This is a genomic window from Erwinia sp. Eh17-17, from assembly GCF_039675725.1.
GTDB lineage: Bacteria > Pseudomonadota > Gammaproteobacteria > Enterobacterales > Enterobacteriaceae > Erwinia.
On sequence record NZ_JBDFQT010000003.1, the window covers coordinates 456510 to 514180 of the forward strand.

The 57671-nt window shown below is 54.2% G+C and carries 55 protein-coding genes and 4 tRNA genes (2 of these 59 cut by a window edge); 25 read left to right on the top strand and 34 right to left on the bottom strand.

The window, feature by feature from the left end; genetic code table 11:
* The 11 genes from ABEH87_RS12105 to nnr form a co-directional block, all read right to left on the bottom strand.
* Positions 1-604, bottom strand: partial view of an adenylosuccinate synthase gene (locus tag ABEH87_RS12105; protein WP_346576615.1) — the 5' end (the start) only. The gene continues 695 nt to the left of window position 1, outside the view; only the first 604 of its 1299 coding nucleotides appear in the window; its start codon is at positions 602-604; the stop codon falls past the left edge of the window.
* A gap of 131 nt (positions 605-735) precedes the next feature.
* Entirely contained in the window at positions 736-936 is a 201-nt protein-coding gene (locus ABEH87_RS12110; RefSeq protein WP_346576617.1) for a DUF2065 domain-containing protein, read from the bottom strand.
* Between the two features lie 84 nt (positions 937-1020).
* Entirely contained in the window at positions 1021-2025 is a 1005-nt protein-coding gene (hflC, locus tag ABEH87_RS12115) for a protease modulator HflC (RefSeq protein ID WP_346576618.1), read from the bottom strand.
* Between the two features lie 3 nt (positions 2026-2028).
* A complete protein-coding gene (gene hflK, locus ABEH87_RS12120; protein ID WP_346576619.1) occupies positions 2029-3291 on the bottom strand; it encodes an FtsH protease activity modulator HflK in 1263 nt (420 codons plus the stop codon).
* Positions 3292-3345: 54 nt separating this feature from the next.
* Positions 3346-4629 (bottom strand): ribosome rescue GTPase HflX, encoded by a 1284-nt coding sequence (gene hflX / locus ABEH87_RS12125; protein ID WP_346576620.1) that lies wholly within the window; start codon positions 4627-4629, stop codon positions 3346-3348.
* Between the two features lie 231 nt (positions 4630-4860).
* On the bottom strand, positions 4861-5178 hold the full coding sequence (hfq, locus tag ABEH87_RS12130; RefSeq protein WP_346576621.1) for an RNA chaperone Hfq: 318 nt from the start codon (positions 5176-5178) through the stop codon (positions 4861-4863).
* A 101-nt stretch (positions 5179-5279) separates the two neighbouring features.
* Positions 5280-6230: a tRNA (adenosine(37)-N6)-dimethylallyltransferase MiaA gene (gene miaA / locus ABEH87_RS12135; RefSeq protein ID WP_346576622.1), complete on the bottom strand. Its 951-nt coding sequence runs from the start codon at positions 6228-6230 to the stop codon at positions 5280-5282.
* Positions 6223-8079 (bottom strand): DNA mismatch repair endonuclease MutL, encoded by a 1857-nt coding sequence (gene mutL / locus ABEH87_RS12140; protein WP_346576623.1) that lies wholly within the window; start codon positions 8077-8079, stop codon positions 6223-6225. Before mutL ends, miaA begins: the two co-directional genes overlap by 8 nt.
* A gap of 92 nt (positions 8080-8171) precedes the next feature.
* A complete protein-coding gene (gene amiB / locus ABEH87_RS12145; RefSeq protein ID WP_346576701.1) occupies positions 8172-9830 on the bottom strand; it encodes an N-acetylmuramoyl-L-alanine amidase AmiB in 1659 nt (552 codons plus the stop codon).
* Complete coding sequence (gene tsaE, locus ABEH87_RS12150) at positions 9830-10306, bottom strand: tRNA (adenosine(37)-N6)-threonylcarbamoyltransferase complex ATPase subunit type 1 TsaE (RefSeq protein ID WP_346576624.1); 477 nt, start codon at positions 10304-10306, stop codon at positions 9830-9832. Before tsaE ends, amiB begins: the two co-directional genes overlap by 1 nt.
* Entirely contained in the window at positions 10303-11826 is a 1524-nt protein-coding gene (gene nnr / locus ABEH87_RS12155) for a bifunctional ADP-dependent NAD(P)H-hydrate dehydratase/NAD(P)H-hydrate epimerase (protein WP_346576625.1), read from the bottom strand. Before nnr ends, tsaE begins: the two co-directional genes overlap by 4 nt.
* Here nnr and queG point away from each other — a divergent pair.
* Entirely contained in the window at positions 11825-12964 is a 1140-nt protein-coding gene (gene queG / locus ABEH87_RS12160; RefSeq protein WP_346576626.1) for a tRNA epoxyqueuosine(34) reductase QueG, read from the top strand. The two genes, nnr and queG, sit on opposite strands and share 2 nt — an antisense overlap.
* A 314-nt stretch (positions 12965-13278) precedes the next feature.
* On the opposite strand, the gene ABEH87_RS12165 is transcribed toward queG, so the two are convergent.
* Positions 13279-13354 (bottom strand) — tRNA-Gly (locus tag ABEH87_RS12165).
* A 197-nt stretch (positions 13355-13551) separates the two neighbouring features.
* Entirely contained in the window at positions 13552-14025 is a 474-nt protein-coding gene (locus tag ABEH87_RS12170) for a nucleoside deaminase (protein ID WP_346576627.1), read from the bottom strand.
* Between the two features lie 105 nt (positions 14026-14130).
* On the opposite strand from ABEH87_RS12170, the gene cynR reads away from it, so the two are divergent.
* Positions 14131-15015, top strand: a complete 885-nt coding sequence (gene cynR / locus ABEH87_RS12175; RefSeq protein ID WP_346576628.1) for a transcriptional regulator CynR — start codon at positions 14131-14133, stop codon at positions 15013-15015.
* Positions 15016-15095: 80 nt separating this feature from the next.
* Here cynR and ABEH87_RS12180 read toward each other — a convergent pair.
* The 3 genes from ABEH87_RS12180 to orn all read right to left on the bottom strand — a co-directional run bounded on the left by ABEH87_RS12180 (position 15096) and on the right by orn (position 16017).
* A tRNA-Gly gene (locus tag ABEH87_RS12180) sits at positions 15096-15171 on the bottom strand.
* 30 nt (positions 15172-15201) lie between these two features.
* Positions 15202-15277, bottom strand: a tRNA-Gly gene (locus ABEH87_RS12185).
* Between the two features lie 194 nt (positions 15278-15471).
* On the bottom strand, positions 15472-16017 hold the full coding sequence (gene orn, locus ABEH87_RS12190) for an oligoribonuclease (RefSeq protein WP_346576629.1): 546 nt from the start codon (positions 16015-16017) through the stop codon (positions 15472-15474).
* Positions 16018-16119: 102 nt separating this feature from the next.
* Between orn and rsgA the strand changes: the two genes are divergently transcribed.
* The 3 genes from rsgA (at position 16120) to mscM (ending at position 21619) form a co-directional block, all read left to right on the top strand.
* Complete coding sequence (rsgA, locus tag ABEH87_RS12195; RefSeq protein ID WP_346576630.1) at positions 16120-17178, top strand: small ribosomal subunit biogenesis GTPase RsgA; 1059 nt, start codon at positions 16120-16122, stop codon at positions 17176-17178.
* Positions 17179-17374: 196 nt separating this feature from the next.
* On the top strand, positions 17375-18274 hold the full coding sequence (gene asd / locus ABEH87_RS12200; RefSeq protein ID WP_346576631.1) for an archaetidylserine decarboxylase: 900 nt from the start codon (positions 17375-17377) through the stop codon (positions 18272-18274).
* Between the two features lie 9 nt (positions 18275-18283).
* Positions 18284-21619: a miniconductance mechanosensitive channel MscM gene (mscM, locus tag ABEH87_RS12205; RefSeq protein ID WP_346576632.1), complete on the top strand. Its 3336-nt coding sequence runs from the start codon at positions 18284-18286 to the stop codon at positions 21617-21619.
* A 128-nt stretch (positions 21620-21747) separates the two neighbouring features.
* Here the strand turns inward: mscM and epmA are convergent, their stop codons facing one another.
* Positions 21748-22725: an elongation factor P--(R)-beta-lysine ligase gene (gene epmA, locus ABEH87_RS12210; protein WP_346576633.1), complete on the bottom strand. Its 978-nt coding sequence runs from the start codon at positions 22723-22725 to the stop codon at positions 21748-21750.
* A gap of 250 nt (positions 22726-22975) precedes the next feature.
* On the opposite strand from epmA, the gene frdA reads away from it, so the two are divergent.
* From frdA to ABEH87_RS12235, 5 genes are read left to right on the top strand one after another with little or no spacing between them, the layout of a single operon-like run.
* Positions 22976-24766: a fumarate reductase (quinol) flavoprotein subunit gene (gene frdA, locus ABEH87_RS12215; RefSeq protein WP_346576634.1), complete on the top strand. Its 1791-nt coding sequence runs from the start codon at positions 22976-22978 to the stop codon at positions 24764-24766.
* Entirely contained in the window at positions 24759-25493 is a 735-nt protein-coding gene (locus ABEH87_RS12220) for a succinate dehydrogenase/fumarate reductase iron-sulfur subunit (RefSeq protein ID WP_346576635.1), read from the top strand. The genes frdA and ABEH87_RS12220 overlap by 8 nt, the downstream gene beginning before the upstream one ends.
* Positions 25494-25504: 11 nt before the next feature.
* The gene (gene frdC, locus ABEH87_RS12225) at positions 25505-25900 is read left to right on the top strand and encodes a fumarate reductase subunit FrdC (protein WP_346576636.1); all 396 of its coding nucleotides are present in this window, start codon (positions 25505-25507) and stop codon (positions 25898-25900) included.
* Positions 25901-25906: 6 nt separating this feature from the next.
* On the top strand, positions 25907-26266 hold the full coding sequence (gene frdD, locus ABEH87_RS12230) for a fumarate reductase subunit FrdD (RefSeq protein ID WP_346576702.1): 360 nt from the start codon (positions 25907-25909) through the stop codon (positions 26264-26266).
* Between the two features lie 51 nt (positions 26267-26317).
* On the top strand, positions 26318-26842 hold the full coding sequence (locus ABEH87_RS12235; RefSeq protein ID WP_346576637.1) for a lipocalin family protein: 525 nt from the start codon (positions 26318-26320) through the stop codon (positions 26840-26842).
* 39 nt (positions 26843-26881) lie between these two features.
* On the opposite strand, the gene ABEH87_RS12240 is transcribed toward ABEH87_RS12235, so the two are convergent.
* A complete protein-coding gene (locus ABEH87_RS12240) occupies positions 26882-27013 on the bottom strand; it encodes an entericidin A/B family lipoprotein (protein WP_346576638.1) in 132 nt (43 codons plus the stop codon).
* A 150-nt stretch (positions 27014-27163) separates the two neighbouring features.
* Positions 27164-27730 carry an elongation factor P gene (gene efp, locus ABEH87_RS12245; protein WP_013200470.1) on the bottom strand — a complete coding sequence of 189 codons (567 nt, stop codon included), beginning with the start codon at positions 27728-27730 and terminating at the stop codon, positions 27164-27166.
* 40 nt (positions 27731-27770) lie between these two features.
* Here efp and epmB point away from each other — a divergent pair, with 40 nt between their 5' ends.
* Entirely contained in the window at positions 27771-28799 is a 1029-nt protein-coding gene (epmB, locus tag ABEH87_RS12250; RefSeq protein ID WP_346576639.1) for an EF-P beta-lysylation protein EpmB, read from the top strand.
* A gap of 82 nt (positions 28800-28881) precedes the next feature.
* Here epmB and ABEH87_RS12255 read toward each other — a convergent pair whose 3' ends face one another.
* Positions 28882-29226: a DUF4156 domain-containing protein gene (locus ABEH87_RS12255; RefSeq protein ID WP_346576640.1), complete on the bottom strand. Its 345-nt coding sequence runs from the start codon at positions 29224-29226 to the stop codon at positions 28882-28884.
* 369 nt (positions 29227-29595) lie between these two features.
* Between ABEH87_RS12255 and ABEH87_RS12260 the strand changes: the two genes are divergently transcribed.
* The 4 genes from ABEH87_RS12260 to ABEH87_RS12275 all read left to right on the top strand — a co-directional run bounded on the left by ABEH87_RS12260 (position 29596) and on the right by ABEH87_RS12275 (position 34362).
* On the top strand, positions 29596-30249 hold the full coding sequence (locus tag ABEH87_RS12260; RefSeq protein WP_346576641.1) for a hypothetical protein: 654 nt from the start codon (positions 29596-29598) through the stop codon (positions 30247-30249).
* 204 nt (positions 30250-30453) lie between these two features.
* Complete coding sequence (locus ABEH87_RS12265) at positions 30454-31119, top strand: hypothetical protein (protein WP_346576642.1); 666 nt, start codon at positions 30454-30456, stop codon at positions 31117-31119.
* 67 nt (positions 31120-31186) lie between these two features.
* Positions 31187-31888, top strand: a complete 702-nt coding sequence (locus ABEH87_RS12270) for a fimbria/pilus chaperone family protein (protein ID WP_346576643.1) — start codon at positions 31187-31189, stop codon at positions 31886-31888.
* Between the two features lie 182 nt (positions 31889-32070).
* Positions 32071-34362: a fimbria/pilus outer membrane usher protein gene (locus ABEH87_RS12275; RefSeq protein ID WP_346576644.1), complete on the top strand. Its 2292-nt coding sequence runs from the start codon at positions 32071-32073 to the stop codon at positions 34360-34362.
* A 71-nt stretch (positions 34363-34433) separates the two neighbouring features.
* Here ABEH87_RS12275 and groL read toward each other — a convergent pair whose 3' ends face one another.
* The 3 genes from groL to ABEH87_RS12290 all read right to left on the bottom strand — a co-directional run bounded on the left by groL (position 34434) and on the right by ABEH87_RS12290 (position 37113).
* A complete protein-coding gene (gene groL, locus ABEH87_RS12280; protein ID WP_346576645.1) occupies positions 34434-36080 on the bottom strand; it encodes a chaperonin GroEL in 1647 nt (548 codons plus the stop codon).
* 47 nt (positions 36081-36127) lie between these two features.
* Complete coding sequence (locus tag ABEH87_RS12285) at positions 36128-36421, bottom strand: co-chaperone GroES (RefSeq protein WP_133842582.1); 294 nt, start codon at positions 36419-36421, stop codon at positions 36128-36130.
* Between the two features lie 230 nt (positions 36422-36651).
* Positions 36652-37113 carry an FxsA family protein gene (locus ABEH87_RS12290; RefSeq protein WP_346576646.1) on the bottom strand — a complete coding sequence of 154 codons (462 nt, stop codon included), beginning with the start codon at positions 37111-37113 and terminating at the stop codon, positions 36652-36654.
* 366 nt (positions 37114-37479) lie between these two features.
* Here ABEH87_RS12290 and aspA point away from each other — a divergent pair, with 366 nt between their 5' ends.
* The 10 genes from aspA (at position 37480) to ABEH87_RS12340 (ending at position 47876) form a co-directional block, all read left to right on the top strand.
* Positions 37480-38916 carry an aspartate ammonia-lyase gene (gene aspA, locus ABEH87_RS12295; protein ID WP_346576647.1) on the top strand — a complete coding sequence of 479 codons (1437 nt, stop codon included), beginning with the start codon at positions 37480-37482 and terminating at the stop codon, positions 38914-38916.
* Positions 38917-39033: 117 nt separating this feature from the next.
* The gene (locus ABEH87_RS12300; RefSeq protein ID WP_346576648.1) at positions 39034-40335 is read left to right on the top strand and encodes an anaerobic C4-dicarboxylate transporter; all 1302 of its coding nucleotides are present in this window, start codon (positions 39034-39036) and stop codon (positions 40333-40335) included.
* A 136-nt stretch (positions 40336-40471) separates the two neighbouring features.
* Positions 40472-42181, top strand: coding sequence for a protein-disulfide reductase DsbD (locus ABEH87_RS12305; RefSeq protein ID WP_346576649.1), 1710 nt, complete (start codon positions 40472-40474; stop codon positions 42179-42181).
* A gap of 48 nt (positions 42182-42229) precedes the next feature.
* Positions 42230-42808 (top strand): transcriptional regulator, encoded by a 579-nt coding sequence (locus ABEH87_RS12310; protein ID WP_346576650.1) that lies wholly within the window; start codon positions 42230-42232, stop codon positions 42806-42808.
* Between the two features lie 110 nt (positions 42809-42918).
* Positions 42919-42994: transfer RNA gene (locus ABEH87_RS12315), tRNA-Phe, on the top strand.
* A 126-nt stretch (positions 42995-43120) separates the two neighbouring features.
* The gene (locus ABEH87_RS12320) at positions 43121-44791 is read left to right on the top strand and encodes a site-specific integrase (protein WP_346576651.1); all 1671 of its coding nucleotides are present in this window, start codon (positions 43121-43123) and stop codon (positions 44789-44791) included.
* Between the two features lie 29 nt (positions 44792-44820).
* Entirely contained in the window at positions 44821-45756 is a 936-nt protein-coding gene (locus ABEH87_RS12325; protein ID WP_346576652.1) for a hypothetical protein, read from the top strand.
* A gap of 497 nt (positions 45757-46253) precedes the next feature.
* The gene (radC, locus tag ABEH87_RS12330) at positions 46254-46688 is read left to right on the top strand and encodes a DNA repair protein RadC (protein WP_346576653.1); all 435 of its coding nucleotides are present in this window, start codon (positions 46254-46256) and stop codon (positions 46686-46688) included.
* 270 nt (positions 46689-46958) lie between these two features.
* Positions 46959-47522: a recombinase family protein gene (locus ABEH87_RS12335; RefSeq protein WP_346576654.1), complete on the top strand. Its 564-nt coding sequence runs from the start codon at positions 46959-46961 to the stop codon at positions 47520-47522.
* Positions 47523-47534: 12 nt separating this feature from the next.
* Positions 47535-47876: a hypothetical protein gene (locus ABEH87_RS12340; RefSeq protein WP_346576655.1), complete on the top strand. Its 342-nt coding sequence runs from the start codon at positions 47535-47537 to the stop codon at positions 47874-47876.
* Positions 47877-48028: 152 nt separating this feature from the next.
* On the opposite strand, the gene ABEH87_RS12345 is transcribed toward ABEH87_RS12340, so the two are convergent.
* The 11 genes from ABEH87_RS12345 to ABEH87_RS12395 form a co-directional block, all read right to left on the bottom strand.
* Positions 48029-48706, bottom strand: a complete 678-nt coding sequence (locus ABEH87_RS12345) for a site-specific DNA-methyltransferase (protein ID WP_346576656.1) — start codon at positions 48704-48706, stop codon at positions 48029-48031.
* A 641-nt stretch (positions 48707-49347) separates the two neighbouring features.
* Entirely contained in the window at positions 49348-49701 is a 354-nt protein-coding gene (locus tag ABEH87_RS12350; RefSeq protein WP_346576657.1) for a hypothetical protein, read from the bottom strand.
* A gap of 67 nt (positions 49702-49768) precedes the next feature.
* Positions 49769-51142, bottom strand: a complete 1374-nt coding sequence (locus ABEH87_RS12355) for a VasL domain-containing protein (protein WP_346576658.1) — start codon at positions 51140-51142, stop codon at positions 49769-49771.
* A 39-nt stretch (positions 51143-51181) separates the two neighbouring features.
* Positions 51182-51637, bottom strand: a complete 456-nt coding sequence (tssE, locus tag ABEH87_RS12360) for a type VI secretion system baseplate subunit TssE (protein ID WP_346576659.1) — start codon at positions 51635-51637, stop codon at positions 51182-51184.
* Entirely contained in the window at positions 51637-52173 is a 537-nt protein-coding gene (gene tssJ, locus ABEH87_RS12365) for a type VI secretion system lipoprotein TssJ (RefSeq protein ID WP_346576660.1), read from the bottom strand. Before tssJ ends, tssE begins: the two co-directional genes overlap by 1 nt.
* Entirely contained in the window at positions 52148-53248 is a 1101-nt protein-coding gene (gene tssG / locus ABEH87_RS12370; protein ID WP_346576661.1) for a type VI secretion system baseplate subunit TssG, read from the bottom strand. Before tssG ends, tssJ begins: the two co-directional genes overlap by 26 nt.
* On the bottom strand, positions 53203-54963 hold the full coding sequence (gene tssF, locus ABEH87_RS12375; RefSeq protein ID WP_346576662.1) for a type VI secretion system baseplate subunit TssF: 1761 nt from the start codon (positions 54961-54963) through the stop codon (positions 53203-53205). The genes tssG and tssF overlap by 46 nt, the downstream gene beginning before the upstream one ends.
* A gap of 22 nt (positions 54964-54985) precedes the next feature.
* Positions 54986-56128, bottom strand: coding sequence for a hypothetical protein (locus ABEH87_RS12380; protein WP_346576663.1), 1143 nt, complete (start codon positions 56126-56128; stop codon positions 54986-54988).
* 3 nt (positions 56129-56131) lie between these two features.
* The gene (locus tag ABEH87_RS12385; RefSeq protein WP_346576664.1) at positions 56132-56398 is read right to left on the bottom strand and encodes a PAAR domain-containing protein; all 267 of its coding nucleotides are present in this window, start codon (positions 56396-56398) and stop codon (positions 56132-56134) included.
* A gap of 35 nt (positions 56399-56433) precedes the next feature.
* Positions 56434-57132 (bottom strand): DUF3592 domain-containing protein, encoded by a 699-nt coding sequence (locus ABEH87_RS12390; protein ID WP_346576665.1) that lies wholly within the window; start codon positions 57130-57132, stop codon positions 56434-56436.
* 441 nt (positions 57133-57573) lie between these two features.
* Positions 57574-57671 carry the end of a hypothetical protein gene (locus ABEH87_RS12395; protein WP_346576666.1) on the bottom strand. Its footprint extends 664 nt past the window's final position, so the window shows 98 of its 762 coding nt (coding positions 665-762); the start codon falls outside the window, past its right edge — the gene reads right to left on this strand; the stop codon is at positions 57574-57576.

The following is a 57671-nucleotide window of genomic DNA, read 5'->3' on the forward strand; positions in this document are numbered from 1 at the left end:
CCATACCGGTCAGGATGTCGGCAACCGCCAGCGTATCCGCCAGCACTTTTTCGTAATCAACGGCTTCAACTTTGTAGTAGTTCACCAGCTGGAAGTTATGGAATTCCATCACTTCTTTCAGCTTCGCGGCGAAGGTTTCTTTGTTGAACAGATCGCCAACGCGCAGACCACGACGGGCGACTTTATCTTCATAAGCCGGGCCGATACCACGACCGGTGGTGCCGATAGCTTTTGCGCCACGCGCTTTTTCGCGGGCCACGTCCAGCGCCACGTGATACTCAAGGATCAGTGGGCAGGCTTCAGAAATGAACAGACGTTCGCGTACCGGGAAGCCGCGCTCTTCCAGACCTTTCATCTCTTTCATCAGCGCAGCAGGAGAGAGCACAACACCGTTGCCGATGATGCTGGTGACGTTCTCACGCAGGATGCCAGATGGAATTAAGTGGAGGACGGTTTTCTCACCGTTGATGACTAGCGTATGGCCAGCGTTATGGCCTCCCTGGTAGCGCACTACGTATTTAGCGCGTTCTGTCAGGAGGTCAACTATCTTACCTTTACCTTCGTCACCCCATTGGGTGCCCAGTACGACGACGTTCTTACCCATTTTTCAAAATCACCGATTGCTTAAAAAAGGATTCTACCATCGTCATTTCCCTCTTTCAGCAGTTTTAGCATACGATTGCGTACTTTTTTACCACTCAGTGCTCTGTGCGGGCGGGATCGCCCCGTCCTGGCCTAGCCGCCGTTGCCACGGCTCAGCATGTAGTAAATCACCGCCCCCGCGACAACCAGGCCGCCCCCCACGCGCCGCAGCAGGCCATCGGGCATCTCCGCCATCGCAAGAATCATCCGCCGCCAGAGGCGCGGATAGAGCATCGGGCCTAAGCCTTCAAATACCAGCACTAACCCCAGCGCCATCCACACAGTTACATTCATGTTGTTCACTCACCGTCTTTGCCATCAAAAGAAACACAAAAAAAGGGCCGGAAGATCCGGCCCTTTTATTTTTATAGCAGTTTATTAGCGCGTAGTGGTAGACGGACTTTTCATAAAGCGGAAGAAGTCGCTATCCGGGCTCAGCACCATCACATCCTGATTGCTCTTGAAGCTGTTCTCGTAGGCCCGCAGGCTACGGATGAACGCATAGAAATCCGGATCCTGGCTGAATGCGTTAGCAAACAGTTTCGCCACTTCCGCATCGCCTTCACCCTGAGTAATCAGCGCCTGACGGCGGGCTTCAGCCAGCGTACGTTCAACTTCGTAATCAGCCTGTGCTCTGACTTTTGCCGCTTCTTCTGCACCCTGAGCACGCTGGCTACGGGCGACAGATTCACGCTCGGCGCGCATACGTGCGTAGATCGCATCAGAGACTTCGGTTGGCAGGTTGATCTGCTTGATCCGCACATCAACCACCTGGATACCCAACGCCGCCATACTGTTCGGGTTGATCGCCGGTTCGTTGCTGTTGGTCTCGCGTTCAACGCGCTTGGCTACCGATGCAATGGCATCGTCTGCCGCAGGGGTGGCGACTTCATCATCCGCACCTGCACTACCGGTGTTCAGAGCATCACGCACGTCGGTAGTCAGACGACCACGCGAGTCAGTCACGATGTCTTTCACATCCAGGCGACCAATTTCAGAACGCAGACGGTCACTGAACTTACGTTTCAGCAGCACTTCAGCCTGAGAAATATCACCGCCGCCGGTGGCGAGGTAATAACGGCTGAAGTCGCTGACGCGCCATTTGATGTAGGAGTCAACGATCAGGTCTTTCTTCTCTTTGGTTACAAAGCGATCGGCCTGGTTGTCCATGGTCTGGATACGCGCATCAAGCGACTTTACGGATTCCAGGAACGGGATCTTAAAGTGCAGGCCTGGCGCATACACCAGCGGTTTATTATCAGAATCGCGCAGAACTTTACCAAAGCGCATCACAATGCCACGCTGGCCTTCCTGCACTACAAACAGTGACGCGTACAGCACCACCAGCACAACAATCAATACAACGATTAATGGCTTACGCATCGCTTACTCTCTCCCTTCGCGCTGGGTATCGGTACGCTGAGCATTCACCCGGCGCTGATCCATGATGTCGTCCGGGCTGAACGACGTATTACCGCTGGCGCGTTCGTTACTGCCTGACGCCGGTGGCATACGCAGCAGTCCGCCGCTTCTGTCCTGGCTGTTGGCAGAAGCCCCCTGGCCACGCATTAGCTGATCCAGTGGCAATACCATCAGGTTGCTGCCTTTATCATTCACCAGAACCTTGCGGGTATGACCCAGCACGCGTTCCATGGTTTCGATATACAGACGTTCACGAGTGATCTGCGGTGCCGCTTTGTATTCTGGCAGAATACGCGCAAAGCTATCCACTTCACCCTGTGCTTCCAGCGTTACGCGGGACTTATACGCACGGGCCTGTTCCAGGATCCCCTGCGCATCACCACGCGCACGCGGCAGTTTATCGTTCGCATAGGCTTCGGCTTCACGCACCGCCTGCTCACGGTTCTCACGAGCCGCAATCGCATCATCGAAGGAGGCTTTCACATCTTCCGGTGGGCGTGCCGTCTGGAAGTTGACGTCCAGCAGGGTGATACCCATATCGTATGGACGAATCGTTTCTTCCAGCTCGCGCTGAGTTTCGCTACGCACTACGGTACGGCCTTCGGTCAGGATACGGTCCATGGTCGAACGGCCGATAACGCCACGCAGCGCACTGTCGGTCGCCTGACGCAGGCTGTCGTCAGCACTGGTCACGGCAAACAGATAGCGCTCCGGATTCGTGACGCGATACTGCACGTTCATCTCAACGCGCACCACGTTCTCATCCGAGGTCAGCATGGTGCCAGAAGCAGACAGTTCACGCACCGCCTCCACGTTCACCGCACGTACCTGATCAACAAACGTCGGTTTCCAGTTCAGACCTGGCTCAACCAGATGACTGAATTTCCCGAAGCGTGTCACCACGCCGCGTTCGGCCTCTTTGATGGTGTAGAAGCCACTGGCTGCCCAGATCACCACCGCAGCCACGGCCACGATGCCCACCAGACGTCCGGCATTGCCCGGCTTGCGCTGACCAGTGCCATTGCCATTGCCGGCTCCGTCACCGCCGCTTTTCTTACCACCGCCCAGGCCACCGAGCTTATTGCTCAGCTTACGGAAGATATCATCTAAATCAGGAGGCCCCTTATCGCGCCCTCCTTTATTTCCCCCAGAGTTGCCGCCTTGGTTATTGCTGCTTCCCCACGGGTCGCGGTCCTGTCCGTTATTCCCGGGCTGATTCCACGCCATGTTTATACTCCATTAATTGTGTGTGCGGTGGTATCCCAGGCCGGGATACGCGTGTCAGGCAACTATGTAATCGAGCAGCGAGGGTTCCTGTTTACACAGGCGACGCCAGTCAACGATCGGCATTCGCACATGTAACCCTACGCTACCGTCGTCTTCATTCCACTCTTTCTCTATCGCCTGCAATTGGTAAAAGCGGCTGCGAAGCCGCCCTGCTGCTGCTGGCAGACGCAAATCATACTGCGCGATCTCACCGGCCAGGCGCTCGGTCAGCGCCTGGAACAGCAGCGGAACCCCTTCACCCGTCTGAGCAGAAAGCCAGACGCGGATCGGCAGATTCTCTTCGTCACGATCGATACGCGGAACGAAGTCGTCCAGCATATCGATTTTATTCATCACCAGCAGGCTGGGGATAGCATCGGACTCAATCTCTTCTAAGACGATGTTGACCGCGTTGATGTTTTCATCAATACGCGCATCGGCGGCATCAATCACGTGCAGCAGCAGCGCCGCTTCACGGGTTTCCTGCAGCGTGGCTTTAAACGCCGCCACCAGGTCATGGGGCAGATGGCGAATAAAGCCTACGGTATCGGCCAGCACCACTTCGCCCACGTCAACCACATCGACACGTCGCAGGGTCGGGTCCAGCGTGGCGAACAGCTGATCCGCCACATAGACCTCTGAGGTCGTCAGACGGTTAAACAGCGTAGACTTGCCGGCGTTGGTGTAGCCCACCAGCGATACGGTAGGAACATCGGCCTTGTTACGGGCCTGCCTGCCCTGTTCGCGCTGTTTCGATACACGCTCCAGCCGCGAGAGGATCAGGGTAATACGGTTGCGCAGTAAGCGGCGGTCGGTTTCCAGCTGGGTTTCACCCGGACCACGCAGACCAATCCCCCCTTTCTGGCGCTCAAGGTGCGTCCATCCGCGCACCAGACGCGTGGCAAGGTGGCGCAGCTGCGCCAGCTCTACCTGTAATTTACCTTCATGGGTACGGGCGCGTTGGGCGAAGATATCCAGGATCAGTCCGGTGCGGTCAATGACACGGCACTCGCACAGCGCTTCAAGATTGCGCTCCTGTGCCGGACTCAGGGCGTGGTCGAACAGCACCACGGAGGCACCGCTCTCTTTTACCGCTTCGGCTATTTCAACAGCTTTTCCTTCACCGACAAAATATTTGGGGTGAGGCGACTTGCGGCTGCCAGTAACAACACGCAGCGCTTCTACGCCAGCAGAAGACACCAGAGTTTCAAACTCCTGTAAATCTTCTGTATCTCTGTCTTGCGAGAAATAGATGTGCACCAGTACGGCCTGCTCACCGGCATCATAACGGTCAAACAAACTTAAAACCTCTCAATACTTTGTTAAACCTGCTGCGCGTTGGCCATACTGCGTCAAAACCAGATTCGATATGCTCATTCAGCTCGCTGAAGGGCGTTTTTAGTCTGGTTCTCTTCATGCTTTAAGCGCAGACAGGGAAACCAGACGATAGAATTCATGCCAGGGTCGGACAATGCCAGGACGGGGAACCAGGATGAAGGACTCCCCGTCTTGGAGGGACAGCCACGCTACTTATTCAGCGTCATCGCTGTCTTGCTGAGGCTGAGAAGATGCCCCCTGGTTACTGTTGTTACTATGATGATAGTTGCTGCTACCGCTACCACCCGCATTGCTGCTGTGGTGTGAAACCGGACGGGACGGAACAACAGTAGAGATCGCGTGCTTATACACCATCTGGCTAACTGTGTTCTTCAAAAGAATAACAAATTGATCAAACGACTCGATCTGGCCCTGAAGTTTGATGCCATTTACCAAATAAATCGAAACCGGAACACGTTCGCGACGCAGTGCGTTCAAGAACGGATCTTGCAATGATTGCCCCTTAGCCATTCTATCTTTTCCTTATATGCTTGTTGTTTGTAACTTAAGAACCCTGCGGTTCGAAATACGACATAAAAATTTGCGCAAGATAACGCACCAATTGTACACAATCACCCAGGCTTCGCACTAAGAACCTGTAACACTCGGGCTAAGGCAGCATCAGGCTGTTCGCTGTCAAGCCAGTGAACTTCCTTCCAGCCACGTAACCATGTCATCTGGCGTTTAGCCAACTGCCGGGTTGCGCAAATTCCCCGATAAACCATGTCATCGTAATCAATTTCACCGGATAAAAATGACCACATCTGGCGATAACCGACACAACGAATGGAAGGCAAGTCCGTATGCAAATCACCTCGTGCAAAGAGCGCCCGAGCCTCCGCTTCAAACCCTGACGCCAGCATCTGGTGAAACCGCAATTCAATACGCTGATGGATCAGTTCGCGGCTCGCAGGTGCGATAGCAAACTGGGCAACATCATACGGTAGCGGATCGCCAGACATTTTCGTCAGTTCCGTTAAAGTTTTACCCGAAATAAAAAAAACTTCCAGTGCTCGCGAGAGTCTCTGGGGATCATTCGGATGAATACGACGTCCAGCAACGGGATCTACGTCACATAACTGGCGGTGAAGTGCTTCCCAGCCCTCTTCACGCGCCATCTGCTCTATACGCTGACGTACTTCTGGATCGGCCGAGGGCAACGGCGATAATCCTTCCAGTAACGCCTTGTAATAAAGCATGGTGCCACCAACAAGCAACGGAATATTCCCTCTCTGGGTAATTTCCGCCATTTCAGCCAGTGCATCGCGGCGAAATTCTGCGGCCGAATAGGCCTCAGAGGGGTCGCGAATGTCCAGCAAACGATGGGGTGCAAGACGCCTTTCTTCTGCGGAGGGTTTGGCGGTGCCAATATCCATCCCGCGGTAGATCAGCGCTGAATCAACACTAATCAGCTCTACCGGTAGCGCCTGACGTAATGCAATCGCCAGGGCGGTTTTACCGGAGGCCGTCGGCCCCATCAAAAATATTGCCTTAGGCAGGCCAGCCGTGGATTGTTCACTCATGCTTCAGGGCGTTCATCGCCGTTTCAATATCGATGTATTGCAATAATCCAGAAGGTGGCGATTTCACTAACTGCGGGCAAAGTCGTTCGACTTCTGCCAGCAAGGTAATCGCCTGCGAGTGATTCCAGTGCTGATGTTCAGAAACCGACTGGCGCGCTAACCACTGCGCCGTCTGGCTGGCTGAAACATCCTGCTGCCGGGCCAGATACCCTAACATTTCTGGAATCAAGTTTTGTAAATTTTGTTGGCGTAATGGTAAAGGCACGGCGCGTAACATCACATGATGGGCGTCAAACAGCAGGTCAATTCCCATCTGGCTTAATAAGGCCGCATGACGATCGCCGACTTCACGCTCAGTTTTTTCCAGTTTCAACCGGACCGGAATCAACAGCGGCTGAGGTTTCAGCCCTTCGCTACCGGGTTCCAGCTGCGCCTGTTTCAGCCAGCGTTCCGCCACTGCAAGGGCAATCAGGGCCACCCCCGAACTGCCGTCAACCAGCGCATACTGCTGCTGCACCACCGTCAGCACGCGGCCAAAACTGTGGACATGCCCGCTCAGCGGCGCCGGTTTTTCTTCTGTCGCGGCAGATACCGCAGGGGATGCTGACGCTTCACGCAGCGCCGGGGCCGGGGTGTTCAGCAGTTGCTGATAGACCGCACCCTCACGTTTCTGATACTGGGGTTCCTGACGCTGCCAGCTGTGACCACCGCCGCCTGCACTGCCCGCCGAGGGCGTGCGCGCTGCGGGAGGCGGGCTCGGTTCGGCGAAATGATTTCCCCCTGCCGCCTGGCGGTTTTCCGGCTGCCAGCGTTCGGCAGGCTCAGGCGACATGCCGGGCAGCGTTTCGGCTCCGCTTTCCTGCAGGACGCTGACCACGCCCTGGTAAATAAAGTCATGCACCAGCCGCGACTGATGAAAGCGCACCTCGTGTTTCGCCGGATGCACATTCACGTCCACCTGGTGTGGATCGATTTCCAGATACAGCACATAGGCTGGCTGGTGCTGGTCGCCCAGCTTGTCCTGATAGGCCTGACGGATGGCGTGATTGATTAAGCGGTCACGCATCATGCGGCCGTTCACATAACAATACTGCAGTTCTGTCAGCGCTTTGGACCCCACCGGGTCAGCCACCCAGCCACGTAAACTCAGTTCGCCATGCTGCCACTCAATCGCCAGCGCATGCGTCATAAAGGCCGTTCCGCAGATGGCGGCCACGCGGCGCTCACGTTGAGTAATATCACTGACGCCGCGATACTGGCGTACCAGCTTGCCGTTATGGCTGAGGGAGATAGCCACGTCAAAACGCGCCAGCGCGATGCGCCGGATCACTTCATCAATATGGGTAAATTCGGTTTTTTCGGTGCGCATAAACTTACGGCGTGCCGGGGTGTTGTAGAACAGATCCAGCACCTCCAGCGTGGTGCCAACCGGGTGCGCTGCCGGTTTGACACTGACCGTCTGATCGCGCCCCTCGGCATACGCCTGCCAGGCTTCGCTCTGGGCTTCGGTGCGCGAGGTGAGGATCAGACGCGATACCGAACTGATGCTGGCCAGCGCCTCGCCGCGAAAGCCAAGGCTGATAATCGCTTCCAGATCGTCAAGCGTGGTGATTTTACTGGTCGCATGGCGGGCCAGCGCCATCGCCAGTTCGTCTTTACCGATCCCGCAGCCGTTATCACGAATGCGGATCAGCTTAGCGCCACCCTTTTCGATGTCGATTTCAATGCGCGTCGCGCCCGCATCCAGACTATTTTCCACCAGCTCTTTCACCACCGAAGCCGGGCGCTCGACAACCTCTCCGGCAGCAATCTGGTTAGCGAGCTGTGGCGGTAATACCTGAATGGGCATGGTTTATCCTTGAGTACGGTATGGCACGGGCCGATCGGATATTTATCGGGGCGACCGCAAAAATGGTCGCCCCTTACATTATCCGTCCAGGATTATGACGCCGGGATTTTTAATGTCTGGCCCAGCATCACATTCTGCGACTTCATCTTATTTGCCTGCTGGATCGCTTGCGGGCTGACGCCGTATTTAGCGGCAATGGCCGTCAGTGAGTCACCACGAACCACTTTATGTCGCGCTGGCTGGCGGCTTTTGACCGCAGGGGCGGAGGCCGTTTTACTGCCAGCGGGCACTTTGAGACGTTGCCCCACCCACACGACATCTTTTTTCAACGTGTTCATTGAGCGCAGCGTCGCCATGCTGACACCGTAGCTGGCGGCAATACCGGAAAGCGTCTCACCGCGTTTCACCACGTGACGCTGGGTCGCACCGGTATATTCTGTGCTGGCGGGCGCCGGGTTAGCCTGGACTTCAACCGCCGTTGCGGCCTGCAACGGTCGGTTTTCCTCCTTTGGGATCGATTGCAGCGGGTGCGCCAGGAAGTAGTTGCGCAGGCCTTTATAAATCGACTCGGCAATCTTCTGCTGGTAAGCGCTACTGCCAAGCAGTCGCTCCTCCGAAGGGTTACTGATAAAGCCGGTTTCCACCAGCAGGGAAGGAATATCCGGCGAGCGCAGTACGCCCAGGCTGGCATGTTCCGGCCGGCGCTTATGCAACGCCCCCACGCGCTGCAACTGCGCAATCACTTTAACAGCAACATCATAACCCACGCGCTGCGAGTGCCCGAACTGCAGGTCCAGCACCGCCTGGCTCAGGTAAGGATCCGCCTGGCTGTTAGCCAGCAGATCGCCGGCACCGCCCAGCAGTTCGGACTGCTTCTCATGCTGCTCCAGCCAGCCGGCCATTTCACTGTTGGCGCGGCGATTTGACAGCACCCACACGGATGCACCGGAAGCGCTGCGGTTAGGGGCCGCATCGGCGTGAATCGACACCAGCAGATTCGCGTTCTGCTTACGCGCCACATCTGAGCGCCCCATCACAGAGATAAAATAGTCACCGTCACGCGTCATCACGCCTTTAAACATCGGGTCGGCATTGAGTAACGCTTTCAGTTTACGTGCGATGGCGATGGTCACATTTTTCTCTTTCAGACCGCCGCCGCCAATCGCGCCCGGATCCTGACCACCGTGGCCGGCATCAATCGCCACGATCACCGTATCATTGCTGCTTGTGCTACGTGGCCGCGCCACCTGATTACCACTGCTGACCGAGGTCACCGGGTTAGCGTCAAACGGACTTTTTGGCGGCGTGCTGGTCTGGCGGGAAGGGGTCACGCTGCTCACCGCCGCATTTCGCGCAGGGGCAGGCTGCGTACCGGTAATGGTAAACACCACATTGTAGCTGCTGCCGTTGCGCTGGGTGACCGCTCTGGTCTTTCCGCGCTGCGTCAGCTCAAACACCAGCCGGATGCTCTGGCTGTCCTTTGCGGTGCTGGAGCGAATACGTTTGACAATATTCTCGCCGCTGAAAGTCAGCGGCAGCCCCTGAACGATACCGCTCTGGCGGATATCCAGCACCACCCGATCCGGATTATGCAGAGGAAAAAAGGCGTAAACCGGCTGCCCGGCAAAGCTCAGCGTGACCTGCGCTTCATTGTTGCCGTTGGAGACTTTGATATCGGATAAATTCGCCGCCAGTGAACTGAATGAGCAGCAGAACAGGGCCAGCAGGCACCAGCTTTTAAATCGCAACATCATGCGCCACCCTGTTCAGCCGTCATGCGTTGCAGCATCGTTTCACCCTCAGGTGAGCAGGCGCGGAGCTGGGCTTCACGCGCGTGTCCCTGATAAGTGAGATGAAGTTCCAGGTCAGGCTCTGGCAGTACGCCTGCTCCCTGCTGCGGCCACTCGACCAGGCACAGACTGTCCGGGCCGAAGTAATCACGAATCCCCATAAACTCCAGCTCTTCCGGGTCAGACAAACGATACAGATCAAAATGATACACCCGGCGATCCGGAAGCACATAAGGCTCTACCAGCGTATAGGTCGGGCTTTTCACATTGCCCTGATGGCCAAGTGCCTGCAAAAATCCGCGGCTGAAGGTGGTTTTACCGGCACCCAGGTCGCCATACAGATACAGGGTTGCCGCGCCATCACAGGCGCGGGCCAGCCGGGCACCCAATGCGAGGGTTGCTGCCTCATCGGGCAACGCAATTACACAGGTCATCATTCTTTTGTATTCGAGATCTCAGGATTGACAAACAGATACAGCTCGGAGAACAGATCGGTGGCTAACATCCCGCGCGTACCGCGACGTTGTGCCACTGCGTCAGCCGCCGCGCCGTGCACTACGCATCCTGCGCAGGCAGCATCGTACAGCGGGAGCTGCTGCCCTGCCAGGCTGCCGATGATACCAGATAACACATCTCCCATTCCGCCGCTGGCCATACCCGCGTTGCCGACATCGGCTATCGCCAGTTCACCGTGCTCGCTGGCGATCAGCGTTCCGGCACCTTTCAGCACCACGACGCCACCATAACGCTTTGCCAGACGGCGCACAGCCAGTAAGCGGTCACTCTCAATATCACTGACTTTACTATTCAGCAGCCTCGCGGCTTCGCCGGGATGCGGCGTAATGATTCGATTTTGACGTTTATCGGGACTGATTGCCAGCAGGTTAAGCGCATCGGCGTCCCAAAGCATCGTTTTCTGAGAGTTTTCTACCTTTTTCAAAGCCTTCTTACCCCAGGCCCCCTGACCCAGACCGGGCCCAATCACAATCACATCGGCCCACTCCAGCCCGTCCTCCAGCGCCTGCGACGTGAGTTCCTGCACCATCAGCTCAGGGCGCGCAGTCAGCAGCGGACCAACGTTCTCAATGTGAGTAAGCACTCGCACTAATCCAGAACCAGTTCTTAACGCCGCCTCGGCAGTCATGCGAACCGCCCCCGCAGTACCGTGGTCGCCACCGATCACCAGCACACGGCCATGATCGCCCTTGTGCGAGGTGGGTCGCCGTGGTGTCAGCCACGTCGCCAGGTGGCTGGCATCGTAGCGCGCAACGGGCGCGGTCTGGCCCTGTAGCCACGCATCGAGATTCAGGCTGTGATAATGCAACTGCCCGACACGATCGCGCGCCTTGCCGGTCAGCAGACCGGGTTTCAGTGCAATAAACGTCAGCGTATGCGTGGCATTGATCGCTTCACCGGGGACAGTGCCGTTAGCGGCCACTAACCCGGAGGGAATATCCACGGCAAATACCGGGGCGGGATGGCGATTAGCCTGTGCAATCAGCACATCATAAGGAGCGCCGGGAGCACGATTCAGCCCGGTGCCAAGCAGCGCGTCAACAATGACCTCCACGGATGCAGGCCACGGGGCCGCCGCATCGTGGATCACACCGCCCGCCGCCAGCCAGTTATCCCGCGCCTGACGCGCTTCTTCAGGCAGCGCTTTATCCCCCTCCACGGCAATCAGCGTCACCGTCAGACCGGCAGACTGCGCCAGACGCGCCACGACAAACCCGTCACCGCCGTTATTGCCCTGGCCGCACAATATCAGCCAGTGCTGCGCCTGCGGCCAGCGCTGCCGCAACAGACTGAAGGCGGCTTCACCGGCGCGCTGCATTAATTCAAACAGAGTGATGCCCAGACTGTCTGCCCCTTCACGCTCCAGTTCGGCTATCGCCTCCACAGGCCAGACAGAATAGGGTAAACTGGTGCAGTCTTCTTGCTGGTTCAGGTTATTCATGTCGCATCCTCTCGATTTCCATCAACTCGCCCTGGATATTAAACAGTGGGGGCTGGCGCTCGGCTTTCAGCAGGTCGGCATCTGTGATACCGACTTAACGCTGGAAGAGCCCCGGCTTCAGGCCTGGCTGGATAAACAATATCACGGTGAGATGGACTGGATGGCGCGTCACGGCATGATGCGCGCCCGTCCCCATGAACTGCTACCCGGTACGCTGCGGGTGATCAGCGTGCGGATGAATTATCTGCCCGCCAAAGCCGCCTTCGCCAGCACGCTGAAAAATCCCCGCCTGGGGTATGTCAGCCGCTATGCCCTGGGCCGCGATTACCACAAAGTATTACGCAATCGCCTGAAAAAGCTCGGCGATATGATCCGTGAGCGCTGTAGCGACGCCCAGTTCAGGCCGTTTGTCGATTCCGCTCCGCTGCTGGAACGTCCGCTGGCGGCGAAAGCCGGGCTGGGCTGGACGGGTAAACATTCGCTGATCCTCAACCGTGAAGCCGGCTCCTGGTTCTTCCTCGGCGAACTGCTGATCGATCTGCCGCTGCCGGTAGACCAGCCGGTAGAAGAGAACTGCGGCCGCTGCGTAGCCTGTATCACCACCTGCCCGACCGGTGCCATTGTCGAGCCTTATACCGTTGATGCCCGCCGCTGCATCTCCTATCTCACCATCGAATTAGAAGGCGCGATCCCGGAAGAGTTTCGCCCGTTAATTGGCAACCGCATTTATGGCTGCGACGACTGTCAGCTGATCTGCCCGTGGAACCGTTACGGCCAGCTCACCGATGAAGATGATTTCAGTCCGCGCGCCGTTTTACACGCTCCGCCACTGACGGAACTGTTTGCCTGGGATGAAGCGAAATTTTTACGAATCACCGAAGGGTCAGCGATCAGACGCATTGGTCATCTGCGCTGGCTGCGCAATATTGCGGTGGCACTGGGCAATGCCCCGTGGGATGAAAAGCACCTTGCGGCGCTGGCAGCACGACGGGGTGAAAACAGTATGCTGGACGAACATATCGACTGGGCGATCGCCTGTCAGCTGGCGCGCCGGGATGAAAATCGCATTGAGGTTCAGAGCAGCCAGCAGAAACGCCTGGTGCGCGTGATTGAAAAGGGATTACCGCGTGATGCTTAATTGAACAGTATGGAGAATATTACCCACGCGAAATCTTTTCCACATGCTGTGAATAAAAATAAAAAGTCGTTGTCATTCAAGCGTCACAGAAACCACAAGTGATCCAGATAACAATTTGAAATATTCACAATAGCCATAAAAACAATAAGTTATACGCCATATGGAAATACTGGCTTTTTTTTGGCATGAGAAGATCAACAACATAAGCTGTGGATAAGTCTGTTTAAAACATTTTTGGCATGGGGAAAAACAGGGCGACACACGGCGCTTATCGCTGTGGATAATTTTGAAGACAATTGAGAAAGATTTTTATTTGGAGCGGGAAACGAGACTCGAACTCGCGACCCCGACCTTGGCAAGGTCGTGCTCTACCAACTGAGCTATTCCCGCTTAGGAGTAATGCTGAATTACTGTGCTAAAAATCGTATAACTACTTGATTGTTTTAGCTTTTACCTCTTCCTTCCGGAGGAGAGGTCGCTATTATGGACCTGTTTCCTGGCGCTGGCAAGGCTTGCACGAAAAAAATTTAATGCGGATCGCAGCTTGTGCCATCCGCGTACAAAAAACACGCTATCAGGCCACCCTGTCAGGAGTGATTCAGCGCCTGCCAGCGCTGATAGACGCTAATAGCATGGCTACTTTTGCGTTGTACCATCGGCAGGCGACGCTGCTCAATCGGCTTGCTGTACTCGGCGTAGAAGGTATCGAGTTCGAAGTATTTACGGTCATCCTGGTAAAACGGGGCGTACTCTTCACGCGTAGTGATGTAAATCACCTGTTTAGGGCTGCAATAGTAGAGCGACCCCAGGCACATCGGGCAGGGGCTGGCCAGAATGTAAATCTCACAGTCAGTCAGGTTTTCTGTCCCCAGACGCGTACAGGCCTCGCGGATCGCCAGAATCTCCGCGTGTGCCGTTGGATCGCTGGTCTGAGCCACCTTGTTGGCACTTTCGGCAATGACTTCGCCATTACGTACAATCACCGTAGCAAAAGGCCTGCCGCCCTCTTCCACGTTTTTCATCGCCAAATCGATAGTCCGCTGAACAAAATCCATCATCATCACCTGTCCGGTTAGGGTTAATGCGCATAAGGCTAAAACCGTGAAGGTATAATGTAAAAGACCCATTTATAATTGAAGCTATAAGCTCTCATTATAGGAAGACCCATGCTGTTACGACATATTCACTATTTCCTGGCCGTCGCGCAGCACCGCAGCTTTACCCGCGCGGCGAATGCCCTGCACGTCTCGCAGCCGGCACTGTCACAGCAGGTCAAACAGTTAGAAGAAACGCTTGGCAGCCCGCTGTTTGACCGCAGCGGGCGTGATATACGCCTGACCGACGCCGGAGAAGTGTATGCCCACTACGCAAAACAGGCGCTGCGCGACCTGGCCGAGGGGCAACGTGCGCTGCATGACGTCGGCAATGTTATGCGCGGCACCCTGCGCATCGCCATCACCCCCACCTTCACCCACTATCTGATGGGGCCGTTAATCGCGTCATTTCACCAGCGTTACCCCACCATCGCGCTGGAGATCCGCGAAATGCCGCAGGAACAGATGGAACAGGATCTCATGGATGACCGGCTGGATCTCGGCATCGGGTTTGACGCCCCCGGCCTGGCGGGCATGGCATATCAGCCCCTGTTTAGCGAAACGCTGGCGCTGGTTGTCGCCGGTCATCACCCTCTGGCCAGGCAGCACAGCATCACGCTGGCGGCGCTGGGCCAGGAGAAACTGGTACTGCTGACGGCGGAATTCACCACCCGCGATCAGATTGACCGCTGCTTTCGCCAGAACAGCCTGCATCCGCAGGTGCTGATGCAGGCGAACTCACTGAGTGCGGTGATTGAAATCATCCGGCGAACCGGGCTGGCCACGCTGCTCCCGGCCATGACCACGCACGGGCACGAGGACCTGGTGGCGATTGCGCTCGATCCTCCGCTGCTGACCAGAACGGCAATACTGTTACAGCGCAAAGGGGGATATCAGACGGCGGCGGCACGGGCATTCTCAGCGCTGGCGCAGGATCAGGGGCGGGACTTTTCATAAAATGCAGGCATAAAAAAAGAGCCTTTCGGCTCTTTTTCTACTGGCTCACAGAGAGGTCACCCTTTCTGCAAACTAAATTTTGGAGCGGGAAACGAGACTCGAACTCGCGACCCCGACCTTGGCAAGGTCGTGCTCTACCAACTGAGCTATTCCCGCTTGGGTGGTGCTTGATACTGCTTAAAAAATTGGAGCGGGAAACGAGACTCGAACTCGCGACCCCGACCTTGGCAAGGTCGTGCTCTACCAACTGAGCTATTCCCGCTCTGGGTAACGATGAAAATTCTTCACCGGTACGGGGTGCGCATTATACGAGAATTCTTTCCTCCCGCAACCCTGTCCCCAGGAAAATTTTCTCTTTTTGTTCCGAATGCCGATTAAACCAGCAAAATGCCGGTTTAATCGGCATTTTTAGCCGAAAAACAGGTCTGCGGTCTTTTTTTCGCCAGCCGCAAAGACTTACAGTTGAATGAAATGTTCGCGGTAATACGCCAGCTCGGCCACGGACTCACGGATATCATCCAGTGCCTGATGCGTTCCCTGCTTTTTAAAGCCGGGCAGAATCTCTGGCTTCCAGCGGCGAGCCAGCTCTTTCAGCGTGCTGACGTCCAGGTAACGATAGTGGAAGTAGGCTTCCAGCTCCGGCATATATTTGAACAGGAACCGACGATCCTGGCCGATGCTGTTACCGCAAATAGGGGAACTGTTAGCAGGCACCCACTCTTTGAGGAAGGCAATGGTTGCCTGAACGGCGGCATCTTCATCAAACTGGCTGGCTTTCACGCGCTCCACCAGGCCACTGTTAGTGTGCGTGCGCACATTCCACTCATCCATCAGCGCCAGCTGCGCGTCGGACTGATGAACAGCCATGACCGGCCCTTCGGCAAGAATATTCAGATCGGCATCTGTTACAAGCGTCGCGATCTCAATGATACGGTCCTGCTCCGGGTCCAGCCCGGTCATCTCAAGGTCAATCCAAATCAGGTTGTTAGCATTGGCAGTCATAGTGCATCTCGCGTTGGCCGAAGCGGCATAGTATCGAATTAAAGTGTATGATAGACGTTTTGCCCTGCCAGGGCGAAATATGCAAAACCAGTGTGAGGAACAGTGACTAAAAACAAACTATCCAAAGGTCAGCAACGTCGCGTGAGTGCCAACCACGATCGTCGCCTGAAACAACGTGCTGATAAACCTGAGCCAGATGACAATCTGTTCGGTGAAGTACGTGATGGCGTGGTGATCAGCCGTTTTGGTATGCATGCCGATGTGGAAGATGCGGATGGTTCTGTTCACCGCTGTAACATCCGCCGTACCATCCGTTCACTGGTCACCGGAGATCGCGTGCGCTGGCGGCCAGGCGTGGAAGGCGGTGCAACCGTTAAAGGCATCGTCGAAGCGGTGCATGAACGCACCTCGGTACTGACGCGCCCTGACTTTTATGACGGTGTAAAACCGATTGCGGCCAATATTGATCAGATTGTCGTGGTGTCGGCCATTCTTCCTGAACTGTCGCTGAACATCATTGACCGTTACCTGGTCGCCTGCGAAACGCTGGGCGTTGAGCCACTGCTGGTCCTGAACAAAACGGACCTGCTGGATGATGCAGGCCGCGCCTTCGTTAATGAGCAGATGGATATCTACCGCCGTATTGGCTACAAGGTGCTGATGGTCTCCAGCCACCGCAAAGAGGGTCTGGCCGAGCTGGAAGAAGCCCTGACCGGCCGCATCAGCATTTTTGCCGGGCAGTCGGGGGTGGGAAAATCCAGCCTGCTCAATGCCCTGCTCGGTCTGGAACTGAGCAGCGCGGAGATCCTCACTAACGACGTCTCTGACAACTCAGGTCTCGGTCAGCACACCACCACCGCCTCCCGCCTGTATCACTTCCCACACGGCGGCGATGTTATCGACTCCCCCGGTGTTCGTGAATTTGGATTATGGCACCTGGAGCCGGAACAAATCACTCAGGGATTTGTCGAATTTCGTGACTACTTAGGGGGATGCAAGTTCCGCGACTGCAAACACGACAACGATCCCGGCTGCGCCATTCGTGAAGCCGTGGAAAAAGGTGAGATCGACGAGTCACGCTTCGTGAACTACCACCTGATTCTGGACACCATGTCAGAAGTGCAGGCCAAGACCCGTCGCTTCAGCAGCGACAAAGACTGATAAAACTGGCCCGATTTGCAGCCAAAGGGCCATAAAAACCGCGCCGCAGCTAGGCAATAGCCTAAACCTGCAGGCGCTGGTACAATCCGCCCCTTTTATAATGTTGATACCCTGAATATTTCATTTTGCAGCCTGGCGAAAACGCCAGTGCAACCTGAACCCGGCAGGGAATTTCTGATGGAGCCAGGAGGCTAACGTGTTAGATCGTATTAAACTCGGCCTGAATAATATACTGCCTAAAAAAGCCCTGACTGAACTGGCCGGCTGGGGTGCCAGCAAGCGCGGTGGCTGGCTGACCAAAGCGGTGATTGACGCTTTTGTCTGGTACTACAAGGTGGACATGAAAGAGGCGCAGAAGCCTGACACTGCCAGCTATCGTACCTTTAATGATTTCTTCGTGCGCCCGCTGCGTGACGAAGCCCGCCCTATTGAGACGGACCCGAACCTGCTGGTGCTGCCTGCCGATGGCGCGATCAGCCAGTTAGGTCATATTGAAGGCGAGCAGATTTTCCAGGCTAAAGGCCACACCTATTCGCTGGAAGCGCTGCTGGCAGGCAATGCAGCCATGACCGACATGTTCCGTGACGGCGAGTTTGTGACCACTTACCTCGCGCCGCGTGACTACCATCGCGTGCATATGCCATGCAACGGCATCCTGCGTGAGATGATCTATGTGCCGGGCGATCTGTACTCGGTGAACCCGCTGACCGCGCAGAACATTCCTAACCTGTTTGCCCGTAATGAGCGCGTCATCTGCCTGTTCGATACTGAATTTGGCCCGATGGCACAGATTCTGGTGGGTGCGACCATTGTTGGCAGCATTGAAACCGTCTGGTCAGGCACGGTAACCCCTCCTCGTGAAGGCGTGATCAAACGCTGGAGCTGGCCGGGTGCTGATGCCGAAGGCGCAGTGGTCCTGCTGAAGGGCCAGGAAATGGGCCGCTTTAAGCTGGGTTCGACCGTGATCAACCTGTTTGCCCCTGGCAAAGTGAAGCTGGCTGAAAGTCTGGCAGCTGAAAGTAAAACCCGTCTTGGCGCTACGCTGGCCATCGCACTGCAAAAAGACAGTGCGGAAGACGTCCTCCACCATCCATAGCGGATAGCCATGTCACGTCTGATCCTTACCCTTCTGTTAGGCTGGAGCCTGCTCCAGCCGGTTTACGCCGCCAGCGCACCGGATGCGTCGCAGATCAAACAACAACTGGAAGAGGCAAAGTCAGACAAGACTTCTGCAAGCCAGACGGCCGTCGTCGATGCCCTGCAATCCACACTGAACTGGCTGGATGAATACCAGAAGTCAGTGGATCTTTCACAAGATTATCAGCAGGTCATTGACGATTTTCCGAAACTTTCCCGCGAGTTGCGTCAGCAAATCGTCACGCTGACGGACAACAGCAAACCCCTGCGCAGTAATATGAGCGCCGCCGACCTCGATCAGGAGATCCTGCAGGTCAGCAGTCAGCTACTCGAAGAGAGCCGTCAGGTTCAGCAGGAGCAGGATCGCGCCCGTGAAATCAGCGATTCTCTTTCCCAGCTGCCGCAGCAGCAAACGGATGCCCGCCGCGCGCTGAACGAGATTGAACGCCGTTTACAGAGCCAGCCCGCCCCCACCACACCTCTCGGCCAGGCCCAGCTGGCTCAGCGCCAGGCAGAGTCTGCCGCACAAAAAGCGCGTGTTGATGAGCTGGAGCTGGCGCAGCTGTCAGCCAATAATCGTCAGGAACTGGCGCGGATGCGCGCTGAAGTCCACCAGCGTAAAGCCGCCAGTCTGGATGCCTATCTGCAGGACCTGCGTAATCAGCTTAACAGCCTGCGTCAGCGGGAAGCGGAAATGGCCCTTGCGCGCACTGAACAGCTGGCGGAAAACAGTGGCAATATGCCGGCCGGCATCACCGAACAGTTCCGCATCAACCGCGAACTGTCCAGTGCGCTGAATCAGCAGGCGCAGCGTATGGATCTGGTGGCTTCGCAGCAGCGAACCGCTGCCAATCAGACCATTCAGGTGCGTCAGGCACTCAGCACCATTCGCGAGCAGTCGCAGTGGCTGGGGGTTTCAAATGTGCTGGGCGAAGCGCTGCGCGCGCAGGTTGCGCGCCTGCCTGACATGCCAAAACCGCAGCAGCTGGACAACGAAATGGCCCAGCTGCGGGTGCAGCGCCTCTACTATGAGGACCTGCTGGAGCGCCAGAAAAATCTGCGCCAGCTACGCCAGGATGACAACAGCAACCTGACCTCCGAGCAGCGGCGTATTCTGGATGCCCAGCTGAAAACTCAGCGCGAGCTGCTGACTTCCCTGCTCTCCGGGTGCGACAACCTTATCCTTGGCGTCACCAAGCTGAAAGTGGGCAACAGCCAGCTGGTGGATGCGCTGAATGAAGTGAAAGAAGCCACCCACCGCTATCTGTTCTGGACCGCAGACGTCAGCCCGGTGGACTTCAGCTATCCCCTTAATCTGGCGCGCGATCTGCACCGCCTGCTGTCGCTGGATACGCTCGGCCAGCTGGGCGGCGCGATGGTGATGATGGTGACCAGCCGGGAAACCGTGCTGCCGCTGCTGGGTGCCGTGCTGCTGGTCGGCTTCAGCATCAGCTCGCGCCGCCACTTCCGCAACTTCCTTGAGCGCGCCTCCAGCAAAGTGGGCAAGGTCACTCAGGACCATTTCAGCCTGACGCTGCGCACCGTGTTCTGGTCGATTCTGGTGGCGCTGCCGCTGCCGGTGCTTTGGGCGGCACTCGGCTACGGCCTGCAACATGCCTGGCCCTATCCGATTGCCATTGCGATTGGTGACGGCGTGACCGCCAGCGTGCCGCTGCTGTGGGCGTTTATGGTCAGCAACACCTTTGCCCGCTCGCAGGGGCTGTTTATCGTGCATTTCCGCTGGCCGCAGGCGCGCGTCGCGCGCGCCATGCGTTTTTATACGCTGTGCATCGGGCTGGTGGTGCCGCTGATGATGATGCTGATCGCCTTCGATAATCTCGAAGATCGCGAATTCTCAGCCACTCTTGGCCGCCTGTGCTTCATCCTGATTTGTGGCGCTCTCAGCCTGGTGACGGTCAGCCTGAAACGCGCCGGGATCCCGCTGCACCTGGATAAAGAGGGCAACGGCGAGAACCTGATTAACACCATGCTGTGGAACGCGATGATCGCCATTCCGATGGTTGCGGCGCTCGCCTCCTGCATTGGCTATCTGGCTACCGCTCAGGCCCTGCTGGCCCGTCTGGAAACCTCGGTCGCCATCTGGTTCCTGCTGCTGGTGATCTACCACATTATTCGCCGCTGGATGCTGATCCAGCGCCGACGCATCGCCTTCGACCGTGCGCGCCAGCGCCGTGCTGAAATCCTTGCCCAGCGTGCGCGCGGTGAAGAAGAGCTGGCCGCCCAGCAGACCGCTGCCGACAGCGTTGACGTGGAAGAACCGGTGATCGATTTGGATGCGATCAGCGCGCAGTCGTTGCGTCTGGTACGATCGATCCTGACCCTGATCGCGCTGGTTTCAGTGATCGTCCTGTGGTCAGAGATCCACTCTGCGTTTGGTTTCCTGGAAAATATCCGCCTGTGGGACGTCAGCACGACGGTCCAGGGCGTGGAAAGCCTGCAACCGATCACCCTCGGATCGGTGATGATCGCCATACTGGTGCTGGTGATCACCACTCAACTGGTGCGCAACATGCCTGCCCTGCTGGAGCTGGCGCTGTTGCAACACCTCAGCCTGACGCCCGGCACCGGCTATGCCATTACCACCCTGACCAAATACCTGCTGATCCTGATTGGCGGCCTGGCGGGGTTCTCGCTGATTGGTATCGACTGGTCGAAATTACAGTGGCTGGTGGCCGGTTTAACGGTGGGACTGGGCTTTGGATTACAGGAAATTTTCGCCAACTTTATCTCCGGCCTGATCATCCTGTTTGAGAAGCCGATCCGCATCGGGGATACCGTGACCATTCGCGATCTGACGGGCAGCATTACGCGCATTAACACCCGCGCCACCACCATCACCGACTGGGACCGCAAAGAGATTATCGTGCCGAATAAGGCCTTTATCACCGAGCAGTTTATTAACTGGTCGCTGTCGGATTCAGTGACCCGCGTGGTGCTGACCATTCCGGCCCCGGCAGAGGCCAACAGTGAAGAAGTGACCAACGTGCTGCTGACCGCTGCACAGCGCTGTAGCTATGTGCTGGATACCCCGCCGCCGGAAGCCTTCCTCGTCGATTTACAGCAGGGGATCCAGCTGTTTGAGCTGCGCATTCACGCAGCCGAGATGGGGCATCGTATGCCGCTGCGCCATGAGCTGCATCAGCTGATCCTGCGCGGTTACCAGGAGCACGGGCTGGAAATGCCGTTCCCACCGTTCCAGGTGAGAATGGAAACCATCGGGCGGAAAACGCCTGCCAGTAACGGCGCACCGGCGGCAAGGAATTATAAATCAGGCGGGTTGTGATCGGTATGGCACGTTGCGGCTTTTCATACCGGCGTAACCATCCCGGCCGACCGAAACAGAAGGTCGGGCCCTACGGTCGAACGCTATCGGATTCCGTAGGGGCCCCCCCTACGGCTTACGCCAAAGGCTTAACAACGGTCAACGGTAAAGGCGATCACATCGCTGAGTTGCTCCGCTTTCAGCGCCAGCATCACAATACGATCCACCCCTAACGCCACGCCGGAACACTCCGGCATTCCGTGAGCCAGCGCGTCCAGCAGGTTGGTATCAATCGGCTGCACCGGCAGACCGGCTGCCGCGCGCTTGCGGTTATCCTGCTCAAAACGCAGACGCTGTTCGCGGCTGTCGGTCAGCTCGCGGAAGCCATTGGCCAGTTCAATCCCTTTGAAATAGACCTCGAAGCGCTCAGCCACACGGTGATCTTCGGTGCTGATCTCCGCCAGGGACGCCTGACTCGCCGGGAAGTGGTAAACAAAGGCCGGTTTCTCTTTGCCGATTTCTGGCTCCACGCCCAGCATAAACAGCAGCTGCAACAGCGTGTCGCGGTCTTCCTCACGATGCGCGAGATCGCCGGCACCCAGCTTCTCAGCCACTTCGCGCAGCTGGGCTTTGTCGGCAGACAGCGGGTCAATATCCAGATGGCGAATAAATGCCTGTTGGTAAGAGAGCGTTTCCGCCGCCGCACACTCCAGCACCTGCTGAAGCAGATCGTCCACCTCGTTCATCAGGCGATACATATCGTAATGGGGACGATACCACTCCAGCATGGTGAACTCAGGATTATGATGACGCCCCATCTCTTCATTGCGGAAACTGCGGCACAGCTGATAAATCGGGCCACTGCCTGCGGCCAGCAGCCGCTTCATATGATATTCAGGGCTGGTCATCAGATAAAGATCGACGCCTGCGGCGGCACCCGGCCCCACAAACCGCGTCTGGAACGGGAACAGATGTACATCGGTTACTGTCGCCTGGCTCATCGCCGGTGTTTCCACCTCCAGTACGCCACGATCGGCAAAGAAACGCCGGATTTCAGCCATAATCGCCGCACGCTTTAACAAATTGGCGATGGATGCACTTGGCTGCCAGCTAGCCGTATCGCTCATCTTTATTACTCCAAAGTCAGTTGGGGCAGGAAGTCTACCTGTACGCGCAGCAACACACAATTCTACGGAGAAAAAACCAGCACCCCCCATTCCCCCACGCTGAAAAAGGTTTTTATCAGCAACCCGCCGAAATGACCGAACACATCAAATTAGCGCATTTTTAACCCACGTATACTGAGCGCTGACTGGCGGATATATCTCGCTAACTTCATGAAAAAACTATAAATCCCGAAAAAACGGGGAGGACACCGTGCAAACCCTGAATGCCGATCTGGTTATTGTTGGCGCTGGTGGTGCTGGACTTCGTGCGGCCATTGCCGCCGCGGAGGCCAACCCAAGGTTGAAGATTGCGCTTATCTCCAAAGTCTATCCGATGCGCAGCCATACGGTTGCTGCTGAAGGGGGAGCCGCAGCGGTCACCCAGCAGCAGGATAGCTTCGATTCTCATTTTCACGATACCGTGGCCGGTGGCGACTGGCTGTGTGAGCAGCCCGTCGTTGACTACTTTGTGCAGCACTGCCCGCAGGAAATGGCGCAGATGGAGCTATGGGGCTGCCCGTGGAGCCGTAAAGAGGATGGCTCGATTAACGTGCGCCGCTTCGGCGGCATGAAAATTGAGCGAACCTGGTTCGCCGCCGATAAGACTGGTTTTCATATGCTGCACACCCTGTTTCAGACCTCGCTGAAATATCCCCAGATCCAGCGTCTCGATGAGCACTTTGTCCTCGACCTGTTAGTCGATGACGGCGTGGCGCACGGCGTGGTGACCATCAATATGATGGAAGGGACGCTGCTGGAAGTGCGCGCAAACGCAGTGGTCCTGGCCACGGGCGGTGCCGGACGCGTCTATCGCTATAACACTAACGGCGGCATCGTCACGGGTGACGGTATGGGCATGGCCTTTCGTCACGGTGTGCCGCTGCGCGATATGGAATTTGTTCAGTATCACCCGACCGGACTGCCGGGTTCCGGCATCCTGATGACCGAAGGCTGTCGCGGTGAAGGTGGCATTCTGGTGAACAAAGACGGCTACCGCTATCTGCAGGATTATGGCATGGGGCCGGAAACGCCGCTCGGCGAGCCGAAAAACAAATATATGGAGCTGGGGCCGCGCGATAAAGTCTCCCAGGCCTTCTGGCACGAATGGCGTGCCGGGCGCACCAGTGCTACCCCGCGCGGGGATGTGGTCTGGCTTGACCTGCGCCACCTCGGTGAGAAAAAACTGCGCGAACGCCTGCCGTTTATCTGCGAACTGAGCAAAGCCTACGTCGGCGTTGACCCGGTCACCGCGCCTGTTCCGGTGCGTCCGACCGCGCACTACACCATGGGCGGTATTGAAACGAACGCTCAGTGTGAAACCCGAATCCAGGGGCTGTTTGCCGTTGGCGAGTGTTCATCCGTTGGCCTGCACGGTGCTAACCGCCTGGGTTCGAACTCACTGGCCGAACTGGTGGTGTTTGGTCGCCTGGCGGGTGAACAGGCCGCACAGCGAGCCTCTCAGCCACATGCGATACGAGATGCTGCCCTCAGCGCGCAGCGTAACGATATAGAAAAACGCCTGCATGGCCTGGTAAATCAGCAGGGCAGCGAAAATGCGGCCACCCTGCGCGACGAGATGGGCATGGCCATGGAAGAAGGCTGCGGTATTTACCGCACCACCGGGCTGATGCAAAAAACCATCGATAAACTGGCCGAGCTGAAACAGCGCTTCAGAAAACTGCGGGTAACCGATACCTCCAGCGTGTTCAACACCGAACTGCTGTACGCCGTTGAACTGGCGCACGGGCTGGATGTGGCGGAATGTATGGCGCACTCCGCCATTCAGCGCAAAGAGTCTCGCGGTGCCCATCAGCGCCTGGACGAAGGCTGCACCACGCGCGACGATGAGCATTTCCTCGCGCATACCCTGACCTTCTTCAACCCGCAGGGTGCCCCCTCGGTCGCTTACGATCCGGTGACTATCACCCATCTGCCGCCTGCAGCCCGCGTGTATGGCTCGGCCTCTGAGGACACATCCGCAAAGGAGCCTGCTCATGAGTGATATCAAACGCCGTCAGATTGATATTCTGCGTTACAACCCGGAAGCTGACCGTATTCCGCGCAATGAGATTTTTGACGTCCCCTGGGACGACACCACCTCGCTGCTGGATGCGCTCGGCTTCATTAAAGATAACCTCGCCTTCGATCTGTCGTATCGCTGGTCATGCCGGATGGCCATCTGTGGCTCCTGCGGCATGATGGTCAACGGCGTGCCGAAGCTGGCCTGTAAAACCTTCCTGCGCGATTATCCCGCCGGGATGAAGGTTGAACCGCTGGCTAACTTCCCTATCGAACGCGATCTGGTCGTCGATATGACCCACTTCATCGAGAGTCTGGAAGCGATTAAACCGTGGGTGATCGGCAACCCGCGCGATGTCAGCGAAGGCCCCGGCCTGCAAACGCCCGGACAGATGGCGAAATACCATCAGTTTTCCGGCTGCATCAACTGCGGCCTGTGCTATGCCGCCTGCCCGCAGTTTGGTCTGAATCCGGAGTTTATTGGCCCGGCGGCGATCGCTCTCGCCCACCGCTATAACCTTGACAGCCGCGACCGGGGCAAAGCCCAGCGCATGCCGCTGCTTAACGGCATCAACGGCGTCTGGAGCTGCACGTTTGTCGGTTTCTGTTCTGAAGTGTGTCCAAAACACGTAGACCCGGCCGCCGCTATCCAGCAGGGAAAAGTGGAAAGCAGCAAAGATTTCCTGATAGCCACGCTGAAGCCCCACTAAGGAGACAGTGAATGACCACAAAACGTAATGCGTATATTCGCCCGATGTCGGGAAGCTGGTGGCAGTCGCTGCAATTTTACCGCCTGTACATGCTGCGCGAGGGCACGGCGGTTCCCGCGCTGTGGTTCAGCATTGAGCTGATTATCGGCCTTTTTGCCCTGAAACTGGGGCCAGAAAGCTGGGCGGGGTTTGTCAGTTTCCTGCAACACCCGGTCGTTCTTTTGCTCAATCTGCTAGCACTGGTCGCTGCCCTGCACCACAGTAAAACCTGGTTTGACCTGGCCCCAAAAGCACAGATTATTATCGTTAAAGGCGAGAAGCTGCCGCCGGAACCGGTGATTAAAGGGCTGTGGTTGGCGATGATTGTCATCAGCGTGGCGGTACTTGCCACCGTGCTGCTGGTTTAAGGAGTGATAATGAACATTCAACCACGACGTTCTGATGAACCGATCTTCTGGGGGCTGTTTGGTGCCGGTGGCATGTGGGCCGCGCTGATCAGCCCGGTGATGGTACTGCTGGTCGGGCTGCTGCTGCCGCTCGGTTGGGCTCCGTCAGATGCCTTCAGCTATGAGCGTATACTGAGTTTCGCCCAGTCGCTGCCCGGCAGGCTGATCCTGCTGCTGGTGATCGTACTGCCGCTGTGGTGCGCACTGCACCGTCTGCACCACAGCCTGCACGACCTCAGGCTGCATATCCCGGCCAGCAAACTCCTGTGCTACGGCATCGCCTCGCTGCTCAGCGTGGTCGCGCTGATTGGCGTTATTGCGGTATAAATTGCAGGCCAGGCTATACTCAAGCCATTCAATGATAAAGGAATGGCTGATATGTCACTGTGGAAAATGATCACCGCAGGCGCCGGGGCTCTGCTCTCGGTTGCCTGTTCAACCACCCCGCCGCAGGGGGTCACTCCCGTCACCGGGTTCAACGCCGAACGCTATCTTGGCAGCTGGTATGAGATCGCCCGTCTTGATCACCGCTTTGAACGCGGGCTTGACCACGTTACGGCTACCTACAGCAAGCGCGATGATGGCGGCCTGAAAGTGGTTAACCGCGGCTTTAACAGCAAAAAACAGCGCTGGCAGGAGAGCGTCGGTAAAGCCTATTTCACCGGCCCTACTGACCGGGCAACCCTTAAAGTGTCCTTCTTCGGGCCATTCTACGGTGGCTATAACGTGATCGCGCTGGACAGCAACTATCAGCACGCGCTGATTTGCGGACCCAACCGCGACTATCTGTGGATTCTTTCGCGCACGCCGCAGCTGGATGCAGGCGTCAAAGCCGATCTGGTCGCTCAGGCGCGGAACGCAGGTTTTGCGGTGGATAAGCTGATTTGGGTGAAGCAGGAATAAAACGTCAGTGCCGGTGCAGTGCACCGGCCTTTAAAACGATTAGTTGGTGCTTTTCTGGATAGCCTTGCCGCCCGCCTCAACGTCTTCACCTACGCCACGCGTGGTATTACAGGCAGAGAGTACGGAAGAGAGCACCAGAACTGAAAGAATGGCAATAATACTTTTCTTCATAGCAATTTCCTTTTAATTAGAGATAAGCACAGCGATATAAGCATAGCTGCAATTTATCCCCCTGCCTGTCCGGCACGGAAAATTTATGAGAATCTGGCGGGAATTTAAAAAGATAAGGGCCTGACTGAGCAGGCCCTCACTGATTCTGGCTTATTTTACGCGTGAAACGTATTCGCCTGAACGGGTATCGACTCTGATAACTTCACCAATCTGCACAAACAGTGGCACTTTCACTACCGCACCGGTAGAGAGCGTCGCTGGTTTGCCGCCGGTTCCTGCGGTATCACCCTTCAGGCCTGGATCGGTATCGGTAATTTCCAGCTCAACGAAGTTCGGTGGCAACACCTGGATCGGCTTACCGTTCCACAGGGTCACGATGCACTCTGCATTGTCGAGCAGCCATTTAGCCGCATCGCCCACGGTTTTCTCTTCAACAGGATGCTGTTCGAAGGTTTCCGGGTGCATAAAGTGGTAGAACTCGCCGTCGTTGTACAGGTAGTTCAGGTTGGTATCTACTACGTCAGCGCCTTCGGCGGAGTCGGTAGATTTAAACGTTTTCTCAACGCGCGTTCCGGTCAGCAGACGGCGCATTTTCACGCGTGCGAATGCCTGGCCTTTGCCCGGCTTAACAAACTCGCTTGATTCGATGGCATAAGGTTCGCCTTCGAACATGATTTTAAGACCGGGACGGAAATCGTTGCTAGAATAAGTCGCCATGAAGGCCCTCTAAATTTATAACTGGTACTTAGCCAAAAAAATGGCACACATTGTAACCCTAAATACCCCTGTGCGAGAAGATTGGTTGCATCAACTTGCCGATGTAATCACTGATCCGGATGAATTACTGCAACTTTTAGCGTTGCAACACCACCCTGAGCTGGTATCAGGCCATGACGCACGGCGTCTTTTCGCCCTGCGCGTCCCGCGGGCCTTCGCTGCACGTATGCGTAAAGGCGATCCGCAGGATCCTCTGCTGCTACAGGTGATCACCTCGCAGCAGGAGTTCGTTGATGCACCGGGTTACAGTACCGATCCGCTGGATGAGCAGAGCAGCGTGGTGCCGGGTCTGTTACATAAATATCGTAATCGTGCGCTATTGCTGGTCAAAGGCGGCTGTGCCGTCAATTGCCGTTACTGTTTTCGCCGCCATTTTCCATACTCTGATAACCAGGGCAATAAACGCAACTGGCAGCAAGCCCTGGAGTATATCCGACAACAGCCAGAACTGGATGAGATTATTTTCTCCGGCGGGGATCCGCTGATGGCGAAGGATCACGAACTGGACTGGCTGATCGGCGAACTGGAGCAGATCCCGCATATTAAGCGGCTGCGCATCCACAGCCGCCTGCCGGTGGTGATCCCCAAACGCATCACCGAAGCCCTGTGCCAGCGCCTGGCGCAGTCGCGCCTGCAAACGCTGATGGTCACCCATATCAACCATGCGCAGGAGATCGACGACGACCTGCGCCACAGCATGCACATGTTAAAACGTGCAGGGGTAACGCTGCTTAACCAGAGTGTGCTGCTGTGCGGCGTGAATGACAGCGCAGCGACGCTGGCCGCACTGAGTAATGCGCTGTTTGATGCCGGAATTCTGCCTTATTACCTGCACGTGCTGGATAAGGTACAGGGGGCGGCGCATTTCTACGTTGACGATCGGCGCGCGCGCGCCATCGTGCGCGAACTGCTGGGCATGGTGTCTGGTTATATGGTACCGAAGCTGGCGCGGGAAATTGGCGGGGAACCAAGCAAAACGCCGCTCGATTTACAGCTACGTCAGGAGTGAGCCGACGACGTTGAAGCGAATAAAAAAGGGTGCCCCCAGGGGCACCCTTTTTTAGCGTTGAATGCCTTTCAGGCCAACACGCTTACGGGCACTTGTATACCTGACCGCTCATTTTACTGTCCAGCGGTGCGAAGCTGGACCAGATGTTCTGGGTTGGGCTGGTCGCGCCGTAAATGACGTTGCCGCCCATCTCCGCTGCCCGGTTACGCAGATCGTTCGCTGCGCCGCGCAGTGAGCTTCCTTCGCCGCCGGAACCTGAGAACCAGTTGCTTTGCGCGCCGGTCACGTTACCCAGCATCTGGCAGCTACTGGCAGGTTGCTGATCGGTAAAAGTGACACGCTCGCCCGCAGAACTTAGCGTGTTTGAGCTACTACAGCCCACCAGCAGCAGCGCGAACGCCGAGAATCCCAGTACGTGAATACGCATGCTTTTCCTCAAAATTGTAAAATTATACGACCCTATTTATACCCTTTTATCTGGCAAAAGAAAAACCATACCTTATGCTCTTTTTGTAGGGCTGAAAGCGTTTTTGCAGACAGGGTGTATTTCCATTTTTTAACTAAATTAACATTAAACAGTAAAAAACATCAATATAGTCACAACAGGTTGGTACATACAATATTATCACTCACCAAAATTCACCTCTAAAATTATATAAAAAACCCATGAAATAACCAATTAGGGTGATACTAATTTTTTTCATTAAGATGTATGCTTTTTCGGCATTCCTGTTTAAGTTAAAAAATGGCTAGCGCGGGGGTGCAATCTAAACACTTATTAAATAATGGACCATGCATGAAAAAGACCAAAATACTCCTCTCGCTTTCAATAATAGCATTGCTCGCGTTAGGTTCTGATGAGGTATTTTCTGCGTCTCAAACCACTATAAAGCTGCAGGGGCAGATCGTCCCCAGTGCATGTGATATAGCCATGGATAACCCAGGAGGTATAAAATTAACCTTATCAAGTGCACAATATAGCGACTCAGCTTCGGGAAGCTTTAAACTTTCTAATAATAAGTTAGGGCTATTGATTCACTGTCAGAAAGCAACCTCATTTGCCGTTCGTTCAAGAGATATTGCGCTCAATGCCGGGAACGTACAGTTGCCGGGAGAAGATCCTCACAATATTTTCAGCCTTGGCATGACGGGTAACGGGCATCCTATTGGTGGCTACTTTGCTGACATTGACCATGAGCATTCATGGGTAGACGGTAAGCCGATAGCTAACTTTTTGACTTCTGAAAACGAAGGCCTGAGCTGGAAAAGCGGGCAGAGTAAACTGTCGCCTTCAGGGGATAATATTTATTCCTGGGGAAGTCAGACCACGCCGGAAAGTGCACATCAGGTGGCTCTTAATATAGTCATTAAACCTTTCATCTTCAATGTCAGTCGCACAGACGCGATCAATATTGAAGGGATGACCACTTTTGAGCTTGTTTACTTATAAAAGCACCGCTAAATATCATATTACACGTTAACTAAGGGGGAAAGACCACTATATATTAATACGCGATATTTATCACTATGGACGTTATGATAGTCTCAAAAAATTTATTTTTTAGATTATTGTAAGAAAACTTCGTTCTCCATTAAAAACTCTCACAATCTGAGAGCATTAATGTTGTTAACCCCATAAAGGATTATGTTAATCATGAAACTTAAAAACACTGCGTTAACTCTCGCTATTTTTTCCGCTATCACTGCATCTGGCATGGCTAATGCGGGTAAATCACAGCTGACTATGAAAGTGGGCGGCACGATTCTCCCTGCCTCCTGTGAAATTGGTGAGGGTAGCAGCACCACCAGCATCAACCTGGGACGCCTGTCGGCGTCTAAACTGAATGACAATGAAATGACCACTCTGGCTGCACAAACCGCTAAAATAAACATCGTTTGTCCAAGCTATACCGCAATCAGCCTCCAGGCGACTGACGTTGCCGAAAAAGCCGGGCAGGTGGAATACGCCAACAGAGTGACACCGGAAGTTTTCAGCCTTGGTGCGACTTCTGACGGTAAGGTGATCGGGGGTTATTTCGTAGCTATGCAGGATACGTCTAAAGTGGACGGTCGCCCAGTCGCCAATTTTATTCAAGCACCGATGGGGTCCACTTCATGGGTAAAATCTGCCGGCGGCATTAACGCTAACAATAATGTTATGTACTCGTGGGCCGTCCTGAGCCCTGATGCCCCAGCGCTGGGAAAAGTTCACAGTATCGACCTGAAAATTGTGCCATTTATCGAACCAGCCTCCACCCTGAACACGTCTGAAAATATTGAAATCAGAGGTGAAGCCACCTATGACCTGGTTTACCTGTAATCCTTAATTTCGACCTAATTTTCGGAGTGTCGCGACTAAAGGCACTCCGTTCTTTTTCAGAGGTTATATGAACTCGCGCTCCTTTATTCCCGTCACACTCACACTGCTAGGTTCGCTATGCGCAACGGTGTCTTATGCCACCATGAAGCCTGAAGCACCGATGCTATTGATCCTTGAAAAGGATGGTGGTGGCAGTATCAATGTCACCAATACGGATAATCAGACAGAGTTATTGTATGTAAAAATCATCGACTTACCCGATGACAAGAAACCAAAACTGTTTACCACTCAGCCCGTTATGCGTCTCGGTGCAGGGAAAACCCAGATGGTCCGTTTTATCCTCAACAGCGATCGCCCACTCGAGCATGAGCATCTTAAACGCGTTGCTTTTGAAGGGATCCACCCCAAAAAAAAGGATGGTGAAAACAGAATCGACGTCAATATCCGGCAGAATATTCCTGTGATCATCCACCCCAAAGGGCTGCCCATGATTGCCGACCCCTGGAAGGCGCTGGAGTGGAAAATCGAGGGTAATAAACTTACCGCCCATAACCCCAGCCCTTATGTTGTCAGGCTTTCACAGCAGGTAACGCTGCTACCCAATAATAAATCCGCAATGCTCACCAAAAGCTATCTCCTGCCACAACAGACCATTTCCGCCAGCGTGAAGGACGCCAACAGCCTGTCATCTGTGCAAAAAGTCAGCATTATTACGTTGTCCAAATATGGCTTTGAAACTGGCAGTGTCGAAATGCCAGTAGCACAGTAAATTCGTCGATATAAGGATACCCGCACTCATTACCTGACAAATGGAATAATGTGGAAGCCAATTTTTTGCTACCGGCCAGCGTACTTTTTTTGGCGGTAAGTTTCGGCGTTAATGCCAGTGAAACATCCTCTACACCCACGATATCAAAGGAAACATCGACTGAAGACTGGGACGTTGACGCTTTGAAGCGCCACGGAATTGCCGCCGACTTGCTGAACAACCTGGATAATCTGGGCAAAATCCCTGTCGGCGACAACGTGGTTGATATCAGTCTTAATGGCGATTTCATCGGTTCATTTCAGCTACACGTCGCGCCCTCGGGGGTCATTTGTTTCACCCCGGCAATTTTTGACGGTCTGGGTCTGCCCGTCCCCGAGGCAGCACGTACTCAGGACTGTTACAACTGGGCTGATAGCAACGATCAGGTAAGCCTGGAGTGGCAGCAGGAAACCCAGGCGCTGAGCATTGTGGTGCCGCCTGCATGGCGAGATCTACGCCGTGGGGAAAGCGAAACGGGTGGAGTCGCAGCCAGCACTAACTATAATTTTTTTTCCAGCCTGAATCTCTCTCGCCATCAGAAAGAGAGCTACAGCTGGCTGGCACTGAATAGCGGGATTAATATCGCCAACTGGATGCTGCGCAGCCAGCAAAATATTCAGAAAGACAATGACGGCCTGTCTGCCACGGTTAATTCAACTTTTCTCGAGCACTATTTCCAAAAGCTGGACAAAATTGTGCAGGCTGGCGAGATCACCGTCCGTAATACCCTGTTCTCTCTGGACAACATACGTGGGGTTCAGCTCGCACCGGATGATGTGCTGTCAAACAATGGCCAGGGCAGTGGCGTCAGCGTTGAGGGTATTGCGAATACCCCTCAGGCTCGCGTCGAAGTGCGCCAGTATGACCAGATAATATACAGTACCCTGGTCCCTGCCGGTCCATTCAATCTGAGTAATATTCCGGTTCAAAATCTTAACGCGCCTCTCGACGTCACAGTCGTGGAGAATCATGGTGAGCGTCAGCATTTTATTGTGCCGGTCAGTCAGCTTACGCGCTTCAAACGCAGAAGTACCCCCGGCTTCAGTCTGGCTTTAGGCAGGATCGACAATACAAACCACAGCGGGGCACCGGCTATTTTGACGCTGAACCAGAACTGGCAGCCGGGTTCCCGCTGGTCGTTGCGCAGTGGTAGCTTGCTCAGTGGCCGCTATCATTCGCTGGCTTTATCCCTTGATGGGGTGCCAAAAATTCTTTCCGACAACAGCTCATTTTCGTTGCAGGCGGTTGTTGATCAGGAAAGTTATCACCATACCCGTGGCGCTCAGCTTCGTTTCTACAGCAATCACCGGCTGTCGAAAAACCTGTCAGTCTCCCTGGGGTTGAGTAAAAACACGCCCGGCTTTACCACGCTGAGTGAAGCAATCCAGCGTGATGGCGTCCGGAATAATAACCAGAATAATGAGATGAGCGTCACTACCAACTGGTCTCCGGAATGGCTGGGATCGTTATCCCTGAACTACAGCCGTACGCGCAGCTACCGGGATAACGAATTGTGGACCTACACCATGCTGACCTGGAACCGCCGCATAAGAAAAAATATTCAGCTGTCACTGAGCGCGTCACGAGGCAGTGGCGGCAAGCGAAAAAATAAAAATATCATGCTGAACGTTAACTGGTCGCTGGGCGACACCCATTTTCGTCACTATTACCGCGCGTTAAACAAGCGCAAGGTTCTGGGTAGTGAGGTGAGTGCCTCCCTCTCTGATTACACTGATTACAATCTGTCGCTGGAACAGGATAACAGCTCCAGCACGCGCTCCGTTGAGGCGTCACTGAACAGCGACCTGCGCTATACGCGCATGGGCCTCTCTGCACAAAGGGATAACCAGCATAACTCCGGTTACAGTGTCAGTACTCAGGGTGCAGTGATCCTTTATCCTTACGGCATTAATTTCAGCAACAATCCCGTAGATGATACCTACGGCCTGCTTACACTCAGCCAGCCGGTTTCAGGTGTGCCAATTATCACCCCTGGTGGAACGACATGGACAGACTGGCGCGGTAAGGCGGTCATCCCTTCCATCCCTCCATGGCAGGATAGTTCGCTGAATATCGACGTAGATAAATTACCCAGGAATATTGATGTGATTAACGGCTATCGTACGCTGCACCTGGCGCGTGGCACGGTAAAAAAGGTACAGATGACTTTATTATCCGGCACCCGATTACTCCTGACCATTATGCTTGCCGATGGCAGCCTGCTGCCGAAAGGGAGCACGCTATGGGAAGAAGACCACATTGTGGCGCAGGCCGTTGATGAAGGCGTCGTTTTTCTGAGTAATGCGGCCAGCCAGGCCACGCTGCGGGTCAAAATCGCGCACAGCAAGGATGAATGCCAGATCAGTTATCAGATTAAAGATGAGAGCGATGACGATCAGATGCTGTATAAACAGCTCAGCACAACCTGCGAATAAAAAAACACCCCGTCAGCCAAAAACTGACGGGGTGTCTGGTATCACTTATCGTTATACGACAGTGTGACGGATTACATCATACCGCCCATACCGCCCATGCCACCCATGCCGCCGCCAGCACCTAAATCAGGCGCGTCGCCTTTCGGCAGGTCGGTCACCATGCATTCGGTGGTGATCATCAGGCCGGCAACAGAGGCCGCGTACTGCAGCGCAGAACGGGTGACTTTGGTTGGGTCCAGAATACCGAAGTCGATCATGTCGCCGTACTCTTCGGTCTGCGCGTTGTAACCGTAGTTACCTTCGCCCGCTTTCACGTTGTTAGTCACAACAGAAGGCTCTTCACCGGCGTTAGCCACGATCTGACGCAGTGGGGATTCCATTGCGCGCAGCGCAACTTTGATACCCACGTTCTGGTCTTCATTCTGGCCACGCAGTTCAGACAGTTTAGAAGCCACGCGCACCAGGGCAACACCACCACCCGCAACCACGCCTTCTTCAACTGCGGCACGGGTTGCATGCAGAGCATCTTCAACGCGCGCTTTTTTCTCTTTCATTTCAACTTCAGTAGCTGCGCCCACTTTCAGAACGGCAACGCCGCCTGCCAGTTTCGCTACACGCTCCTGCAGTTTTTCACGGTCGTAATCAGAGGTCGCTTCTTCGATCTGCTGACGGATCTGAGTCACGCGGCCAGAGATAGCAACTTCTTCACCAGTACCATCGATGATGATAGTGGTGTCTTTGTTGATCACAACGCGTTTCGCCTGGCCCATATCTTCCAGACCTGCTTTTTCCAGCTCCATACCGATCTCTTCAGAGATCACGGTACCACCGGTCAGAACAGCGATGTCCTGCAGCATGGCTTTACGACGGTCGCCGAAACCAGGTGCTTTAACCGCAGCCACTTTCACGATGCCGCGCATGGTGTTGACCACCAGGGTAGCCAGCGCTTCACCTTCAACATCTTCAGCGATAATCAGCAGTGGCTTACCGGCTTTCGCAACGGCTTCCAGCACTGGCAACATTTCACGGATGTTGGAGATTTTTTTGTCAGCCAGCAGGATGAATGGCGATTCCAGCTCAACTGCGCCAGTTTCTGGCTTGTTGATGAAGTATGGGGACAGGTAGCCACGGTCGAACTGCATACCTTCAACCACGTCCAGCTCGTCCTGCAGGCCGGTGCCTTCTTCAACGGTGATAACGCCTTCTTTGCCTACTTTTTCCATCGCCTGAGCAATCAACTGGCCCACGGTTTCGTCGGAGTTAGCAGAGATGGTACCTACCTGAGCGATAGCTTTAGAATCAGAGCACGGCACAGACAGTTTTTTCAGTTCTTCAACCGCCGCAATAACGGCCTGGTCGATACCGCGCTTCAGGTCCATCGGGTTCATGCCCGCAGCAACGGCTTTCAGGCCTTCAGTGATGATGGACTGTGCCAGTACGGTTGCGGTTGTGGTGCCGTCGCCTGCTGCATCGTTCGCTTTAGAGGCAACTTCTTTCACCATCTGAGCGCCCATGTTTTCGAACTTGTCTTCCAGCTCGATTTCACGCGCAACAGAAACACCATCTTTGGTGATGGTCGGTGCACCAAAAGATTTATCCAGAACCACGTTACGACCTTTCGGGCCCAGGGTAACTTTTACTGCATCTGCCAGTACATTCACACCGCGCAGCATTTTTACGCGAGCGTCATTACCGAATTTTACGTCTTTAGCTGCCATTTTAACTTTTTCCTTAAATTCGTTACGTTCAGTGAATTACGCGCTGATTACGCTTCAACAATTGCCAGAATGTCGTTTTCTGAGATGATCAGAACTTCTTCATTGTCGATTTTTTCAGTTTTCGCGCCGTAGCCTTCGCTGAAGATGACCACGTCACCTACTTTCACGTCGAGCGGCTTCACTTCGCCATTTTCCAGGATGCGACCGTTACCGACGGCCAGGATCTCGCCACGAGTAGATTTACCCGCAGCAGAACCGGTCAGCACGATGCCACCTGCAGATTTGGATTCAACTTCTTTACGCTTGACGATAACACGATCGTGCAATGGACGAATTTTCATTGTTAGCTCTCCTTTGAGAAGTCCAATCAGTTTTGGGATGAAAGCCGGGCTTCACTGGCACCGGCCTCGTGACGGAAGAGATGCGGCCGCCGGAGAGACCTTTCAAGGGCCAGCAGGAAATTTTTTTGTTAAGCGCACTATTTGCCGCTTTTTTACCCAGCCAGCCAGGCGGGCACAAAAACGAAAACGGCGCTCCCTGGTGGAGCGCCGTTTTGTCCGGGCAGAATCATTTAATGCTTGTCGTTATTGCGGTCATGCTCAATCAGGTTGGACTCTTTACGCTCGTACTCGCCGTCAACCGTAAACCCGCTGTCAGGCCCTGCCCCCGGACCGCGCCAGACTTTCAGGTGCGGCATCAGTTTCAGCGTCAGGTGTTTCTGCACCGGAGGCAGTAACAGCAGCAGACCGATGAAGTCGGTAAAGAAACCGGGCAGCAGCAGCAGGAAACCGGCCAGCACCAGCGAGACGCTTTTAATCATCTCAGCCGCCGGGCTTTCACCGGCATTCAGCTTTTGCTGCATCAGCACAAAGTTTTTCATCCCCTGGTTTTTCACCAGCGAGACGCCAATGCAGGAGGTGAAGATCACCAGCAGCATGGTCAGCAAGACACCCATCACATGGGCAACCTGAATGAAGAGAGAAATCTCGATCCACACCAGGGCAAAAATCACTAAGAACGGTAACCAGCGCACCGCGTTCTCCTGTATCAAGGGCGACCGTGCAACTGCACGGCGGCATAAAATGGCGGTCGAAGTGACCGATAGTATAGAAGATGGGAACGAAAACCCCGTTTTTCAACTGGAAATGTGGAAAATCATCCGCCGTCTTTCATTGTGAGTACGATCACATATGATTGAAACTGTTTGATATGGCAGACAGTTTAAGTGATCTGGGTTCAGGCTTTTGCATCGCAACAGAATATGATCGTGCCCAGCCTGTTACAAACAGATAAAATGTTAAAGCAGCCGTTCCCCGGCCCGATATTCTCTGGATGTCAGGTGCAGAAACAGGCGCTTAAATTGTATTGATTTAACCGGTATTCCCTAAAGAAGGTTCTCATGGCTAATAACATTCGTATCGAAGAAGACCTGTTAGGTATGCGTGAAGTTCCCGCGGATGCTTACTACGGTGTTCATACTCTGCGTGCGATTGAAAACTTCTATATCAGCAACAGCAAAATCAGCGATATTCCTGAGTTTGTGCGCGGTATGGTCATGGTTAAAAAAGCGGCGGCGCTGGCGAATAAAGAGTTACAGACCATCCCCCGCAACGTGGCTAACGCCATTATCAACGCCTGTGATGAAGTGCTGAACAACGGCAAGTGCATGGATCAGTTCCCTATCGATGTCTATCAGGGGGGGGCGGGCACGTCGGTGAATATGAACACCAACGAGGTGCTGGCCAACATTGGCCTGGAGCTGATGGGGCATCAGAAAGGGGAATACCAGTTCCTTAATCCGAACGATCACGTCAACAAATGCCAGTCAACCAACGATGCCTACCCAACCGGTTTTCGCATCGCGGTTTACAGCTCTATTTTGAAACTGCTGGATGCGATCGCGCAGCTGAGTGAAGGCTTCCAGCGTAAAGCCGTGGAGTTCAACACCATTCTGAAGATGGGCCGTACCCAGCTTCAGGATGCCGTTCCTATGACCCTGGGTCAGGAATTCCATGCGTTTAACGTCCTGCTGAATGAAGAGATCCGCAGTATCCTGCGCACCGCAGAGCTGCTGCTGGAGGTGAACCTCGGCGCAACCGCTATCGGTACCCGCCTCAACACCCCGGATGGTTATCAGCAGCTGGCGGTTGAAAAACTGGCCGAAGTGAGTGGTCTGGCGTGCGTTCCGGCAGAAGACCTGATCGAAGCCACCTCCGACTGCGGTGCATATGTGATGGTACACAGCTCGCTGAAGCGCCTGGCGGTCAAGCTGTCGAAAATCTGTAATGACCTGCGTCTGCTCTCCTCCGGCCCACGCGCTGGCCTGAATGAAATTAACCTGCCGGAACTGCAGGCGGGTTCGTCAATCATGCCTGCCAAAGTCAACCCGGTGGTGCCAGAAGTCGTCAATCAGGTGTGCTTCAAAGTCATCGGTAACGATATTACCGTGACCATGGCCTCTGAAGCCGGTCAGCTGCAGCTGAACGTCATGGAGCCGGTGATTGGCCAGGCGATGTTTGAATCCATTCATATTCTGACCAACGCCTGCTATAACCTGCTGGAAAAATGCGTCGACGGCATCACCGCCAACAAAGCGGTTTGTGAAGCCTACGTGTTTAACTCCATCGGGATCGTCACCTACCTCAACCCGTACATTGGCCACCACAACGGCGATATCGTCGGTAAAATCTGTGCCGAAACCGGTAAGAGCGTACGTGAAGTGGTGCTGGAGCGAGGCCTGCTGACCGAAAGCGAGCTGGACGACATTTTCTCTACGCAGAACCTGATGTTCCCGGTGTATAAAGCTAAACGCTATACCGATGAAAACGAACAATAACAGACCTGACAATTAACCCTTTTTAAAGGCACGTGTTCTCTGAACAACGTGCCTTTTTACTTTTCACGGCACACAAAATTTTAACGGTTTATTAGCAAAAAAATTAAGGAATACCCAATGTTATTACCTGAGCTTATTGTCGTCTTTGCCGCGATCTATCTGGGGAGTCGGCTGGGAGGGATCGGCATCGGCTTTGCCGGTGGCCTCGGGGTGCTGATTCTTACCCTGGGATTTCAAATCAAACCCGGCACCATTCCGTTCGACGTGATTGAGATCATCATGGGGGTGATTGCCGCTATCGCCGCCATGCAGGTCGCCGGAGGGATGGACTATCTGGTCAACCTGGCTGAACGCCTGCTGCGCAAGCACCCGCGCTATATCACGCTGCTGGCCCCGCTGGTGACCTATATGATGACCCTGCTGGCAGGGACCGGGCACACGGCGTTCTCCACGCTGCCGGTGATCGCTGAAGTGGCTAAAGAACAGGGCGTGCGCCCTTCCCGTCCGCTGTCGATCGCCGTGGTGTCTTCGCAGATCGCGATTACCGCGTCACCGATTTCAGCCGCCGTGGTGTTTATGGCCGGCATCCTCGAACCGAAAGGCATCAGCTATCTGATGCTGCTGGCGGTGGCTATCCCGTCAACGATGGCCGCTATTTTCATCGCCGCGCTGGTCACCAACTTTCTCGGTAAGGAACTGAAAGACGATGAGGTATATCAGGCACGCCTGGCGAAAGGGGAAGTCACCCTGCGCGGTGCCAGCAAGTTTGAAGAAAAACCGGGGGCAAAACGCTCGGTGCTGCTGCTGTTACTGGGCATTATCGCCGTGGTGTTTTACGCCACCGCCATCAGCGATGCGGTGGGTCTGATCCAAAATCCGGTGCTGCCACGCAATGAAGCCATTGTGGTATTTATGCTGACCGTTGCCGCGCTGATCTGTCTGACCTGTAAGATCGATACCGGCGAAATCCTCAGTGCCAGCACCTTCAAGTCCGGGATGAGCGCCTGCGTCTGCGTGCTCGGCGTTGCCTGGCTGGGTGACACCTTTGTTAAGGCTCATATCGGCGATATCCAGCAGGTCGCAGGCGAAATGCTGCACGATTTCCCGTGGATGCTGGCGGTGATCCTGTTCTTCGCCTCCACGCTGCTTTACTCGCAGGCGGCAACCACCAAAGCGCTGATGCCAGCGGCTCTGCTGCTGGGCGTGTCACCTGTCACTGCCGTCGCCTCTTTCGCTGCGGTATCCGCGCTGTTTGTGCTGCCGACCTATCCCACGCTGCTGGCGGCAGTCGAGATGGACGACACCGGCTCAACGCGCATTGGCCGCTTCGTGTTTAACCACTCGTTCCTGATCCCCGGCACGCTGGCGATTGTGCTGTCGGTGGCGTTTGGTTTCCTGCTGGGCGGCATTATTCTTTAATACGGCGGCAGGGGGTACAGGGGTCGGCCTTCTTTCGGTCGCCCCCTTCTGTTGCGGCCGGGCCTCACCAACGAATGTCATGCTATTATCTCTCCTCCCGTAAGGTCGGTCCCACATGGAGAGAGCAAGACCCGATATGACCCAGCGACTTATCCCCTTTATTTTCATGCTGTTTGCCAGCCTGTTCAGCCTGAACGCCAGCGCATCGCTGTTTGGCAATAACAGCAACAGCCAGTTTGTGACGGTCAATCAGGCCTTCGCATTTGATTTCACGCAGAAAAGTGACCGCCTCACGCTCAGCTGGCAGGTCAAACCGGATTACTATCTCTATCGCCAGCAGATAAAGATCGGCGTAGAGGGGGCTACCCTCGCCGAATGGCGCCTGCCAGCAGGCCAGCCGCATGAAGATGAGTTCTACGGCAAAACCGAAATCTACCCGGAAAGCCTGACGCTGCCGTTCACTATTACTCAGGCCAGCCCGGGCGCGCAGCTGACGGTGACTTACCAGGGCTGTGCGGCTGCCGGGTTCTGCTATCCCCCGGAAACACGCACGGTTCCACTCAATGCCGTTGCCGCGCACAGTGCTCCCGCCGCAGTGACACCACCCGATCCGGCCCCCCCGACCCACAGCAGCCTGCCCTTCTCGCCGCTATGGGCGCTGCTGATCGGTATTGGTGTCGCATTCACTCCCTGCGTACTGCCGATGTATCCACTGATCTCCGGGATTATCCTCGGTGGTAACCGCCGCTACAGCCTGGGCCGCCTGTTTGCCCTGGCGATGGTCTATGTGCAGGGCATGGCGCTGACCTACACCCTGATGGGCATCGTGGTCGCCGCCGCCGGGCTGCGCTTTCAGGCCGCGCTTCAGGCTCCTGCGGTGCTGATCGGTCTTTCCGTGCTGTTTATCCTGCTGGCGCTGTCAATGTTTGGCCTGTTTAGCCTGCAGCTGCCTTCCGCATTGCAGACCCGGCTGACGCTGTGGAGCAACCGCCAGCAGGGCGGTTCACTGCCGGGTGTCTTCCTGATGGGGGCACTGGCCGGGTTGATCTGTTCCCCCTGCACCACCGCCCCGCTCAGCGCCATCCTGCTGTACATCGCGCAGAGCGGCAATATGCTGGCAGGCGCCGGCACGCTCTATCTTTATGCCCTGGGCATGGGCCTGCCGCTGATCGCCATTACGCTGTTTGGTAACCGCCTGCTGCCAAAAAGCGGACCGTGGATGCAGACGGTCAAAGAGGGGTTTGGGTTTGTGATCCTTGCCCTGCCGGTATTCCTGCTGGAACGGGTGATCGGCGATGTCTGGGGCCTGCGCCTCTGGAGCCTGCTGGCGGTCGCCTTCTTCGGCTGGGCATTTATCAGCAGCCTGAAGAGCAGCCGGGGCTGGCTGCGGGTGCTGCAAATCCTGCTGCTGGGAGCCATGCTGATTGCAGCCCGTCCATTACAGGACTGGGCGTTTGGCAGTACACAAACGGTGGAAGCGGCTCCACACCTCAGCTTTACCCGCATCAGCAACGTTGAACAACTTAATCAGCATCTGCAAAACAGCGCAGGCAAAGTCACCATGCTCGACCTGTATGCCGACTGGTGCGTGGCCTGCAAAGAGTTCGAGAAATACACCTTCAGTGACCCGCAGGTGCAGGCTGCTCTGGGCGAGACTCAGCGGTTACAGGCGGATGTCACCGCCAATAACGCCGCTGACAGCGCCCTGCTGAATCATCTGAACGTGCTGGGTTTACCGACTCTGCTGTTCTTTGATGCCCAGGGCCATGAAATCCCCGACTCACGCGTGACCGGGTTTATGAAACCCGCCGCTTTCCGCGCACATTTGCAGAAACTGGCGCGTTAAACGACACTAGGCTGTGTCCCGTATTGGATCGTATAAGAGGAGAACCGCGTGCAGCGTGAACAAGTACTTGAACAGGCTCTGAACGTGCTGGAGCAGCATGGGCTGGCGGCGACCACCTCTCTGGCCATGATGGCCGGTGAACTGGACTGTAGCGAGCAGGAACTTCAGCGCTTCTGGCCGGACCGCGACGCGCTGCTGTATGACGCTCTGCGCTACCACGGCCAGCAGATTGAAGTGTGGCGCCGTCAGCTGCTGCTGGATGACAGCCAGAGTGCCGGGCAGAAACTGCTGGCTCGCTATCAGGTGCTGGCCGATGCGGTCAACCACCAGCGCTATCCCGGCTGCCTGTTTATTGCCGCCTGCAGTTTCTACCCGCAGCCGGACCATCCCATCCACCAGATTGCCGAGCAGCAAAAACAGGCTTCCTGGCAGTTCACCCACCAGCTACTGAGCGAGCTGGAAACGGACAATCCTGAAGGGGTGGCCCATCAGATGGAGTTGATTCTGGAAGGCTGCCTGTCGCGCCTGCTGGTGAAGCGCCAGGTGCAGGATGTGGAAACCGCCCGCTGCCTGGCGGAAGATGTGCTGAGCTTCGCGCTGTGCCGCAAGAACGGTGCGCTGAGCTAAAGCACTTTCCTTACAAGCGGGCAAAAAGCAGGCAGTCGACAGGATTTTACGACTTTTTTGTGACAAAGCCGTTGACGCCGAACGGCCTTTACGGTTTAATGCGCCCCGTTGCCCGGATAGCTCAGTCGGTAGAGCAGGGGATTGAAAATCCCCGTGTCCTTGGTTCGATTCCGAGTCCGGGCACCAAATTCCAAACCCTCGCTTAGGCGGGGGTTTTTGCATTATGGCTCAATAACTTGTTGGTTTGTCAGTAGTTACCCCTCTTATTCTCCTCCGGCCCCGCTTCCCGGTGGTACAGAAAGGTGGTACAAAATGGGCATTATGATACAGCCAACTAAGAACAGATTCGGCGTTTACCACATCCGTAAAGCCGTACCCAAACACCTGGTCGCCATCCTTGGTAAACGTGAAATCAAGTTCACCCTTGATACGAAAGACGTTAAGGAGGCCAGAGAGCGTGCACCTGCCAAAATCATCCAGATTGACCTCACGCTCAGGTTAGCGGAAAAACAGCTTGCCGCAGAGCAGACTCTGACTGATGCCGATATTGAACTCATTGCTGGTGTTTGGGCATCAAAGACCATGCAACAGGACGAGCTTATCCGGGAACGTTACATCGTCGAAGATGAACTTGATGGTAAAACTGGGCTCTTCCACTCCCCTGCAAATGACATTATCCACACTTACCTGGAAGACAGGGTACACAAACCCCGTTTCAAGTCGCAGGCATGGCAGGAAGAGCGAGATGTTTCCATCTGCACACTGCTGGCTGTCGAACTGGATGAAGCTCTGGAGTACACACCTGTTACTCTGACGCCACTATGGCGTAACCGCCTGGCCTGGCGGCTTGCAGAGCGGCGTTGCGAGCTCGCTAATACTTATCTTCTCAGTTTGCAATCCAGAATCTACGCCCGAAAAAAAGGCCTGGACTCACTCCCCGTAGAAAAAACTAAAAGTCTCACCTTTGCAGATTTATGGGTGCGCTATAAAGAGCACGTCAGGCATCATGAACCGCTGCGGGCGGAAAAAAGGATTGACGCCTACACGACATCGGTAAATCGCTTCATCGAGTGTATCGGGCAGAAAGCGATTGAAGATATCACTGTCGCCGACCTTGCCAACTTCCGTAATCTGCTGGAAAAGCTGCCATGCCGCCCGTCAAAAGCCGTAAAGTTGCTCCCTCTGCAAAAACAGGTGGAGGCCGAAGGTGAGAAAATCAGCCAGATTCGCGTCGAGAATATCCTGAAGGAGCTGTCATCTGTCTTCAGAGTCGCGGTAGAGGACGGCAAGCTTATCGAAAATCCGCTCAGCAAGCTGAAGAAACGCAAAACGGTATCCGGGCCGACAGTCATACGGTCTTTCAGTAGCGATGAAATCTACAAAATTTTCTCCCTACCTGTTTTTCACGGTGAAAAAACCACACATGGCGCAATGGCGTACTGGATACCGATAGTCCTTTACTACTCTGGTGCCCGCGTTGAGGAGATCGCACAGCTCCGTAAAGGAGACATAGTGGAAGTGGACGGCACCCCATGCTTCAGGCTGTCTATGGGGGAAGGTCAATCGATAAAAACGGGTAACACACGTCAGTTTCCGATACACAGTCACCTGCTGGAACTAGGCTTCCTTGATTTCGTGCAGTCCAAAACCTATCAGCTTTTTGCCGAAAAATCGGAAGTGAACGATTCATACTCTTACAACTATGGCCGCTGGTGGGGCAACTACATTAGACAACACGGCTTGAAACGGGAGGGCATCAAACCTACGCATAGCTTCCGCCACACGCTCGTTACTTTGTGCCGCAATTTGGGTATTCGTGAAGAAATTCAGGACAGCATTCTCGGGCATAACGACAATTCGTCCACAAGAGAAAAAGCCAGCCACGGATACGGAGAGAAGTCAGTGGAAGCTCAACGTAATGTTATTGAACAAATCCCCAGGCTAGACCTTGTAAGACGGGAAAAAGACTTTCCAGCGGTATAAGCCACAGCAATTAACTGGAGGTCATCATAATGTTACCCATACCTGAATCAGCCTGGCGTATTGTTGCCGGGACCCCGCAGATTGCCATACCCTTTCTGCGGAGACATACACCACAGGCGAAGAGATTTACACAATGGGTGCAGCGAACACACGCCAAACTTCTGGGAGCCCCCAGTAATGTCCTGAGTTTCTGCACTTCTGACTTGCTCGAAGAAAAATTACCGGATGTCGATGGCTGGCTTTCGGCTGGAGATGCACTCGCTTTGCTCACTTACAGTGTTTACAGCAGTACAAATGCCGAACTGATCAAATCGATTGAGGCCAAATCAGGCCTTCGACTACCAGTTGCCGCTGGAGAAAGTAAGCTGGAAGGTCAATTTGGAAAGCGGTTGCGGGAAACTATAGCGGGATATGCCCAGCTTGCTGACCGTACTTATTACGAGGTCGACAACCAAAAACAAATAGGCAACTTTCGTGTGGATTTTCTCATCACCAAGGAATGGTATGTAGACACATCAACAGGTGAAACGGCACGGCGACAGTTTGTCGTAGAGTTTGATGAAGAAGCCCACAAAAAGAGACGTTATCAGTCCAATGATGAACGCCGGGACCGCTGGTTTCGTAAAAATCATCCTGAGATCAAGGTAATCAGAGTGCGGCATGAAGAACAGGAGCTATGGTTCGACACAATCAGGCAGTTAAAACGGCTGGCAAGCCTGGATGACTGCTACGCTCACTGCATCCGCCTAGCATGTAGCACACTGGCCAGCCCGGAATTGCTGATTACCAGCATTTCATCTAAGACAGCCTATAATACAGATCTTAACGAATGCCATTTTCTGCTAACGCGTCCACTACAGCGATTACGTGAGTTGAAAACACTACTGGAACGGCTCGAAATTCCCTACAACACAGGAAAAGGTGTGAGTTTTAAGCGTGCTCACCTGCGGGGCTACTCGTTGTAACGTTCTACATATCAAAACGTTCCAGAGACGTACCAAAAAATTCAGCGCCGTGTAAGCTATATCGGCATTTTGGTACGTATATACGTCTGGAACGTCACTTAACACATATATATAGAGTTCAACCCTCCCCATACATACTTTTTTATTACTCAAATTCACCTTGTTTCCCAGCCTGTTTTAATGAAATAACCTCAAGATGGCAGCATAAAGACGGCTCTCATGGCTGCCAATAAAAATGCCGCTTTCCAGTGATTCCTCTATCTCAAATATCGCAGTAAATTAACGAAATTCACCCTCCTAAAGCTTTTAAGTTCTTTTCGCAACCAGAAGCTGTAGGAAGGCTCATACGCTGTAACTGGCTGAGAGCATGTTTGGGTATGCCTTAGGTAGTGAACTCCGCTCATAAGCCTGTAGATAGCGTCTGGCAGGCTATCCAACCAATATTGGTATCCTCCACAGGTACAAGAAACGTGCAGATCATTTCAGGAGAAAAAATCATGCACGATGACATTATTATTCAGGCCCGTGAAATCCTCACTAAGCGGCTCTACCGCAGCGAATCGTTAGGCTCGCCCCAGGAAACTGAAAACTTCCTGGCACTCAGCCTGGGTGACAAAGAGCAGGAAGTGTTCTCTGTCATTTTCCTAAATAACCAACATCAGGTTCTTCAGTACCAGGAGATGTTCTTCGGCACCATCAGAGAAACAAGTGTTTATCCACGAGAAATAGCCCGGCAGGCTTTGAAACTAAATGCTGCTGCGGTTATATGCTCCCACAACCATCCATCTGGTAATGCAGAACCATCATGTATTGATCGGGCCATAACCACGAAGATACAGAATGTCATGAGCCTGATTGAAGTCAGGTTGCTGGATCATATCGTCGTCGGTGGCGGCCAGACTGTATCGTTCGCCGAAAGGGGGTGGTTATGAGCTGGAAATCATTACTGCTCGAAGCAGTGATTATGGCAATCACCGCCTTTGCTACCGTGTTCTTCCGTGGAGTGATGGCTAACTACGCACCTGACGAAGATTTCGTCTAATTCCCCACCACCACTAGACCCATACCAATAGCCCATGCCCTAAAGATCTGCCATCACCACAACGGTGGAATGCCCTCTTCTGCCCTGCCACAGGGTTGATTTGGCGTTTTGGCAGGTTTTTGCAGCATAGCATGGTCTATTGGCAGGGTAAGGAGTCCACATGGCAACTGTCGGCTACGCCCGCGTGTCAACCACCGGGCAAAGTCTGGATACCCAACTCGAAGCACTGTCCGGCTGCGAAAAGATATTCAGGGAGAAAATCAGCGGGGCCAAAGATGACCGCCCCGAACTGCAAGCAATGCTTGAGTTTGTCCGGGAAGGCGACTTCGTGCAGGTTACGAAACTTGACCGACTCGCCCGTAATACTCGCCACCTGCTGGAAATATCTGAATATCTTCACAGCAAAGGCGTAGCACTCAACATTCTCAACATTGGCATCAACACCGCCACTCCGACAGGTAAGCTTATGCTCACCATGATAGGTGCGATTGCTACGTTTGAACGGGAGATGATGCTTGAGCGTCAAGCTGAGGGGATTGCACTTGCAAAACTAAAGGGAAAATACAAAGGTCGAAAAGCAACTGCACGATGCAAGGCTCAAGAAGTTATAAATTTGGTCGAAAATGGCATGAGTAAAACGGAAATTTCACGAGTGTTAAGTATTGGTATAAGCAGCATCTATCGAATTATTCGTGAAGAACGACCAGAACTGTTAAAAATATAAAGGGTAATCGGCATGAAAAAAAAAGTTGGTTTATTAATGGCATTGTCATTGAGTTTACCTTTAGAAACTAAGGCGGCAGATAACGTTTATGTGACCTTAGTTTGCGAATCCAATATCAATGTTAAGATTACTTTGCAGAAGCAAGATGAGAGTGGCTGGGTTGATGTAGTGGTCGATGGTATCACTAAGCGTGCCAGCTATATTGGAGGCAGCTCTAATGATATGGGGGGTGATAGACTGTCATTCGCAACACGAGGGCTAGCATTAGATGTGGATTATTCTGCATCAAGAGATTTCTTCATAACATTCGTTAGTGAAAGAGGACGAAATCGTTTTCCGTGCAAAGTTAATTAAAACATCATGATTTGCTCGCTCTTCACGACCACTGTGTAGAGCGTTAAAATTTCACATTTTAACAACCAGCCATAAATCATCAAGTTGAAGAGCCTCAAGACTTAAATGAGGCCATATAAACCTATTAAACCATAACTAGTTATGAGTATTAACTAATCACTCATAGACACAGTACTAATAGATAAACGTTGTTTGAAATAATCATGAGCAGAAGAAGATATATCTGTACCGAGAAAATCGCGGCCTAATTCAGATGCAGCAATTAATGCAGACCCAGACCCAAAGAAAGGATCGCATACTGACTCGCCCTGCACGGTACTCTGTTCGATAAGAATTTTAATGAGATCAACTGGTTTTTCAGTCGGATAGCCTCGCATTACTCTCTTTGCTTCCAAGATATCAGGTATACCTAAGTTGTTGAGTTTTCTCTTACCCTTTTCAAAAAAAAGTACAAACTCATATTTAGCACGGTAATGATACCCCATACCTATAGCCATTTTGTTCCAAACTATAGGCTTCCAAAACTTGAATCCGACCTCTTCAGCAATCGGCTTAAGATGGAACATGGTTTCTTGGTCGCAAAAAATATACAAATGGCGATTTTGTTTAAGAACACGATAGAGTTCGGTTAAAAGTTCACCAAATCTACTGTTTGGAAAGATTGAGAACCACTCATTACTTGAGGATTTACTAACTTTTAATCTAGTCGTCGTGCCAATTTTTCTATGTTTCTCAAGAGACTCGTATGGCGGGTCAGTAACAAAAAGGTCAACACTCCCAGAAGGGAGTGTCTTTAACCATTCTACTGCATCTAGCTGATTTACATTCATTAAATTTTCACTGTATTGCACAATCTCTGTTTGGTGAGATCTACCTGCGATAATTGTCCTTTATCTAGCCCCCTACAGTCAACGCAATAGCTCTGAGCACCATCAGGATTGTTTGGAGTAATCCGTCTATCTGTAGTTCCAAAGTCCTCAGGATAACGTCTGAAAACGTGCTGGATTCCTTGGGTAGTTGAGCACAATGGGCAGCTTTTATGCTGGCCATCATCTGTCCAGATACCCCGATTCAGAGCTTTACCACAACAACTACATGCTGGCATTTGTAACTCCTTTACAAATCAGATAAGGATTATTTACTTGTTGTACAGATCATGATCAGTAACTTTATCTAATATTTACCAGAGTCAGTCAATACCCTTGACAAAAAACATTCGAAGGTTAGAAAGTGGTTGAGCTTTGAGGTTCATCAGGCTTGAGTCTGGTACAGAAGAGTGGTACATTTGCCATCGAAGCGAAAGACTAACTGATTAACAATCATAGAGTTAATGAGTCAGGAATCGTGTCCTTGGTTCGATTCCGAGTCCGGGCACCATATTTAGAAGAACCAGCCTACGGGCTGGTTTTTTGCTTTCTGAGATCCGGACTCTCCATCGAACTGCGTTCGATGACTCGCCTTATCCCACTCTTTAAAGAAAAAGATCCGGTTTGAAAAACCTGACGATCGTCGCTATCGCACACAGCCCTGCCCCTATCAACACAATCCAGCAGAATACCCGGAAGGGATAGTTTTTGCCCATGGTGGCGAGCTGCCGCAGTTCATCGGTGGAAAAACCCCTCAGCCACTGGTGAAATAAAAAAAGATACACGGCGCTGTATATCACCCACAGCAGCGGCGTCAGCATCGCCAGATTACGCCCCCCAACAAGATACAGGCCCAGCGGAATAGCAAAGAACGGGATGACGGCCAGGTTATCTCTGCGGTGCAATGTTTTCCTTAACTGATTGTCCTGTTCGTTTACCGCTTTCTTGCTGAGTGACATGTAAGGCTCTCTTTTCATAACAAGATTAGAGGAGTTTATCAGGCCACTGGCGCGGACAGGAAGATCTCTAACGAGGAGCGTCTCTATCCGGCTGAACAGGGTTTTCCCGCATCTGCTTCAGCAAGAAATAGCGCTTCTGTAACTGCTCCAGCGCCATTTCCGCCTGACGTCGTTGAATATCCGACGGGCTGAGCGAGTACAGGCGCAGCTGCTCTTCAGCCGGTATCGAGCGGTTAAAAGCTTCGGTGGCCGCAAACACTTCGGATTTCAGCTCGCTGACCGTCATATATTTCCCGCGCTTTCCGTCGAGTGCATTCAGTCTGGCGCTCAGCTGCTGTAGCTGCGTCATTCCCTGATGCCAGCCGTCCATCGCATCCAGCGGTAGCGCGGCGGCCCGGACCTGCTGCTGCCAGCGCTGCGCCAGCTGTTTTACCGCGCCATCATCCGGCCTGAGTGACTGCGCCTGCTGCACCAGTCGCTGACCGTAATCCAGCGACCAGTCCTGCACCAGGCGCGCGGTACGGGTGAGCTGCTGCTGGGTCTGCTGAACCAGATTTTCAGCCCTGACGGGACTCAGCGATAGCGCCTGAAGCTGAGCCGGAGACAGCGGCACAGGCAGTGGCGACAGCGACGCATCCAGCTGTAACAACAGCGGGTCGGGACGCTGGAAAACGTGCCACCCCCACAGCGACGCCGAACCCACCGCCAGCATCACCAGCATCCCGGCAGTGAACGGCTTCCAGCCCGATCGACGAACAGCAGGCGGGGTCTGGACCTCCACGCGGGCCTGCGGCTGTGCCACGTACACCCATTTCACCGATTCCGCAGCATCCTGTAATACCGCACCAGACGGCACTGCGCCCGCAGCGGGTATCACCACCGGTGACGGCACAGCGGCAGTATTCGCCTGCGCCGCGTCGCTGTTTTCCAGCCGTACCGCGCTGTTGTGCATCAACACGGCCAGCGCATCAAACTGGCTAAGATGCTTCAGTTCAAGGCGCTGTAACACCTCTCCCAGCCGGTTAAGCTGCTGCTCTGCCCGGTAAAGCTGGCTGAGGTCGCTGTAGCTGAGCGGCAGCGTGCGCATCATCTGCTGCACGCGGCGGCTCAGGCCGCTGAGGATCTCGACCCGCGCGTGTACTGGCTGCGGCCACAGATTTCCCCACTGGTGGCTGATGAGGGCCTCCAGGATCGACACGCCCTCGTTCAGCCCGGCCAGCCCGCTAAGCTGAGTGCGGGCCAGCGTGTACCAGGCCGCGGTTTGCAGCTCGACGCCGTTCTGTTCAAACAGCGACAGGCTGAGTTTTTCGACATAGTGCCAGTTCACGTCCGGCCGTGCCGGATGGGACAGTTTTCCCAGTTCATCGCGCAGGGCAACATAGTCCGGCAGCGTGCGCGGGTCGCCGCCGGTTTTCAGGTAACGTTCAGATAAGTGAGTCATAAGAGGCTTCAGATTGTGATCAGAGAAGTACGACGCTTGCTACAGTGAAGCGCGCGGGTTCAGGAACTGCTGCTGTTTCAAATGGCGGATCAGCACCTTACCTTGCGGCATAAATTCGGTGCCGTAGCGCACCAGACCAATGCCTTTCAGTTCGGCATCAATGCCGTAGCGCAACTCGCCGGGTACAGTTTGCTCCAGCATGACAACATTGATGCCGTTCAGGCGCGGCTCATAGCGCAGCAGCACCGCCGACAGCGTGTTCATCAGCTGATGCGCCGTACCGGGCATCCCCTGCAGGATTTTGGTCATATCCGGCAGGCCATAGTCGGGCAGGTGTGCCAGCGTACCGGCACGGCAGTTGAGAATGCGCTGCATATTGTCCAGCACCGAGAGGATTACCTGGTTCTCTTCGCTGACGTTATGCAGGTCCAGCCCGCCGCTGAAGTTGCCGTAGAGCAGTTCATACAGCGAGGGAGTGTGGTGTGAATGAGGCATCAGTCCTCCTCGTTTGGTTTCAGAATTAAGCTCTGCTGGTTCAGCTCAATATGCCGCGCATCGTCCGGGTCCAGGTCATCGCGGCTAAGCACCAGACGCCAGCTGTCTGACTGCTGGTCAGGCGTCAGGAACATCGCTGCCACTGCCACAAACTGCGCGCCCGCTTCCATCGGCATATCCACGGTGACAGCCTCACCGGGACGTACGCGAATATCCTTTTCCACCAGCAGATCGGCTTTTAGCGCTTCGCTGTCTGTCGCAAACAGAGAGGCATAGTCCGTACTGTCAAAGGCCTTGCGGTCTTTCAGCTGGTAGATCCTGACCACCGTAGACAGCGCATGGCCGCTGGCGTTGTTGTTCGCCCCCTCACGCGCGCGAATGTCGAGATGCAGCACGTTCACCTGCTTATAAAAAATGGATTTGGCGACCGCCACCGTGCCGTCGCTGACGGTCTGCGTCAGACCGCAGGCGCTTAACAACGTGGACATCAGCGCCACGGCGCTGACGGTTTTAATCGCGGTAATTGCCTTCTTCATCGGCGTCCCTTCTGTTTTGTTGTTCCTGCAGGCGTTGATAGCGTCCCAGACTGATGGTGATGGTACGTTGCTCTCCCGCTACCACAGGCGCCTGCTGACGCATCACTGCGGTTCTTCCCAGCAGCACGCGGTTCCCTTTTCGCTGACAGGAGAGCGCTGCATCCTGCAGCAACTCCCGCGCCAGCGTGAGCGTCATGCGCACATCCAGCTTTGCCCCCAGATACACCGAGAGCAGCACCAGTAAATCGGCATGCAGCGATTCACCCGGCAGCCAGCTCATTGCCTCCTGCTCATTACTGGTTGTCAGCCGAAGATGTACCTGATGATTCACGTCGGTCGCGTGGCTGCCCATCACCGGGCGATGCTCCAGCGATGTCGGCCGCGAGGCACTCATGGTCAGCGTCTGCTTTAACGGAATACGTGCCGGATCGTGCGGGACGATTTCCGCACGGGTATCGGGTGCCAGCAGCCGGACAATCGCCAGAATACCGTCGCTGGTTCGCGTCGGCAGCCGCATCATTCCCGGCAGCGCCAGGAAGCGTGAAATCGGCGTAGCTATGTTTTCAGCGCAGCCTTTTATCCCCAGCCCGGCGAGGCTCAGCAGGTAGCGCGAGGTTTTATCTTTACCGCCTGCCTCAAAAGACGCGGGCCAGGAGTATTTACGCCAGATGCGGTAATACTGGGTGATGAGCCGGTGATTAAAGATGTCGAGGAAGTCGCTGACCGCCTCATATCCCTCGCGCCGCTGGGCAATGTCATCAATACAGGCGGTAGGCAGCGGCGATTCCACGCCGTACAGCCCCATAAAGGTCACGCGGGCGGTCGCGGGTCCTCCCGCCTCTTCCGGCAGCTCCAGCCGTTTAAACTCTCCGGCAGGAAACCCCATTCCCGGATGTGGACGAAAACGCACCGGGTCATCGCTGATTTTCACACTGCTGCCGAGCGGCAGCGCACCGGGCTGGCTTTGTTCCAGCAGCTGGCAAAATCGATAAAAGTTGGTACGGCTGATATCGTCCTGAAGCTGTTCTGTCAGCCGGGCAGTCGCTGATTGTGATTCTCTTTCCATCGGATGCATTTATTTTCCGGCTGAACGATTAGAGTGAGCTGGCTGAACAGATGAACATCGCTGTACAGCGCCAGGAAGCGGTTGAGCATTTCGCCGAACAGGTAAATATCCCCTTCTCCGCTGAAGCCGTTGCTGTCGAGCGTCACTTCAATATCCACGCCGCGCAGCAGGTAGCCCTTCTCATAACGCTGAATCATATGGTGCTGAACGAGCTGGATAGCGTCCAGCCTGCGCTGGTTCATCTCATCATGCTGCCAGTTATACAGTTCCAGCGTGTTGCGCAGCACTTCTGCACTACTCATGATATTGAGGAAGCTGGAGCCCAGGTGGCTGAGGATGCGCCAGTGGAAACTGTCTTCCGCCGGGGGCCAGGCCGGTAGCGTTGGCTTGCAGAGATTTCGCACCGTCAGCGGTGTCTGCGTCACCTTTTCACAGCGGTCCAGCAAGGTGCTTTGCAGCGCTTTGCGTGGCAGCAGACCGTTGGTCCCGGTAACGCTGAGCGACAGCGTCTCTCCATCACTCTCTCTTTCGGCATCCCACTTATCGCCGCCGAGGATCAGCCAGGTATCGTGCAGCCCGCTGGGGCCTTTGCGCACGCGCGTATGAAAATAACGTTCCGGGGCCTCCCGACGCATCATGCCGCCCTTATGGCGAAAGCTGGCAAACGGAGCATAATGCGCATCGCTGCTGCGTTTCGAACCGGTGACCGCATCCACCGAATAGATTTCGGTATGCCCGTCCTGCAGACGGCGCGGGCGCAGCAGATATTCACTCTCCAGCCCGTTCACCCGCAGCGGGTCGGCCTGTACGGCAAACAGATTGATTGCCGGCACACAGTGCAGGCACAGAGCATTCGCTGCGACAGGGAGTGAGCTGTCCCACTGCTCGCTCAACACCACTTCAAGGTCGAAATGCTCAATGCCCGTCGGCAGAAATATGTCCTCCAGGCCGTTGAGGTGCACGAAGCGAAATTTCTCGCGGAAGGTAAAATACTCCAGCAGCAGCTGATAGCCGCTGAAGGCGGTCTCTCCCTTCGGCCAGAGGTAGTCCTCGTCACGAAAACCACCCGGCGAGAACCCGCCCTGAAGCGGGATACGCTCGTTCTGCCCAAAGCGAATGTAGAGCGCCGCCTGACAGCGGGTCAGCGCCAGATGTAGCGCATTGCTGACGGGCACCTCATCCGCCAGATAAAAGGCCAGGCGGCGTAAATCACACTGCCGCCAGTCGGTCTGAGGATGGCATTCAAGCTTGATACGCAGACGTGAACGTCCGTCGGCTTCCGTTTCCATCGCCACCCGCGACAGGCGCAGCGGGTTGATAGGGGTATCGCGCGTGGTACGGTATTCACACACGGTGTTTTTCGGCCCCACCGGACGGGAGTAAATACTCAGCCCGGCCGGGGCAACCTCTCCCATTCTCATGATGGCGATATCCGGCTCCAGCGCCACAATCGACAGTGACGGAATGGTTTTCAGATAGTGCGGCCACAGCTGGCTGACCAGCCCTTCCGTCAGCTCCGGCAGATCATCATCAATCTTTTCGCGCAGGCGGCCCATTGAGAAGGCAAAGCCCTCAAACAGCCGCTCGACGTAAGGGTCCGGCGTGCCGGCTTTATCCAGGTCCAGCATCGCGGCCCGGTCGGGGTGCGCACGGGCAAACTCTTTTGCCGCATCACGCAGGTAGCGCATTTCGGCATCAAAATAGCGCAGGGTTAAATCGTCCATAGGTTCATTGTCCTTGCAGAAGTCATCCTTGCTGACCTTGGGTCACGGTATTAATAAAACGCTGTTGCCGATCGCACGACAGCATCAGGCAGTCCGCCTTCCGTAAACTCACCACCTGACTGGCGACGGCAGCCACCAACCAGGGGGAGAACGGACCGCTGACCCCGGTATATTTATCCAGCCAGTACAGCTGTTCCGGCTCCCATTGCCCGCCAGTTTCTTTACCCGCACTGAGCAGCGCCGCCAGGGAACAGGTGCGGGTGACGGTATCGCCAATAATCAATTGCGTCCTGTTCGCCTGAGTCTGGGTAGAGAAATACATGGCAAGATCCTCATGTTGGCGTTCACTGTCCAGCGTCATCGGTCGCAGCAGACGGGCATGATGCTCAAAACGATATTGACTGGTGACATCGTCAGTGGTCAGCAGCAGCACCGCCAGCGCATCGCTGTAGCGATCGCCTCCGTTTAGCTGCTCAACCAGAATCAGCCCCGCAGAAACGTCCGGTAATTTCAGCCGGGCCTCCAGCGCCATCAGCGACTGCTCGTGCAAAACCTTTACATCGGGCACCTTAACGCTTTCAGGCATCAGCCGTTGCCAGACGGCGGTAAAATCAGCCAGCACTGAGGAGACATCGCGTGGGGAATCGGTCAGCAGCATAACGTTAAGCGGCAGGTCAGCCGGGAGCTGTTGCAGGGCATCGCTGGCGTCAGCCAGCAGCATCTCCAGCCCTTCGGTTTCTCCGCTGTCGATACGCCGTGTTTGCTTCGAGTGCTGTTCAAGATCAGCAGATGCCTTAATAAACAGCGCGGGTGTTAATGAATCGGGCAATATCACACTGCTGTGCAAAACAGCCAGATAGCGCCCGGCCCACTCAACCCACTGCTGCTGAGCATATTCCGCTTCATCGGATTCAAACTGATGGCGTTTAAAAGCGATGCCGTATAAACAGTCGCGCAGGCAGAAAGCCAGAAACCAGGCGACAGGCAGACTGGCGGAGACGACCCAGGGATCGAACTGCTGCAACTCTCCCAGCAGCTTGCTGGCATGCAGGACAAACAGCAGAACACCGAAGAGTAATGCAACGACCCCAGCCATTAACCAGAACACTAACGATGGCTCATCAGGTTCCGGGGCAATAGCGGGTTTATTACGTTCCCATCCCATGATTTATCCTATTGCACACTCCGGTGCACTGGAGATGACCTTGCAGCCACATGCACTACGGCAGCCATCAACAACGATTGCTTTGCCATCAGAAATCCATTCAGGGGAACCTTCAATAATGGCATTAATACCGTGGCCGGGCAGCGGGCAGCTAACCAGGTCGCCAACAAGTGCGACACTTTTACCGTCAACAATCATAGTGGAGGTGGCTGAAATGACGATACCACCGTGCGTGGTGCTGTCACCGAGTAATACAAATCCTTTAGACATAAATGCTCCTGGTAAATTAATCCTTTATTTTACTATCAGGCTTTCTTTGGGAATGAAGAGGTATCAACATAATATTTTTTGACGTTACCGTGATCTACATAAACCCTTATCTTATCGTCTTTAAGATACGGCGACGGATCGTAATAGAAATTATCACTATTGAATACGTGTATGGTATTGCTTGACGGGTCAAGCCACTGACAAACAATTCGCCATGGTGAACGGCCGTTAAACTGGATGGCCTCATTCAGCTCGACGCCGACAATATCAGCTTCAACGGGTCGGCCGTTATGAACCAGTTTGGCATAGCGACTCCCTTTACCTGTTACTCTGCTACCGATAAAGCCAATAAACAGAATAACCACTGACATCCCGCCGAGGACGATTGTAGAAAGATACAGACTGGTATTATCTGCAATTCTGGCGGCTTCGGGGTCTTCGCTAAGATAGAGCACACCGATCTCATCGCCTAACGCATTGCGATAAGAGCTGCTGCCGACTGATGATTCAAAAACAATGGTCTCACCTTTGTTATCAACAAAAGTCACTTCCGGATACCAGACTCCTGATGAAGAACTGTCACTGCGGCTAAAGCGCAGGTCGGTTACTTTCCCCTGAGTCTGGATAGCCTTCGACTGGAACTGATAAGATTCATATGCCAGATAGCTACTTAAACCCGCTAAAAAAAGCCCGACAACCAGCATAATACGAAAAACCAGCTTTATTTTACTCATACAACTCCCTTTTATTTTAAATTTCCAAAAAAACATACTCAACTGAATCAGCATGCCTTGTTTAACATTCACTTCATTAAAAATCACAAATTCATAGAGATTGAAAATCTCTTAATGAAAAATTCATACATTTTTATCATCCTGAGCAATGATCTTCCATTATTTTTTCATCGGGGAAAGCAAGGGGAAAGCAAGAGGAAGAGATTTTTTCCATTATCGCGATGTGATTAGAAAACACCTCCAGGGTTAACTTACCGGCATCACTAGTATTACATTAGAAATCATTAATCACTTGTTCATTATTAAAAACTCTAAAAATATTTAATTTACGGAAAGATAATAAAAACACGAAAACCAGAATGGTACAACGTATAGATCTTTACATAATTCACCTTCATTCCTTTACAGTTAAGAAATAATTATTCCCTAAGATTCCTGAGACTAATTATCTTTCTTTAACAGAGATTGGATTTTTTTATAATCAGGAAAAAATGGCGATGATTCAGTTGTACCATCAGGATAGGTTACAGAGATATAAT

What these genes read in the sequence shown, in the direction of transcription:
- ABEH87_RS12110 (WP_346576617.1), bottom strand. Translation starts at nt 936, where the DNA reads ATGAATGTAACTGTGTGGATGGCGCTGGGGTTAGTGCTGGTATTTGAA.
- hflC (WP_346576618.1), bottom strand. Translation starts at nt 2,025, where the DNA reads ATGCGTAAGCCATTAATCGTTGTATTGATTGTTGTGCTGGTGGTGCTG.
- hflK (WP_346576619.1), bottom strand. Translation starts at nt 3,291, where the DNA reads ATGGCGTGGAATCAGCCCGGGAATAACGGACAGGACCGCGACCCGTGG.
- hfq (WP_346576621.1), bottom strand. Translation starts at nt 5,178, where the DNA reads ATGGCTAAGGGGCAATCATTGCAAGATCCGTTCTTGAACGCACTGCGT.
- miaA (WP_346576622.1), bottom strand. Translation starts at nt 6,230, where the DNA reads ATGAGTGAACAATCCACGGCTGGCCTGCCTAAGGCAATATTTTTGATG.
- mutL (WP_346576623.1), bottom strand. Translation starts at nt 8,079, where the DNA reads ATGCCCATTCAGGTATTACCGCCACAGCTCGCTAACCAGATTGCTGCC.
- amiB (WP_346576701.1), bottom strand. Translation starts at nt 9,830, where the DNA reads ATGTTGCGATTTAAAAGCTGGTGCCTGCTGGCCCTGTTCTGCTGCTCA.
- tsaE (WP_346576624.1), bottom strand. Translation starts at nt 10,306, where the DNA reads ATGATGACCTGTGTAATTGCGTTGCCCGATGAGGCAGCAACCCTCGCA.
- queG (WP_346576626.1), top strand. Translation starts at nt 11,825, where the DNA reads ATGTCGCATCCTCTCGATTTCCATCAACTCGCCCTGGATATTAAACAG.
- nnr (WP_346576625.1), bottom strand. Translation starts at nt 11,826, where the DNA reads ATGAATAACCTGAACCAGCAAGAAGACTGCACCAGTTTACCCTATTCT.
- ABEH87_RS12170 (WP_346576627.1), bottom strand. Translation starts at nt 14,025, where the DNA reads ATGATGATGGATTTTGTTCAGCGGACTATCGATTTGGCGATGAAAAAC.
- cynR (WP_346576628.1), top strand. Translation starts at nt 14,131, where the DNA reads ATGCTGTTACGACATATTCACTATTTCCTGGCCGTCGCGCAGCACCGC.
- orn (WP_346576629.1), bottom strand. Translation starts at nt 16,017, where the DNA reads ATGACTGCCAATGCTAACAACCTGATTTGGATTGACCTTGAGATGACC.
- mscM (WP_346576632.1), top strand. Translation starts at nt 18,284, where the DNA reads ATGTCACGTCTGATCCTTACCCTTCTGTTAGGCTGGAGCCTGCTCCAG.
- epmA (WP_346576633.1), bottom strand. Translation starts at nt 22,725, where the DNA reads ATGAGCGATACGGCTAGCTGGCAGCCAAGTGCATCCATCGCCAATTTG.
- ABEH87_RS12220 (WP_346576635.1), top strand. Translation starts at nt 24,759, where the DNA reads ATGAGTGATATCAAACGCCGTCAGATTGATATTCTGCGTTACAACCCG.
- frdC (WP_346576636.1), top strand. Translation starts at nt 25,505, where the DNA reads ATGACCACAAAACGTAATGCGTATATTCGCCCGATGTCGGGAAGCTGG.
- ABEH87_RS12235 (WP_346576637.1), top strand. Translation starts at nt 26,318, where the DNA reads ATGTCACTGTGGAAAATGATCACCGCAGGCGCCGGGGCTCTGCTCTCG.
- ABEH87_RS12240 (WP_346576638.1), bottom strand. Translation starts at nt 27,013, where the DNA reads ATGAAGAAAAGTATTATTGCCATTCTTTCAGTTCTGGTGCTCTCTTCC.
- efp (WP_013200470.1), bottom strand. Translation starts at nt 27,730, where the DNA reads ATGGCGACTTATTCTAGCAACGATTTCCGTCCCGGTCTTAAAATCATG.
- epmB (WP_346576639.1), top strand. Translation starts at nt 27,771, where the DNA reads ATGGCACACATTGTAACCCTAAATACCCCTGTGCGAGAAGATTGGTTG.
- ABEH87_RS12255 (WP_346576640.1), bottom strand. Translation starts at nt 29,226, where the DNA reads ATGCGTATTCACGTACTGGGATTCTCGGCGTTCGCGCTGCTGCTGGTG.
- ABEH87_RS12260 (WP_346576641.1), top strand. Translation starts at nt 29,596, where the DNA reads ATGAAAAAGACCAAAATACTCCTCTCGCTTTCAATAATAGCATTGCTC.
- ABEH87_RS12265 (WP_346576642.1), top strand. Translation starts at nt 30,454, where the DNA reads ATGAAACTTAAAAACACTGCGTTAACTCTCGCTATTTTTTCCGCTATC.
- ABEH87_RS12270 (WP_346576643.1), top strand. Translation starts at nt 31,187, where the DNA reads ATGAACTCGCGCTCCTTTATTCCCGTCACACTCACACTGCTAGGTTCG.
- groL (WP_346576645.1), bottom strand. Translation starts at nt 36,080, where the DNA reads ATGGCAGCTAAAGACGTAAAATTCGGTAATGACGCTCGCGTAAAAATG.
- ABEH87_RS12285 (WP_133842582.1), bottom strand. Translation starts at nt 36,421, where the DNA reads ATGAAAATTCGTCCATTGCACGATCGTGTTATCGTCAAGCGTAAAGAA.
- aspA (WP_346576647.1), top strand. Translation starts at nt 37,480, where the DNA reads ATGGCTAATAACATTCGTATCGAAGAAGACCTGTTAGGTATGCGTGAA.
- ABEH87_RS12300 (WP_346576648.1), top strand. Translation starts at nt 39,034, where the DNA reads ATGTTATTACCTGAGCTTATTGTCGTCTTTGCCGCGATCTATCTGGGG.
- ABEH87_RS12305 (WP_346576649.1), top strand. Translation starts at nt 40,472, where the DNA reads ATGACCCAGCGACTTATCCCCTTTATTTTCATGCTGTTTGCCAGCCTG.
- ABEH87_RS12320 (WP_346576651.1), top strand. Translation starts at nt 43,121, where the DNA reads ATGGGCATTATGATACAGCCAACTAAGAACAGATTCGGCGTTTACCAC.
- ABEH87_RS12325 (WP_346576652.1), top strand. Translation starts at nt 44,821, where the DNA reads ATGTTACCCATACCTGAATCAGCCTGGCGTATTGTTGCCGGGACCCCG.
- radC (WP_346576653.1), top strand. Translation starts at nt 46,254, where the DNA reads ATGCACGATGACATTATTATTCAGGCCCGTGAAATCCTCACTAAGCGG.
- ABEH87_RS12335 (WP_346576654.1), top strand. Translation starts at nt 46,959, where the DNA reads ATGGCAACTGTCGGCTACGCCCGCGTGTCAACCACCGGGCAAAGTCTG.
- ABEH87_RS12340 (WP_346576655.1), top strand. Translation starts at nt 47,535, where the DNA reads ATGAAAAAAAAAGTTGGTTTATTAATGGCATTGTCATTGAGTTTACCT.
- ABEH87_RS12345 (WP_346576656.1), bottom strand. Translation starts at nt 48,706, where the DNA reads ATGAATGTAAATCAGCTAGATGCAGTAGAATGGTTAAAGACACTCCCT.
- ABEH87_RS12350 (WP_346576657.1), bottom strand. Translation starts at nt 49,701, where the DNA reads ATGTCACTCAGCAAGAAAGCGGTAAACGAACAGGACAATCAGTTAAGG.
- ABEH87_RS12355 (WP_346576658.1), bottom strand. Translation starts at nt 51,142, where the DNA reads ATGACTCACTTATCTGAACGTTACCTGAAAACCGGCGGCGACCCGCGC.
- tssE (WP_346576659.1), bottom strand. Translation starts at nt 51,637, where the DNA reads ATGCCTCATTCACACCACACTCCCTCGCTGTATGAACTGCTCTACGGC.
- tssJ (WP_346576660.1), bottom strand. Translation starts at nt 52,173, where the DNA reads ATGAAGAAGGCAATTACCGCGATTAAAACCGTCAGCGCCGTGGCGCTG.
- tssG (WP_346576661.1), bottom strand. Translation starts at nt 53,248, where the DNA reads ATGCATCCGATGGAAAGAGAATCACAATCAGCGACTGCCCGGCTGACA.
- tssF (WP_346576662.1), bottom strand. Translation starts at nt 54,963, where the DNA reads ATGGACGATTTAACCCTGCGCTATTTTGATGCCGAAATGCGCTACCTG.
- ABEH87_RS12380 (WP_346576663.1), bottom strand. Translation starts at nt 56,128, where the DNA reads ATGGGATGGGAACGTAATAAACCCGCTATTGCCCCGGAACCTGATGAG.
- ABEH87_RS12385 (WP_346576664.1), bottom strand. Translation starts at nt 56,398, where the DNA reads ATGTCTAAAGGATTTGTATTACTCGGTGACAGCACCACGCACGGTGGT.
- ABEH87_RS12390 (WP_346576665.1), bottom strand. Translation starts at nt 57,132, where the DNA reads ATGAGTAAAATAAAGCTGGTTTTTCGTATTATGCTGGTTGTCGGGCTT.